General features: G+C 48.6%; 48 protein-coding genes and 2 pseudogenes. 20 read left to right on the forward strand and 30 right to left on the reverse strand.

Features of this window, described 5'->3' with window-relative positions; all coding sequences use genetic code 11:
* Positions 1-110: 110 nt before the first annotated feature.
* The 3 genes from Q0986_RS01840 to Q0986_RS01850 all read right to left on the reverse strand — a co-directional run bounded on the left by Q0986_RS01840 (position 111) and on the right by Q0986_RS01850 (position 3,297).
* Positions 111-767 (reverse strand): ATP-binding cassette domain-containing protein, encoded by a 657-nt coding sequence (locus Q0986_RS01840; RefSeq protein WP_299402814.1) that lies wholly within the window; start codon positions 765-767, stop codon positions 111-113.
* Positions 768-994: 227 nt separating this feature from the next.
* Positions 995-1,819 carry an ABC transporter ATP-binding protein gene (locus Q0986_RS01845; protein WP_299402816.1) on the reverse strand — a complete coding sequence of 275 codons (825 nt, stop codon included), beginning with the start codon at positions 1,817-1,819 and terminating at the stop codon, positions 995-997.
* Positions 1,820-2,031: 212 nt separating this feature from the next.
* On the reverse strand, positions 2,032-3,297 hold the full coding sequence (locus Q0986_RS01850; RefSeq protein WP_299402818.1) for an MFS transporter: 1,266 nt from the start codon (positions 3,295-3,297) through the stop codon (positions 2,032-2,034).
* Here Q0986_RS01850 and Q0986_RS01855 point away from each other — a divergent pair.
* Positions 3,284-3,445 (forward strand): DUF4351 domain-containing protein, encoded by a 162-nt coding sequence (locus tag Q0986_RS01855; RefSeq protein WP_299402820.1) that lies wholly within the window; start codon positions 3,284-3,286, stop codon positions 3,443-3,445. The two genes, Q0986_RS01850 and Q0986_RS01855, sit on opposite strands and share 14 nt — an antisense overlap.
* 16 nt (positions 3,446-3,461) lie before the next feature.
* Here Q0986_RS01855 and Q0986_RS01860 read toward each other — a convergent pair whose 3' ends face one another.
* From Q0986_RS01860 to Q0986_RS01870, 3 genes are all read right to left on the reverse strand, one after another.
* Positions 3,462-4,262 (reverse strand): iron-siderophore ABC transporter substrate-binding protein, encoded by an 801-nt coding sequence (locus tag Q0986_RS01860; protein WP_299402822.1) that lies wholly within the window; start codon positions 4,260-4,262, stop codon positions 3,462-3,464.
* A gap of 309 nt (positions 4,263-4,571) precedes the next feature.
* On the reverse strand, positions 4,572-7,100 hold the full coding sequence (locus Q0986_RS01865) for a TonB-dependent siderophore receptor (protein WP_299402825.1): 2,529 nt from the start codon (positions 7,098-7,100) through the stop codon (positions 4,572-4,574).
* Between the two features lie 179 nt (positions 7,101-7,279).
* The gene (locus Q0986_RS01870; RefSeq protein ID WP_299402827.1) at positions 7,280-8,275 is read right to left on the reverse strand and encodes an AraC family transcriptional regulator; all 996 of its coding nucleotides are present in this window, start codon (positions 8,273-8,275) and stop codon (positions 7,280-7,282) included.
* Positions 8,276-8,541: 266 nt separating this feature from the next.
* Between Q0986_RS01870 and Q0986_RS01875 the strand changes: the two are divergent.
* Positions 8,542-8,934: pseudogene (locus tag Q0986_RS01875) on the forward strand (ATP-binding cassette domain-containing protein); the annotation flags it as partial.
* Positions 8,935-9,109: 175 nt separating this feature from the next.
* Here the strand turns inward: Q0986_RS01875 and Q0986_RS01880 are convergent.
* Together Q0986_RS01880 and Q0986_RS01885 are read right to left on the reverse strand one after the other, a co-directional pair.
* On the reverse strand, positions 9,110-9,739 hold the full coding sequence (locus tag Q0986_RS01880; RefSeq protein ID WP_299402829.1) for a GNAT family N-acetyltransferase: 630 nt from the start codon (positions 9,737-9,739) through the stop codon (positions 9,110-9,112).
* A gap of 167 nt (positions 9,740-9,906) precedes the next feature.
* Positions 9,907-10,155, reverse strand: coding sequence for a hypothetical protein (locus Q0986_RS01885; RefSeq protein WP_299402831.1), 249 nt, complete (start codon positions 10,153-10,155; stop codon positions 9,907-9,909).
* A 70-nt stretch (positions 10,156-10,225) separates the two neighbouring features.
* Here Q0986_RS01885 and Q0986_RS01890 point away from each other — a divergent pair, with 70 nt between their 5' ends.
* Complete coding sequence (locus Q0986_RS01890; RefSeq protein WP_299402833.1) at positions 10,226-10,852, forward strand: hypothetical protein; 627 nt, start codon at positions 10,226-10,228, stop codon at positions 10,850-10,852.
* A gap of 43 nt (positions 10,853-10,895) precedes the next feature.
* On the opposite strand, the gene Q0986_RS01895 is transcribed toward Q0986_RS01890, so the two are convergent.
* The 7 genes and pseudogenes from Q0986_RS01895 to Q0986_RS01925 all read right to left on the reverse strand — a co-directional run bounded on the left by Q0986_RS01895 (position 10,896) and on the right by Q0986_RS01925 (position 20,523).
* Positions 10,896-11,729 (reverse strand): ABC transporter ATP-binding protein, encoded by an 834-nt coding sequence (locus Q0986_RS01895; RefSeq protein WP_299402836.1) that lies wholly within the window; start codon positions 11,727-11,729, stop codon positions 10,896-10,898.
* Positions 11,726-12,769 carry an iron ABC transporter permease gene (locus Q0986_RS01900; RefSeq protein ID WP_299402838.1) on the reverse strand — a complete coding sequence of 348 codons (1,044 nt, stop codon included), beginning with the start codon at positions 12,767-12,769 and terminating at the stop codon, positions 11,726-11,728. The genes Q0986_RS01895 and Q0986_RS01900 overlap by 4 nt, the downstream gene beginning before the upstream one ends.
* Complete coding sequence (locus Q0986_RS01905; RefSeq protein ID WP_299402840.1) at positions 12,766-13,791, reverse strand: iron ABC transporter permease; 1,026 nt, start codon at positions 13,789-13,791, stop codon at positions 12,766-12,768. Before Q0986_RS01905 ends, Q0986_RS01900 begins: the two co-directional genes overlap by 4 nt.
* Positions 13,792-13,997: 206 nt before the next feature.
* Positions 13,998-14,289: pseudogene (locus Q0986_RS01910) on the reverse strand (IS1 family transposase); the annotation flags it as partial.
* Between the two features lie 40 nt (positions 14,290-14,329).
* Positions 14,330-15,646: an MFS transporter gene (locus Q0986_RS01915; RefSeq protein ID WP_366918491.1), complete on the reverse strand. Its 1,317-nt coding sequence runs from the start codon at positions 15,644-15,646 to the stop codon at positions 14,330-14,332.
* A 488-nt stretch (positions 15,647-16,134) separates the two neighbouring features.
* Positions 16,135-19,818, reverse strand: a complete 3,684-nt coding sequence (locus tag Q0986_RS01920) for a hydantoinase B/oxoprolinase family protein (protein WP_299402845.1) — start codon at positions 19,816-19,818, stop codon at positions 16,135-16,137.
* Positions 19,819-20,001: 183 nt separating this feature from the next.
* On the reverse strand, positions 20,002-20,523 hold the full coding sequence (locus Q0986_RS01925; protein WP_299402848.1) for a 2'-5' RNA ligase family protein: 522 nt from the start codon (positions 20,521-20,523) through the stop codon (positions 20,002-20,004).
* Between the two features lie 122 nt (positions 20,524-20,645).
* Between Q0986_RS01925 and Q0986_RS01930 the strand changes: the two genes are divergently transcribed.
* On the forward strand, positions 20,646-21,251 hold the full coding sequence (locus Q0986_RS01930; RefSeq protein WP_299402850.1) for a Uma2 family endonuclease: 606 nt from the start codon (positions 20,646-20,648) through the stop codon (positions 21,249-21,251).
* Between the two features lie 15 nt (positions 21,252-21,266).
* Here Q0986_RS01930 and Q0986_RS01935 read toward each other — a convergent pair whose 3' ends face one another.
* On the reverse strand, positions 21,267-22,358 hold the full coding sequence (locus Q0986_RS01935) for a DUF6745 domain-containing protein (RefSeq protein WP_299402852.1): 1,092 nt from the start codon (positions 22,356-22,358) through the stop codon (positions 21,267-21,269).
* A gap of 40 nt (positions 22,359-22,398) precedes the next feature.
* Positions 22,399-22,698 (reverse strand): hypothetical protein, encoded by a 300-nt coding sequence (locus Q0986_RS01940; RefSeq protein ID WP_299402855.1) that lies wholly within the window; start codon positions 22,696-22,698, stop codon positions 22,399-22,401.
* A gap of 136 nt (positions 22,699-22,834) precedes the next feature.
* Between Q0986_RS01940 and Q0986_RS01945 the strand changes: the two genes are divergently transcribed.
* Together Q0986_RS01945 and Q0986_RS01950 are read left to right on the forward strand one after the other, a co-directional pair.
* A complete protein-coding gene (locus Q0986_RS01945) occupies positions 22,835-23,344 on the forward strand; it encodes a DUF1499 domain-containing protein (protein ID WP_299402857.1) in 510 nt (169 codons plus the stop codon).
* Between the two features lie 2 nt (positions 23,345-23,346).
* The gene (locus tag Q0986_RS01950) at positions 23,347-24,507 is read left to right on the forward strand and encodes an esterase-like activity of phytase family protein (RefSeq protein ID WP_299402859.1); all 1,161 of its coding nucleotides are present in this window, start codon (positions 23,347-23,349) and stop codon (positions 24,505-24,507) included.
* Here the strand turns inward: Q0986_RS01950 and lepB are convergent.
* On the reverse strand, positions 24,504-25,178 hold the full coding sequence (gene lepB / locus Q0986_RS01955) for a signal peptidase I (RefSeq protein ID WP_299402862.1): 675 nt from the start codon (positions 25,176-25,178) through the stop codon (positions 24,504-24,506). The two genes, Q0986_RS01950 and lepB, sit on opposite strands and share 4 nt — an antisense overlap.
* Before the next feature lie 237 nt (positions 25,179-25,415).
* Positions 25,416-25,670, reverse strand: a complete 255-nt coding sequence (locus Q0986_RS01960) for an EAL domain-containing protein (protein ID WP_299402864.1) — start codon at positions 25,668-25,670, stop codon at positions 25,416-25,418.
* A gap of 197 nt (positions 25,671-25,867) precedes the next feature.
* Here Q0986_RS01960 and ilvD point away from each other — a divergent pair, with 197 nt between their 5' ends.
* Positions 25,868-27,553: a dihydroxy-acid dehydratase gene (gene ilvD / locus Q0986_RS01965; protein WP_299402866.1), complete on the forward strand. Its 1,686-nt coding sequence runs from the start codon at positions 25,868-25,870 to the stop codon at positions 27,551-27,553.
* 139 nt (positions 27,554-27,692) lie between these two features.
* Here the strand turns inward: ilvD and Q0986_RS01970 are convergent, their stop codons facing one another.
* Entirely contained in the window at positions 27,693-29,207 is a 1,515-nt protein-coding gene (locus Q0986_RS01970; RefSeq protein WP_299402868.1) for a glycoside hydrolase family protein, read from the reverse strand.
* A complete protein-coding gene (locus Q0986_RS01975) occupies positions 29,207-29,572 on the reverse strand; it encodes a hypothetical protein (RefSeq protein WP_299402870.1) in 366 nt (121 codons plus the stop codon). The genes Q0986_RS01970 and Q0986_RS01975 overlap by 1 nt, the downstream gene beginning before the upstream one ends.
* A gap of 344 nt (positions 29,573-29,916) precedes the next feature.
* On the opposite strand from Q0986_RS01975, the gene Q0986_RS01980 reads away from it, so the two are divergent.
* Positions 29,917-30,219 carry a hypothetical protein gene (locus Q0986_RS01980; protein WP_299402872.1) on the forward strand — a complete coding sequence of 101 codons (303 nt, stop codon included), beginning with the start codon at positions 29,917-29,919 and terminating at the stop codon, positions 30,217-30,219.
* A gap of 313 nt (positions 30,220-30,532) precedes the next feature.
* Here Q0986_RS01980 and Q0986_RS01985 read toward each other — a convergent pair whose 3' ends face one another.
* Together Q0986_RS01985 and Q0986_RS01990 are read right to left on the reverse strand one after the other, a co-directional pair.
* Complete coding sequence (locus Q0986_RS01985) at positions 30,533-30,946, reverse strand: thioesterase family protein (protein ID WP_299402875.1); 414 nt, start codon at positions 30,944-30,946, stop codon at positions 30,533-30,535.
* Between the two features lie 97 nt (positions 30,947-31,043).
* Entirely contained in the window at positions 31,044-31,913 is an 870-nt protein-coding gene (locus Q0986_RS01990; protein ID WP_299402877.1) for a hypothetical protein, read from the reverse strand.
* 207 nt (positions 31,914-32,120) lie between these two features.
* Between Q0986_RS01990 and Q0986_RS01995 the strand changes: the two genes are divergently transcribed.
* Together Q0986_RS01995 and Q0986_RS02000 are read left to right on the forward strand one after the other, a co-directional pair.
* Positions 32,121-32,546, forward strand: a complete 426-nt coding sequence (locus tag Q0986_RS01995; RefSeq protein WP_299402879.1) for a VOC family protein — start codon at positions 32,121-32,123, stop codon at positions 32,544-32,546.
* Positions 32,547-32,676: 130 nt separating this feature from the next.
* On the forward strand, positions 32,677-33,513 hold the full coding sequence (locus Q0986_RS02000; protein ID WP_299402881.1) for a prohibitin family protein: 837 nt from the start codon (positions 32,677-32,679) through the stop codon (positions 33,511-33,513).
* Positions 33,514-33,569: 56 nt separating this feature from the next.
* Here Q0986_RS02000 and Q0986_RS02005 read toward each other — a convergent pair whose 3' ends face one another.
* Positions 33,570-35,570 carry an EF-hand domain-containing protein gene (locus Q0986_RS02005; protein ID WP_299402884.1) on the reverse strand — a complete coding sequence of 667 codons (2,001 nt, stop codon included), beginning with the start codon at positions 35,568-35,570 and terminating at the stop codon, positions 33,570-33,572.
* Between the two features lie 270 nt (positions 35,571-35,840).
* Here Q0986_RS02005 and Q0986_RS02010 point away from each other — a divergent pair, with 270 nt between their 5' ends.
* The 6 genes from Q0986_RS02010 (at position 35,841) to Q0986_RS02035 (ending at position 42,083) form a co-directional block, all read left to right on the forward strand.
* Positions 35,841-36,242, forward strand: a complete 402-nt coding sequence (locus Q0986_RS02010; protein ID WP_299402886.1) for a heavy metal-responsive transcriptional regulator — start codon at positions 35,841-35,843, stop codon at positions 36,240-36,242.
* A 41-nt stretch (positions 36,243-36,283) separates the two neighbouring features.
* Positions 36,284-37,297: an ArsJ-associated glyceraldehyde-3-phosphate dehydrogenase gene (locus Q0986_RS02015; RefSeq protein WP_299402923.1), complete on the forward strand. Its 1,014-nt coding sequence runs from the start codon at positions 36,284-36,286 to the stop codon at positions 37,295-37,297.
* A 31-nt stretch (positions 37,298-37,328) separates the two neighbouring features.
* Positions 37,329-38,594: an organoarsenical effux MFS transporter ArsJ gene (arsJ, locus tag Q0986_RS02020; RefSeq protein WP_299402888.1), complete on the forward strand. Its 1,266-nt coding sequence runs from the start codon at positions 37,329-37,331 to the stop codon at positions 38,592-38,594.
* Positions 38,595-38,764: 170 nt separating this feature from the next.
* Entirely contained in the window at positions 38,765-40,414 is a 1,650-nt protein-coding gene (locus tag Q0986_RS02025; protein ID WP_299402890.1) for an AarF/ABC1/UbiB kinase family protein, read from the forward strand.
* A gap of 313 nt (positions 40,415-40,727) precedes the next feature.
* The gene (gene rpaB, locus Q0986_RS02030) at positions 40,728-41,480 is read left to right on the forward strand and encodes a response regulator transcription factor RpaB (RefSeq protein ID WP_299402892.1); all 753 of its coding nucleotides are present in this window, start codon (positions 40,728-40,730) and stop codon (positions 41,478-41,480) included.
* Positions 41,481-41,639: 159 nt separating this feature from the next.
* Positions 41,640-42,083, forward strand: a complete 444-nt coding sequence (locus Q0986_RS02035) for a hypothetical protein (RefSeq protein ID WP_299402894.1) — start codon at positions 41,640-41,642, stop codon at positions 42,081-42,083.
* Positions 42,084-42,308: 225 nt separating this feature from the next.
* On the opposite strand, the gene queC is transcribed toward Q0986_RS02035, so the two are convergent.
* Positions 42,309-42,998 carry a 7-cyano-7-deazaguanine synthase QueC gene (queC, locus tag Q0986_RS02040; RefSeq protein WP_299402897.1) on the reverse strand — a complete coding sequence of 230 codons (690 nt, stop codon included), beginning with the start codon at positions 42,996-42,998 and terminating at the stop codon, positions 42,309-42,311.
* Between the two features lie 673 nt (positions 42,999-43,671).
* Here queC and Q0986_RS02045 point away from each other — a divergent pair.
* Complete coding sequence (locus Q0986_RS02045) at positions 43,672-43,824, forward strand: hypothetical protein (RefSeq protein ID WP_299402899.1); 153 nt, start codon at positions 43,672-43,674, stop codon at positions 43,822-43,824.
* On the opposite strand, the gene Q0986_RS02050 is transcribed toward Q0986_RS02045, so the two are convergent.
* Entirely contained in the window at positions 43,821-44,486 is a 666-nt protein-coding gene (locus Q0986_RS02050; RefSeq protein ID WP_299402901.1) for a ComF family protein, read from the reverse strand. The genes Q0986_RS02045 and Q0986_RS02050 overlap by 4 nt on opposite strands.
* A 172-nt stretch (positions 44,487-44,658) precedes the next feature.
* Between Q0986_RS02050 and Q0986_RS02055 the strand changes: the two genes are divergently transcribed.
* Positions 44,659-47,013: a putative PEP-binding protein gene (locus tag Q0986_RS02055; RefSeq protein ID WP_299402904.1), complete on the forward strand. Its 2,355-nt coding sequence runs from the start codon at positions 44,659-44,661 to the stop codon at positions 47,011-47,013.
* Positions 47,014-47,076: 63 nt separating this feature from the next.
* Complete coding sequence (locus Q0986_RS02060) at positions 47,077-47,403, forward strand: MgPME-cyclase complex family protein (protein WP_299402906.1); 327 nt, start codon at positions 47,077-47,079, stop codon at positions 47,401-47,403.
* Here Q0986_RS02060 and Q0986_RS02065 read toward each other — a convergent pair.
* The 4 genes from Q0986_RS02065 to Q0986_RS02080 form a co-directional block, all read right to left on the reverse strand.
* Positions 47,359-48,318 carry a mechanosensitive ion channel family protein gene (locus tag Q0986_RS02065; protein ID WP_299402908.1) on the reverse strand — a complete coding sequence of 320 codons (960 nt, stop codon included), beginning with the start codon at positions 48,316-48,318 and terminating at the stop codon, positions 47,359-47,361. The two genes, Q0986_RS02060 and Q0986_RS02065, sit on opposite strands and share 45 nt — an antisense overlap.
* Before the next feature lie 194 nt (positions 48,319-48,512).
* Positions 48,513-49,265, reverse strand: coding sequence for an ATP-binding cassette domain-containing protein (locus Q0986_RS02070; RefSeq protein WP_299402911.1), 753 nt, complete (start codon positions 49,263-49,265; stop codon positions 48,513-48,515).
* A 25-nt stretch (positions 49,266-49,290) separates the two neighbouring features.
* The gene (gene devC / locus Q0986_RS02075) at positions 49,291-50,466 is read right to left on the reverse strand and encodes an ABC transporter permease DevC (RefSeq protein WP_299402913.1); all 1,176 of its coding nucleotides are present in this window, start codon (positions 50,464-50,466) and stop codon (positions 49,291-49,293) included.
* Positions 50,467-50,472: 6 nt separating this feature from the next.
* Positions 50,473-51,543 carry an ABC exporter membrane fusion protein gene (locus Q0986_RS02080; RefSeq protein WP_299402916.1) on the reverse strand — a complete coding sequence of 357 codons (1,071 nt, stop codon included), beginning with the start codon at positions 51,541-51,543 and terminating at the stop codon, positions 50,473-50,475.
* A 1,263-nt stretch (positions 51,544-52,806) separates the two neighbouring features.
* Here Q0986_RS02080 and Q0986_RS02085 point away from each other — a divergent pair.
* On the forward strand, positions 52,807-55,617 hold a 2,811-nt coding region (locus Q0986_RS02085; RefSeq protein WP_366918490.1), incomplete at its 3' end, for a beta-ketoacyl synthase N-terminal-like domain-containing protein.

Below are 55,617 nucleotides of genomic sequence, written 5' to 3' on the forward strand. Positions count from 1 at the left end.
TAAGCTCGATGATTTACTCGGAGAGTTTAGAGGTTGCTTGGCGCAACCAGTAAGAGTCAAGTGCTCTTAAGAATCTCCTGCTATACCCGTAGGGTTAGCGGGATGAGTCGTCAATAGCCCGCTCTCCTAAGTGCGATTTGGCGATCGGTGACACGCTGGAGTTGATTCGCATTATGGCTCGTCCACAGATAGGCTCGTGTGGGATCAGCCTGTTGCCATAAATGAATCAGTAGCTCAACTTGTTGGGCTGAGGTTTCATCCATGGAGGCTGTGGGTTCATCCAGCAGTAATACCTGCGGTGCCAGCTGCAATACTCGCAATAACGCTGCAATTTGGGCTTCCCCACCCGACAAATCTTCCACCTGGCGGTGCAGGAAATGCCGATCCCGTTTGAGAGGGGCCAAGCTCTGGAGGATGTCCTTTTGGCAGTAGGTCTTCTGTTGATGAATGGCGAGTCGATACACCTGCTGAAGATTAAACTCAACAGTGCCCTCCATGAGGGCAGGACGTTGATGCAGGTAGATCACTTGGGCACGGTATTGGGGCATGGCCAGCTTGGATAGGGGCTGTCCTTTGAATATGATTTGCCCCGCTTGCAGTGGATCTAAGCCCGCAATGCTTCTCAGTAAAAGGCTTTTTCCCACTCCCGAAGGACCCACCACCGCCAAGCGATCACCTGCCATAAGCTCGAAGTCAAGGCGGTGCCAAATCCATCGGCCCTCGATGGTTCGACCGATTTGCTGTGCTGCTAGCAGTGGGATAGACATAAGTCACTGGCTAAAATAACTGTCATTAAGAAATTAGAACAAACCCATCTCTTGAGGGCATCCCCCCATCTATCCACAACGAGTAAGGCTAAAGAGCCACTCCAAGTGGGGCAGCCGTTCTGGCCCACTTGGAGTGGCTCTAAACGGCTGCCCGACGACATGATCATTTCCCCTTTCAAACCAACGTCAAAGCAAAGGCAAAGCGGTTAACCCCAGTTCACTACACCTTATGAGATAGGCGTCTTAAGGGATATCTTTCGACCGATGGGAATACATAACGGTGTTCTAGCCACTGGATCACTTACAATTCGACTCTCCAAACCGAACACCTCTCGCACCATCGCTTCTGTCATGACCTGTTCGGGATGGCCTTGCTGATAGACCGTTCCGTCCCGAACCGTCACGCGATAATCACCATAACGACAGGCCTGATTTAAATCATGTAAAACCATCACGATGGTGCGGCCTTGGTCTTGGTTGAGGTCATACAACAAATCTAGGACTTCCATCTGATGGGCGAGATCAAGATAGGTAGTGGGTTCATCCAGTAGCAAAATGTCCGTATCTTGAGCCAAAGTCATGGCAATCCAGGCCCGCTGGCGCTGGCCACCGGATAGATTTTCTAAAGCACAAGGGGCAAACTCCTGCATTTGCGTCATTGACAAAGCCCTGTTCACCTGTTGCTCATCTTCGCGGGACCATTGCTGCAGCCAGCCTTGATGCGGATAGCGACCTTGGGCCACCAGATCCCTGACGGTCAATCCTTCTGGGGCGGTGGGGGCTTGGGGCAGCAACCCTAATCGTTTGGCAATGGCTTTGGTGGAGAGTTTGGCAATGGACTCACTCCCCAGATACCCCTTTCCTTGCTTCGGTTTCAGTAATCGCCCTAACCCCTTGAGTAAGGTTGATTTACCAGGCCCTACCAACACTGTGATTTTCTCTGCTGGAATCGCCAAATCAAGGCTGTCAATAATGACTTTGTCGTCGTAGGCAAGGGTGAACTTGCGCGTCGTCAGGGCCACTGAAGATGTGGCGTTGGGAGGAGCTATCATTTAATTAGGAAAATTACTCAAATTAGATTTAGCAAAAGTCACGGAGCAGTCTTGCTGAGCTTTGAATGAGGTACCGTTTGACCCAGTACTGTGACCTTAATTAAGAATGATTCTTGTTAATCATACGTCTGATCGGATCGCTGGAGCAAGGAAAACTCTCTAGCAATAGCGTTTCAGAAGAATGACGGTTTTAGGAAAGGTCCGTCATCACATCAGTTGGTAACCGACATAGTCTCATCTACCCGGCGTAGAGCAGGCAAGCAATAGCCCCCTATCCCTACGAGAATTAACGCGAGTGATGTGAAGACGTACAAGAGTGCGATCCTTGCTCCTGGCGTGGTTTCAAGCAAAGGACGCACAATCCAGGCTTGTCTCTGAATCGCAGGTTCAATCAGGCGCTCGGCAATGGGACCCGCCATAAGGGAGGCAATGGTACTCACGCTTTGTAGGACAAATGAGTTTGCGGCAAAAATCCGTCCCTGAATGTCTGGCGAGGTGTTTTCCATCCATAGAGCTTTTTCTGAACTGCCCAGGAGGGGAAAGTTCAGCGAGGAGCAAAACTGAGCTGGGACCCAAACCTTGAGTGTTGAGCCGAGTCCAAAAACCGTTTTAGCGATGCCTGCACCGATATACCCCATGCACATTCCATTAACCCGTCGTTTAGGTCCACCCCAAGCGGTTAGGGCAATTGCACCCGTAATACCGCCAATCCCTGCTGCGGCTGCGGTGTTGGCTAAAGTCTGAGCGCTGCCGTTGGTGCGGGCCAGAATCATCGGGTCGTAGATCGCGCCACCCAGGTCATGGAAAAACCGGAATAGGACAGTGATCAGCAATAGCGATCGCAAGCTAGGCTGTCGCCAGATTCCCCGAAAACCAAAGGTGAGGTTAGACCATAACGGTTCGGCGGTCTGGTGGTGGGTCGGTTGAGGGATGCTGATCGTGAGGAGGGTTGCGATCGCAACCCCAAATGTCCCTAGATCAGCCAGCAAAACGCCCATGAGTCCCGTCAGCGGATAAAGTATTCCAGCAAGAGCAGGGCCAAAGATGATGGATCCATAGTGGACCGCTGAATTCATGCTGTTGGCTCGCGTCAGCTGGATCGGGGGCACCATTGAAGAAATAGAGGTTTGATAGGCTAAGCGTTGTACTTCTCCAAAGCCACCTCTTACACTTGCTGCTACATAAAGATGCCAGATCTGTAGACTGCCGGTGAGGTAGAGAATGCCAATGCCGACAGTCGAGAGGGTTGCAATGCTGTCCCCGAGGACCATTAAATGCTTGCGGCTAAAGCGGTCAATAATTATGCCAGCGATTAATGTGACAGGAATCCGGGGCAATTGAGAGAAGAAGCCGACCAGTGCTAGAGCCGTTGCGGATCCGGTTAACTCCCAGGCCCAGAGCGTGAGGGCAAACCCGGTCATGTAGCTGCCGATGGTGGATACCAGTTGACCGAACCAAAGGAGGGTGAAGGTACGCACAACACATCTAGTTTATGGATGGAAAAATGTATCTGGGGCAGTATCGCGCCTTGCATCTCTTTCTCTATCTGAACTTGAAGATTTGAGCGAGGCGCTGCTGGATTTCACGAGTTGGGCGGATTTGCAGGATTGGTTGGAGAGGCGATGATCGCATCGGTGATGCCCTAGCGCGATGATGTGGATAGAGCATCTGGTGCTGTTTCTTCGACTAGGTATTTGAAGAGATCATCAATGACTGCATCGGCAGCTAGGGGATTACCCCCTCGCCAAGCTTCATAATTGACGGGATAAACTTTCCCTTGTTGAACGGCTTTTAATTTTTGCCAGAGCGGGTTCTTTTTCAATTTCTCTGTTGCCTCTACAGAATTTTTATCGGTCGCTACAACCAGAAAAATAACGTCACCATCAAACTGAGTTAATGCTTCCTCAGATAGCTTGAGCAATCCATTTTCAGTTTCAATATCCTGAGCAGATGGACGATTGAGTCCGATGTCTTCAAAAATTATGCCGCTGAACGAGTTTTTGACATCCGTGGCCCAGTTGTTACAACATACCCTCACAAATGAGACTTCAATATCTTGATAGTTAGAACCCAGTTCAGTTCTAAGGTCATTGATTCGCTGCTCGTAATGTGCCCACACTTGCTTTGCTTCAGCTTCCTTTCCCAGGACTTGTGCGACAAAGTTAAAGTGATCTTTCCAAGAGGGGTAACCCTGCCAGTTACCCAGGACTGTTGGAGAAATTTGTGATAGCTTATCGTAAATGGACTCTATATGTTCCAAGCCAATTATCAAGTCTGGTTTAAGCGCAAAGATTTTTTCTAGGTTGGGTTGTTCATTATTGCCCACTTTTACAAAATCTTGCAGTCGTCCCTCTAGATAAAATGGAACTTGATCATTGACGTAGAACGAAGTACTACCAACAGGCTGAACATCAAGAGCGATCGCATCTGCCATTGTGGGCATACTCAAGGTCACTAGACGCTGAGACTTTGCGGGAACACAAGTCTCTCCCACTGCATGTTGAACTGATCTGCAATCAGCAGAGGACGTTACCTCTGGCTTTGAAGCATGATGACAAGCGACGATCAAGGCAGTCAACACAAATAGAAGGAACATTTTGTAGATTCGATCTAAGGAGTAGAATCTATAATTTCTTATAGATTCTGCACAAAGTCTTGTTTGCTTAAATCTTGTTTTTCTCACAATTAGATTGAACTTGTCCGACCGGACGCTAAAAGAGCTAAGCCATAACTTGAGAACTTAGTTTCAATGCTAAAACTCGTAAGAAACCGAAAGCTGAACGGCAAGTGGATCAGCTAAATTTACCCTAAGATCATCAGTGGCAGATTCTACATAATCAATATCAAACAGATTTTTCACATTCAACCCAACCTTGAATCTGTCGCGTTTGTAGTAGATAGCTGCATCGGTTCTGAAATAGCTTGGTAACTGAAACGAATTGTCTAAATTCCCCTCTCGCTCTCCGACATAAAACAGTCCTAGACCAAATCCTAGCCCTTGCAAGCTACCGCTGGGAATCGTGTAGGTGGTCCACAGGCTGGCAGAATGTTCAGGTACATTCCTAAATCGATTCCCTACTGGGATCCTATTGTCTGCAGTAACTTTGGCGTCCGTATATGTATAAGATCCGATAATATTCCAGTTGGGTAAAATCTCTCCTTGGGTTGAGAGTTCAATTCCTCGACTGCGAAGTTTTCCAGTTTGAACATCAAAAAAAGGATCATTGGGATCGAATGTAAGAACGTTGGTTTGAGTTAAATTATAAAGAGCAAGCGTGGTTGAGAGTTTTTTGTCAAGCCAGTCTGCCTTTACACCAACTTCATATTGTGTTCCACGAGAGGGCGAAAATGGTTCATTTGTAGCACTATCGCCAATAATTTGTTGAAAGGAGCGGCTGAAACTTCCATATAGTGAGACATTCTCTGTCGGCTTGAACAGAATCCCAACTCTGGGGCTAAAGGCAGTGTCATTTTGCGATTCCTGTGGAGTTCCATCAGTTATATTCTCAATAGCAAAACGTGCAAAATCTATCCGACCGCCAAGCACAATGGCTAAGCGATCATCCCAAAAACTTAGTTTATCTTGAAGGTAAAGCCCTACCTCCCGTCTATTACGTACAACCTCCCCTTGAAAAAATTGGGTGCCTACTCCAGTGAATGTTGGCTCAAACAGATCAATATTGCCTATTTCAAAGCGCCGTGTTTCGTTAAACTGCTCTTCATCCTTATAGTCGATACCTGCCAATAACTTATGCGTTATGGGTCCGGTCTTAAACTGGCCCTCTATATAAGCAGATACTTGGAAATTATCAATATTGACATCCGCTTCATTACCGCGTCGCTCTAAGGTTCTAAAATCATCCTGTAGCGTCTGGACAAAGGCTTCTCTTTGCAATGATTGTAAGTTTGTATAGCGAAATGTCTGATGCAGCTCCCAGTCATCACTAATTTGATGATTCAAATCGTAGCCAATTTGAGTGATTTGTCGATCATTTTGGTCGAAATCAGGCTCTCCTACAAACTGATCTCTAGGAATCTCACCATTAGGGTTATCTAGAACTGTACCAATGGCAGGTAAACCAATTCGCTGAGGTGTTTTTGAGTTTAGGTAGAGTCCTTCAATATTTAGCTTCGTTTGGTCGCTAATGTCCCAGCTTAGTACGGGGGCAATCGAGACTCGGTCAACATTAACGTTATCTGCATCAATAAACGTACCTGATTGTAGGTAAGATGCGTTCAGACGGTAGCTCAGCGTCTTATCGCTATTAAGCGGACCAGATAGATCAGCAGCTCCTTCAAAGGTGTTGAAACTGCCATAGCTAGCAGATAACTCATAGAAAGGGGATGAAAGAGGCTGTTTCGTAACGATATTGATGATGCCACCCGGAGAAATCTGACCACCAATAACGGATGCTGGTCCTGATAACACTTCTAAGCGCTCTACATTACTCAAGTCCCTGGGTAATGAAAATGCCAAAGCTTCTGGAACCCCATTTCTCAAACTTGGAGAATTAACACTGAAGCCTCGAATATTCACACTGTTGACGTTAGAGTTAGGCGCTGTTCTTTGTGATACACCGGGCGTCAATCTTAGTGCATCAGAGAATTTGGTTATCCCTTGCTCTTCGAAAACCTCACGAGGAATAATCTGCACACTTGCAGGGGTATCAAGGATTGTCGTGTCGGAGCTAATCCGTTCCGCCGTCACCGTAATCTCAAGTTCCTCTTCCTCGTCCTCAACACTTTCAGCACTAACTGTTTCTGGCGTGATGGCAAATACTAAGCCTGACGCTGAGGAGGTGACCTCTGCTATGGGTGGGGCATCTGTCCCCGTAATTGCAATCTGTACCTGATCCCCTGGTAGCCCCGTAACACTCACCTGGGCAATCCCTACCGTTGGATTCGCTGCTTCAAATGCTTCTCCCTCCGGCAAGCTCAACACCGCATTGGGAATCTCTGCTGTCAGAACATTGCCTGCCACCGTCGTTGTCGGCGTCGCCAGCGTCCCATCCGCCGTTTCTAAGACCACCTGCAACCCTGTCTCTGTTTCCTCCAGCCGTACCCCAGTAATTTGCACTCGTACTGCTTCGATTTGCGCCATCCAGTTCTTGACTGTTGTGGAAGGGGGCTGCTTCGGATCGGCCTGTTTTGTTTCTTTAGATTGAATGGCTGAAGGGCTTGTTTCTGCTGAAGCCTTTAATGGGGTCGCACAGATGATAGGTGCAATCGCCCACCCTCCGACCACCAATAGCCCCAGCCGCAGCGATTTTATTGCTCGCATTTCCCACGCCTCTGTTAACCACACGAAATAATCAGTTGCACAGTATAAATAAGAATCCCTAGCAACTAGATACCCTTCAGGCTATCTAGTAAGGGTCGCGATTTTCTATCCGATACGGAGAATTTTTCTATCCGATACGGAATTTTTTCTCTTCAAAACGAGTTATTTTATAGATATCCCTACAGCTTTCCCCGTTGATATTCCTTCGGGGATACTCCAAAGCGCTGTCGGAACGTCCTGCTAAAGGTTGTGGAACTGGCATAGCCAACCGCCGCTGCAACTATCGCGATGGACTGCTGCTGCTTGAGCAACTGGCAAGCTTTCTCCATCCTGCGTTGGATTAGGTAGCCAAACACCGTTGTGCCAAAGACCTGGCGAAATCCCTGCTTGAGCGTGCAGTCATTCAAGCCCGCTAGCCGAGACAGTTCCAGCAATGACGGGGGATTATCTAAGCGCTGGTGTAGAATGGTGCTGGCATAATGAATCCGATCAACACTCTCAGCCTGTAGTCCTGATATTGTCACGGCCTGAGAACTAATTGAACTCACCTGTTCTAGCCGGAGCGCAATTAGCTCTATAACCTTACTTTCCCAATACAGCCAGCGGGTTAGCCCCTGATAGGGACAATGCAGAATTTGATGAACAGCAGACCGCATAGCTGCTGTCGTCGGCTGTACATGCTGGAACTGATTCTGATTGAGGTGAGGATTTTGAACGATCTGTTTTAGAAGTGAAGGCAATACTTCAAGTTGCTCACCCACTAGAGTTTCAAAGAGAGTCGATTCGATGTGAATGTCAAACTTTAGGACTCGCTCATCAGCTTGCCAATTGAACTTTGCACCAAGTGATTCTTTCCATTCAGCCAGGATGAAACTGTGATCAGGCTGCATTTTCTCATGAAGGTTATGACCCGAGAGCATAAAGCTCATCTCTAAGTGTTGGTAAGGAGCGCAGGGTTTATCCTCACCTAAGTCCACAATTAAATCATCTTGCAGCGTATAGTCATCAATCTGAAGATGCAGTCCAGGACGCAATTTCACCCGCTGCTGATAGCCATGACTGTTTCCCGTTCTGTCTTTTAGGGGAATCGTCCACGGTTGTCGAATCGCTTTACGTAAACTGGTCTCATCCGCTTGCTGGCTCAAGAACTCTGGAACAGAAAGGAAGAGAGTCATAGGGCTGGAAGCACACTTCTAACGGTGAGGAGCAGCAATAGCTATTGAGAAATAATATCATCAAAATTAAGTCTTGTCGGTTTTCTGTAGGCTTTCCAATCGCGGTTTGGGGTGGGCGCTGAACAATATGTGAAACGCGAGGAACTTGATTCCCAAAGAGGTCAGAGCTGTTCCTGCCGCTATCATGAAAAGGATTTGCCCAGTTGTCTATAGGTGAGCTAGCGTGCAACAAGTGCAGTTACCACGAATAGCAAAAATAGCCCACCGCTGCCAAAATCGCGAATTGTCATGGGTTTATTCAACGCTTTCCCCAGGGTTATCACACCCGAGTGGGAGAAGTGGGCGGTGCACTGTCTGGGGGTGAACGTCAGCGGATCTCGATTGCCCGCGCTATTCTCAAGGATGCACCCATTATTCTGCTAGATGAACCCACCTCTGCCCTGGATGCTGAAAGTGAAGTTCTGGTCCAACATGCGATCGATCGGTTAGTGGCAGACAAAACCGTGGTGGTGATTTCCCATCGTCTATCAACGATTGTCGGTGCTGATCAAATTTTGGTGGTGCAAGCAGGCAAAATTATCGAGCGAGGCACTCATCCAGAATTGCTCAACCAGAAGGGGGCCTATAGCCAAATGTGGTGGAGTCAACAGTCCCAATAGTAGTATCGATTCGTCACTGCTGGGAAAGAATGACGAGCTATTTCCTTGATGGCGAGTTCAGCAATCTAACGTTGTTGTTCAGTCGTCAAAAGTGCTATCACTCCACCATCATTTTTCGGTAAAGTGCGATGACCAGATTGTGAGACTCGACCATTCCAATCTTGGGAAACCGATATCAGGGATGACACTTGAGTATCCAAAATGACGGTGCATCAGCAGCAATTTGTTGTTTACGCGTGATTTCAAACCCATTTTTTTGGTAAAACCGCACGGCCAACTCTGTCGCTGTTACCACAGAACAAGGAAGACCCTCATCCCTTGCCCGACACAAAATGGGTTCTAGTAAGCGGGTTCCTATCCCTTGTCCTTGACGGTCTGGGTGAACCACCATTAGCCCCAAATCCCAATAGGGAGACTCGCCCATATCTTGTTGCTGGGCTTTTTCGATGGCATACAAGACCTTGAGCCATCGTGGCAATCGATTCCAACCCACCTTCACTGGTAACTGATACACCTTCAACTGCAGTGCCATCTTAAATTGCTGGGGCCAATGGCTGGAGACGTCTCCTGCTGGTGGTAACCAAACTGCTACTCCTTGAGCATCTGATGTCGTATAGGTATACCCATACTGGATGCAATAGGCCATTAATCGACTCGTCAGCCAAGTTAATGCCTGAAATCTCAGTTCCGGATCATCTGGTGTTAAATAGCTAAAGACCGGATCTGATATCAATGCATTCGCTGCAATTTCACTGGCTTTGTCAATTTGCGACGGCTGTAACTGGAGTACATTAGAGTGATGCATTATTGGATAACCTAATGGGCTTGAAGAGCTGTCAGTAATTTGTGGATTCAACCACAAGCATTTTGTAAGGCTGCTTTTAGTAAGTAATTGTGCCGCTATGCCGCTACCAACTGCAGACAACTACCAACATCTGAGGTGTACTCTATTGTTTTCAAAAAGTCGTTTGCTCAAGGCTCATCGTTCCATTCGGGTTTAGGCAGGTTTTTCACGATGTCGCGTAGACTGTAATCCGATAACTCCGTCAGCCGCCGAAACGCACGTCCAGATACATGACAATCGGCTCCCGGAAAACATCGAGCGCAGCGTTGATAGAGTCGTCGGGCACTTGGGCTCTCAACAGATTGTCCAGTGATATACACACCGCCCTCTAGAGTGGCATTGCGAATGTGGTAGATCGTCGCGCTAGATACAGTCATGGTTATATTCTCAGCCCAATGATTTAAGTCTGATCAGTTATGGCCTAGCTTTCAAAGGAGATGCGCTATTGTGAAAGCATCGGTCTATTGTGCCGGAGGCACCGAGATGTTACGACCCTACCTAACAGGATTGAGTGCTTCGCTACTAATGGTGATGAGTCCGCTAGTGAGTCAGGCATCGGAGCTGCCGATTGTAGAATCTGCTGTCTTAGGGATTGGTAAAAATCCACCTTGGTCCGAGCCTGTTCAGGTTGAAGATCCCTTTGAAGGCCAATTTATCGCCGTGTTTGATCGGCATCGTTTTAGCGATCGCTTCTTAAATACCCATCTGCGGATCGAAGTCCAAAGCCTATGGACCCAAGACTATGTTCGTTTACTGCTTACCGCCAAAGATCGCGATTGCTATGGTCATCACGGCTTCTTATCATCATCCTATTGCAGCGAATTAATCGACACCAAAAAAATTGTCAAATTGTTCGTCAAGATCGATGAGCAAATCTATCAAGTCTCGGGGCAGCACAATACGTTTCCTGTTAATTCAGAGTTAGCCAGCGCCCTGAGCAGTGCTTCAGAGCAAGATATTCAAATCCGCTTAGTCACCGAAAGTGGTGCTTCGGTGGATAGCAAAATTGGTCCAAAGACAGTGAAAGCTTGGCAAACCCTCTATCAACCTGCTGTATCTCGCAGCCTTAACTGAAGGGGGCATCGGCCGATAACGCTGATGAGTTTATCTGCAGGTGCTAGGATTGATGCCCTACTCTGACGGTCCCAGATGACCTACGACTGATGGGAATACAGAGGGGAGTATTGGCAACCGGATCATTAATGATTCGACTTTCTAAGCCAAAAACATTTTGGACCATTGTTTCCGTCATCACCTGTTTGGGTTGGCCTTGATCAAAGATGCTCCCACCCTTGATAGCAACTAAATAATCACCGAAACGACAGGCTAGATTGAGGTCGTGCAACACCATCACAATCGTCTTGCCTTGCTGCTGGTTGAGATCATGCAATAAATCTAAGACTTCGATCTGGTGAGCTAGGTCAAGATAGGTCGTGGGTTCATCCAGCAGTAATATATCCGTGTCTTGAGCCAAAGTCATGGCAATCCAGGCCCGCTGACGCTGTCCACCGGATAGGTTATCCAGAGCGCAATGGGCAAACTCGATCATTTGGGTAATCGATAAGGCCCAGTTCACCTGTTGCTCATCTTCTTTAGACCATTGTTGTAACCATCCCTGATGCGGATAGCGACCTTGAGCTACCAGATCTCTAACGGTCAATCCTTCTGGGGCGGTGGGTCCTTGGGGGAGTAGCCCTAACCGTTTGGCAATCGCTTTGGTGGAAAGTTTAGCAATAGACTCACTTCCTAGGTACACCACACCCTGCTTAGGTTTGAGTAAGCGCCCTAGGCCCTTGAGTAAGGTGGATTTACCACAGCCGTTGGGTCCGACCAAGATTGTAATTTGTCCTGTGGGAATCGCGAGGTCGAGGGACTCAATTACCACTTTGCCTTCATAGGCGAGGGTGAGTTTCCGGGTCGTGAGAGCGTAGGCAGGAGTGTCAGTGATCATGAGTTGCGATCGCGAATCAATAAATACAGAAAATACGGTGCTCCCACAATGGCCGTAATAATGCCACAGGGTAATTCAATGGGGGCAAAGAGCAAACGACCGAGTAGATCCGCTACCACTACGACAAAGCCCCCAGTTAAGGCCGCCACCGGAAGTAATCCTTCATGGGAGGGGCCTACGAGCTGCCGTCCTAGATGAGGAGCCATTAACCCTACAAAGCGAAGATTACCCGCTGTGGCGATTGCAGAACCCGCTAAGGCTACTCCGCTTAGTAATAGCAGACTTCGCTGGAGTTCCAGGCGACTCCCTAAACTTCGAGCCACTTCATCTCCCAGCTGTAGCGCATTGAGTTCTCGACTCATCAACCAGCCCAGTAAGCCAAACCCGATCAGCCAGGGGACAAACACCCCTAACTGCTCCCAACCACGGCCATAGACACTGCCTGCTAGCCACACTAGTGCCTGACTCACGTTGTAGATATTGCCAAAAGTCACCATTAAGTTCGTTAGCGCTCCAGCAATTAAGCTAAAACCGACGCCAACTAGAATTAAACGAACCGATGAACTCCCGCCTTTCCAAGCCAAGAGGTAGATCAGTACTGCAACGGTGAATGCTCCACCAAAAGCAACGAGAGGAATTAGAGCGGTGGGTAGTTCTGGATAGAGGACAATTAATGTGACAGCAGTAAGAGAAGCACCATCACTGACCCCAATAATGTCTGGAGAAGCTAACGGGTTGCGGGTGATGCCTTGGGTGATTGTGCCTGCGATCGCAAGTCCCATACCCACGCCCCAGGCTACCAAAGTTCTCGGTAGGCGCAGAGTCATCACAATAAAGTCAAAGTCTGGATTACTTGTTTCTAACCCTAAGATCGTTTTAATCACGTCTAAGGGCGGCACTGGATATTCCCCTTGACCGACACTGAGGACCATGGCCACCAGCGTCGCCAGGACCAGGCCCACCATAATGTGAGGAACTCGTCGGTCCAAATGAAACGAGATCGGAATCTGCGGGGGACGAACCACCAACCACTGCTTCATCGTCGCACCTGCCAGCGGGTGAGATAGATAAAGAAGGGGGCTCCTAATAAGGGCATGACTAACCCCACCGGCAGCTCTTGGGGCTGAATCACTAACCGTGCTCCAATATCAGCGATTAATAACAAAATGGCACCGACAATGGCGGCATAAGGCAAAATCCAGCGATAATCGACTCCTACCCAGAATCGAACGATATGGGGTACGATCAGGCCCACAAACCCGATTGGACCTGCGATCGCAACAGAGCCACCTGCCAGTAAAACAATGCTCACCGCCGCAATCCCTTTGACCCAGGTCGTTTTCTGACCTAAACCCTGAGCAATATCCTCACCCAAGCTCAGGGTTGTCAGCTGTTTACCCATGACCAGGGCAATGACTAGTCCCACTGCTAAATAGGGTAAAACTTGACCCACCAAGCTTAAGTCACGCCCTGCAACAGAACCCGCGATCCAAAACCGAATCTCTTCTAGAGTTCGCTGACTCAGGATCAATAGGCCCAGGGTCACGGACGAGACAAACATCTGAAATGCAGCCCCTGCAATTGTCAAATTGAGCGGGGTCAATCCGCCTGGCCCTAAGGACCCAAGGGCATAGACTGTAACGGCTGAAATTCCAGCACCCAGTAAGGCAAACCCTGCATAAACGCTAAGGGACGTTGTACCTAGCCAAAACACTGACCCCACAACGGCCAAGGCGGCTCCAGCGTTAATCCCTAAGATACCGGGGTCAGCGAGGGGGTTGCGCGTCAGTCCTTGCATAATCGCCCCTGCCACCGCAACAGCGCTACCGACTAATAAGGCAGTAATGGAGCGGGGGATTCTAACAGTTCGAATAATCAGTTGATCCGTTGACCCATCAAAGTCTATCAGAGCCTGATACACCGTTTTGGGGCTGATATCAGCAACCCCTAGCCCCACACTGGCCATAAAACAGACACAAAGCAGTCCTATACCTAGGATTAGACCCAATCCCAGCGGGACCGGAGACTGGGACAACTGACGTCGAGCTGGAACAGTGGGCACTTAAAAATTATTGATAATATCTCTTAGTAATTTTACATGGATATGCCTGGAATTCCTATCTGAAAACTATGAGAAAGGCTGACTATAAAAGATCTTGAGGCTCACCCATGACTTTATATCTGTACATTGTAAAAGCAATAATTTGAGCCTAGATTCAACATGATATAGGAATAATTACAATTAATTTAGCTAGAGCATCAGTTGAAATCGGTATGCTTACTCATCCGGCCACTGAGCACCAAACCACCCTCTTTAGCGAGGCTCAAGGCTACCTAATCGTTGCCTAGGCTCAACTCTTGTGGTCCGCAGTGCTTTTACGTTTTTCAGGCCCAGGGCCGCAATTCATCTGCATTGATCTGGCATGGTCTGCACTTCTCCATGGTGAATCATGTGGGCTTTATGGTTTGCTGAACGAACCACACTCATGTCGGTGTTATAAGCTACACCCGTGATTCGAGATAGCCTGAGAAGATTCGGAAAACTCAACTCCCTATGGGCTTAACAAACCCACGTTGGATTGACTTACGACCATGCATCCTTAGTGAGTACTGACGAGCTGATCGGCAGCGCTATAGCTTGGGTTAGAGGGCTGAATGTTTGAACTACTTTGAACACGTTGTGTGAGGATCGCCGCCCCCATCATAAAAACGCCGCCCAGGACAACGGCGATTAACCGATTATCGGCAAATAAATGGTTCATCATCCATCCCAAACTTAGGGATGCCACAATCTCCGGTAGAACAATGAAAAAGTTAAATATGCCCATGTATAAGCCACTCTTGCTGGCAGGGAGGACATTAATCAACATGGCATAGGGAAGGGACAGCATACTTGCCCAAGCAATCCCTATACCAATCATCGGTAACAAAAGCACGTATTGATTGTGAATCAACAGCATGGAGCACAGTCCAGTTGCCCCACAAAGTAGGCAGAGGGAATGGGTGTTTTTTAAACTAATATGCTGGGTTAATTTGGGTAAGACAAAGGAAAAGAGACAACAAACCGCGTTATATAGCGCGATGCAGAGTCCGGCCCACTCAATCCCTGTGGTGTAGAGGAGGGTGCCTTCTGAGGTGGCCCCGAAAATGTTATGTGCGATCGCAGGTGGGAAATACAGAAACAAACAGAACATGCCAAACCAGCTACAAAACTGGACCCAGGCCAGTTGACGCATCGCTGTTGGCATCTCTTGTAGCGCGATCCGAATATCTGCAAACATCCCTTGTGAATGAGTCTGCTCCTGCTGCGGAGAGGATATCTCCAACTCGGTTGGCGGCGGTTCAGTCGTTGTTAGAACCGTCCAAACCACTGTTCCGAGAAAGATGAACGCCCCAATATAAAACGAGAGCTTAATGGCGATCGGAATGGCATGAAAGTTTTCTTGCGATTCAACCACACCGAATAGGTGGTGGAGTAACCAAGGCAGCGCTGAGGCAATCACACCTGCCAACCCATGAAATACGCCTTGAATCGTAAATCCTAGAGTGCGTTGTTCTTCCGGGAGTAAGTCGCCCACAAAGGAGCGGAAGGGGGTCATGCTGACATTGGCGGAAGTATCCAAAATCCATAACAATCCCACGGCCATCCAGAGGTTGGGAGCATTCGGCATCAGAATTAAGGCAATGGAACCTGCGATCGCACCCGCTAAGAAATAAGGGCGGCGACGCCCTAAGGGTCCCCAAGTATGATCACTCAGATAACCAATAATCGGCTGCACAACAAGTCCCGTCAAAGGTGCTGCTAACCATAGCAGCGGCAGTTGATGGACTCGTGCTCCCAAATGTTCGAAAATACTGCTGGTGTTGGCCATTTGTAGGCCCCACCCAAACTGAATGCCGAAAAAGCCAAAACTCATATTCCAGAGTTGCCAAAAACTGAGTTTTTTAGCTTTCGGTTGGGACCGTGCTGTCGAATCTGTAGCACTCTTTAAACCGTCAATAAGCTGCCCTATGCTAGTCATTGAGGGCACCTACAGCTCAACAGTGTCCGAAAAAAATAATTGATAAATAAACCTCTAGAAACAACAGAATGCCAAAAACTTCTGCCTGCGATCGATTGGCCTTTTTTCTACCGAATCCCTACAGTTAGGTTTGAACTAATTCTGCACTGTCTACTATAGCCCACCTTAGTGTTCCCTAAAATGGTCAATCAGTGATGGGGATCACGATTAAAAATTAACAAAAGCAAAGAAAATTACGATTGATTTATGTTTTGTAAAAATAAATTTTTTATTATTTATATGAATTAAAACGGGGCTACAGGTTATTGATCAGCCGCAAGCTTCCGAGACACAAAAGGCAAGACAAAGGGCCTTTTGATAATGACCAATCATCTGCTGTGGTGTCAATGACCATAGCCGCCACCACCGGGGGTATGGATTGCGATCGCATCCCCCCTATCCACTTCCACCGTATCTGTTGCCATCAATTCTGCGATACTGCCATCCGCTCGAATCACTTGGGTCTGGCCCGTTCGGCCCGACTCTCCTCCAGCCAGACCAAAGGGTTTGACCTGTCGGCGACCGGACAAAATATTGGCCGTCATTGCCGCTCGAAACTGAATCCGTCGAATCACGCCATTGCCCCCACAGTACTGCCCCTTTCCCCCACTCTGAGCGCGGATCGAAAACTCCTCCACCAATACGGGAAATCGCAGTTCTAGAACTTCTGGATCCGTCAGTCGGGAGTTAGTCATATGGGTTTGCACCGCATCGGTGCCTGCAAAACCAGGACCAGCCCCCGACCCTCCACAAATGGTTTCGTAATACTGGTACTGCTGATTGCCAAAGGTGAAATTATTCATGGTGCCCTGAGAAGCAGCGAGGACATTTAGGGCCGCATACAATGCATCCGTCACCGCTTGGGAGGTTTCCACATTGCCAGCCACCACGGCGGCTGGGTAGGTGGGATTGAGTAAGCAGCCTTGGGGGATGCGAATATCTAACGGCTTTAAGCAACCTGTATTTAGGGGAATCGGGGTATTAACCAAGGTGCGAAAGACATAGAGAACCGCTGCTTTGCAAACGGCAAGGGGGGCATTGAAATTACTGGGCTGTTGGGGAGAAGTACCCGCAAAGTCAATAATGGCACTGCGGTCGTCAGGATTGAGAGTGACTTGCACCTGAATGGTCGCCCCACAATCCATCGGCACTTGATAGGTAGAGACTAGACTTTCGCGTTGCTGACAGAGTTGGGCAATCACCCGGCGGACGGCCTGTTCAGCATTATCTTGGACATGCTGCATATAGGCTTGGACGGTACTCAGACCAAACTGATCCACCATCCGATGTAGCTCCTGCGCTCCCTTGGTATTGGCGGCAATTTGAGCCTGCAAGTCGGCTAGGTTTTGGTCTGGATTGCGAGCGGGATAGGGGGATGCGGAGATGCGATCGCGCATCCCTTCTTCCTGCAACATCCCTTGATCCACCAGCTTAACGTTGTCCAGCAATACTCCTTCTTGGTCAAGGTGGGTGCTGTGGGGCGGCATTGATCCAGGGGTAATCCCACCAATATCCGCATGATGGCCCCGTGAGGCCACAAAGAACAGCGGCTGCCCCTTCACAAAAACGGGAGTAATCGCCGTAACGTCGGGTAAATGGGTACCGCCGTTATAAGGATTATTGGAAACAAAGACATCCCCCGGCTGAAAGGGTTCTGTTTGATCGGCAATCAAAGCCTGAACGCTCTCTCCCATTGACCCCAAATGCACAGGAATATGAGGGGCATTGGCCACAAGATAGCCCTGGCTATCAAAGATGGCACAGGAGAAATCTAGCCGTTCCTTGATATTCACCGAGGAACTGGTGTTTTGCAGGGTAAATCCCATCTGCTCGGCAATGGATTGAAATAGATTATTGAAAATTTCTAGGCGCACCGGATCGGGAGCGGCAGAAGCTGGCTGATCTGAGGTATCAGTCTGAGATTCTGGTTTGTGAGGGGACTGATATTGCAGCACCAACATCCCCGTCTCGGTGACGTGGGCAGCCCACCCTGGCTCAATTACATTGGTTCCTGTTTGCTCCAAGATCACGGCTGGTCCCTGAACCGTGGTTCCTGTAGATAAGTCTTGACGCTTAAAAACGGGCGTATTCCACCACTGATCCTCAGAAAAGAGTGAAATATTAGCCATCGCTGTAGGTATGGCTGTTTGGGGTTGAGAAGCCATAACCGGATCGAGAGCCGTTTTACCCACGGCCTCAGCGGTAATCGTCGCTACCACCAGTCCTTTATTAGGTTGAATCAGACCAAATCGCTGTTGATACTGCTGCTCAAACTGGGTCTGCATCTCAGCTAAAGCACCGAAGTTCACGATCAAAGCAGAGTCGGTACCTTCGTAGCGGAGATGAACTTGTTTCACAACCTCAAAGGTCTGAATATCGCTAGTTCCCTGCTGTTTTAGCTCTGTCAGCGCAACTTCTCCTAAGCCTTGAATCTCTGCGGTCAACTGGGTCATGCTCTCTGCAGTCAAAGCAATTTCTAGGGATTGCTCCTTCAGCACTCGCCGATCCGCCAACCCCATACCATAAGCCGACAGGACTCCCGCATAGGGATGAATCACAATCGTTTCCATCCCCAAGGCTTCTGCTAACCGACAGGCATGTTGTCCTCCCGCTGCCCCAAAACAGCAAAGGGCATAGTCACTGACGTCATAACCTCGCTGCACCGAGATCTTTTTGATGGCATTGGCCATATTATCAATGGCAATGGCCAAAAAACCCTCTGCGACTTGAGCCGCACTGCGTTGGTCTCCCGTCGCTGTAGCAATCTTTGCTGAGAGGGTGGCAAATCCCTGTTGAACACTCTCTACATCTAGGGGGTGATTGCCCTCAGCCCCAAAGACCTGGGGGAAAAACTGGGGTTGAATTTTACCCACCATCACATTGCAGTCCGTTACCGTCAGGGGACCGCCATGACGATAACAGGTGGGTCCTGGATAGGCTCCTGCTGACTCCGGTCCCACTTGGTAGCGCGCCCCATCAAAGTTGAGAATCGAGCCGCCACCCGCAGCTACGGTATGAATGGCCATCATGGGTGCCCGTAATCGCACTCCGGCTACTTCAGTTTCTAACACCCGTTCATAGGTACCCTCTCCTTCACCCTTAAAGTGGGCAACATCAGTGGAGGTACCGCCCATATCAAAGGTAATCAGCTTCTGAAAACCTGCGGCTAGACAGGTTTGCACGGCCCCGACAATTCCCCCGGCTGGCCCCGACAAAATACTGTCTTTGCCTTGGAAAAACCGGGCGGGGGTTAGTCCGCCATTGGATTGCATAAATAACAGCTGAGGCTGGGATTCAGCAGTTGAGTTTTTAGGTCTAAGTTTCCCTTCTATTCGATCTACGTATCGCCGCAGAATGGGAGAGAGATAGGCATCGACAACAGTGGTATCGCCTCTGCTGACCCATTTAATCAAGGGGCTAACTGCATGGGACATCGAGATTTGAGTAAATCCCACCTGCTTTGCCAAAGCCGCCACTTGCTGCTCATGGGCGGGGTATCGGTAGCTGTGCAGACATGCGATCGCACAACTCCGAATTCCCAAGTCATAAGCCGATTGCAACCCTGCTCGAACCTGACTTTCAATCGTCGGGGTCATCGCTCGCAACACTTCCCCTTCTGCCGTGACTCGCTCATCCACTTCCAGCACCTGTTCGTAGAGCATTTCCGGGAGCCGAATCTGGCGAGCAAAAATATCAGGTCGATTCTGATAGCCAATCCGCAGGCCATCTCGGAATCCTTTGGTGGTGATCAAGAGGGTGCGATCGCCTTTGCGTTCCAATAAAGCATTCGTAGCGACCGTTGTTCCCATCTTGACCACTGCAATTTGGTCCGCAGGGATGGGGTGGTCCGCTTCGATGCCCATCAGATCCCGAATCCCCTGTAGTGGCGCATCAGGATAGCGATCTGGATTTTCTGACAGCAGCTTATGCAGGACGATGGAGCCGTCAGGCTTTTGGGCCACAATATCGGTAAAGGTGCCCCCCCGATCAATCCAAAATTGCCAGTTCCTTGCGCTTGATTCATCCATCAATATTTGGCCCCAACTTTAATACAGGACAAAACTCTTTCAAACGAGCTAGGGATAGAATTTCAGGGAGAGAACGATTTCTCACAACTAGATCCAATACTCATGCTGTTTTTCTAGTCAGCAGCCTAAATTATGCTGCACTAGTTCCCTAAATCACCCATACTGGGGGACTTTAACGATAGATCATTGAGGCATGGTGTTAGCCGCTAGCGGCCAGCGCTCTAATATTTGCCAAGTCTCTACTGCAGTCCAATCCTGTTGTGGCTGTACCACTGCCAGGGCATCGAAAATAAACGTTTTCTTAAGGCTCAAGGATTGAATGATCATCTGCCGTTCTGGTGCGGCCAGTTTTTTGTAAATCAAGCTGATATGGGGCATAAAGGGTTTGGAGATGTTTACAGGCCATTGCTGATAAACCTTTTGCCGCAAGGCCACCAGTTGATCGGCTAAAGAGGTACGGATATACACCGTTCTGAACAGCTCTGAGCTATGGTCTAGCCCTTGATTCTGCAGCTGCAAAAAAGGCGTGGCCGCAGCAAGAGTTGAGAGTGAAGCGTGATCAGGGACCTGGAGGTGGCCCGCAACCGTGACATGAGGGCTAAAATGTGGCGCTTGGTATTGAACGGCAAGCTGGTCAATGATGTCTTGCAAATAAGCATGATCATCGGGTTGGGGAACAAGCCATAGTGAGACATTTTGCGTCATACCCATTATTTTTTGCCGAAGGAACTAGCAATCCATAATCACCTATACAAGCATTTATGGACACTACAGACTTTGCAGGAGACTAAAATGCGAATATTGACACTGACTCATCTTGGAGGTCAATGATGGTTGCCAATCCTCAGCCCCAACGCATGACGCCAGAAGAATATCTTGGATGGGAAGCTGAACAACCCATTAAGCATGAATACATTGAGGGTCAAGTCTATGGGATGGCAGGGGGGACGTTGCCCCATAATGACATTATTTTGAATCTTTATAGCCAACTAAGATCGCACCTACGAAGCAAGGGATGCCGAAGCAATGTTGCTGATGTAAAAGTCCGCATCAGTCCAGCCGGCCCTTACTTTTACCCCGATATGGTGGTGAGTTGTGACGAACGAGATCGTCAAGCCACTGACGCCATCTGCTACCCGATACTTCTCATTGAAGTCCTCTCACCCAGTACAGCAGGGTTTGACCGTGGTGATAAGTTCAAATACTACCGTCGTATCCCTACTTTGCAAGAATATGTATTGATTGATGCCGAAAAAGTGGGGGTCGATTGCTACCGCAAAACCAGCACAGGCAGATGGGAACTGACAGCCTACCCTGAGCATGCGGCTAATCCCGAAAACCCGGTTCTAGACTTAGTGAGTGTTGATTTTCACTGCCCACTAGCCTTCGTGTACGAAGCAGTAGAACTACCCCAGCTACCTGAAACCCTCTAAGAGTCTCACTATTACTCAAGTTTCAACTAGCGGCTGATATTGATCTGGGTCATCAAATCCTGCAATCCAGGCCGCTGCTTGATGGCAAGACTGCATCGCAGGCGGAACGCGGATAATATATTGGTCTGCTGTTGAAGGGCAGAAGACCGATAAACAGACCAAATCTTCATCCCCTTCTAAAGGGACTCGGAGTAAACGCCGTTCGCCCCCCGGATCTGCATCCGTATCTAAGACCTCAGCTTGAGCCTGCAACATAAAACGGTCATAGCCAAAGCGTTCCAAGAGCACACGGCGAATTTCGGCATTGCGTTCCGTCAAAATTTCATCAACGGTAATGGTCTCGGGACGCAGAACAATACGCTCTTCCACAAACACATCCCGCCACCGCAGTTGTACCCCCTGAAGAGAAGCTGGCATCTGGGTAATGCCTGTATCGGCAATATCAGCCCAGGAGCTAACGCGTAGTCCTTCGGGCAGTCCTTGTAACCGACTACACCCACTGATATCTAATTGGGCTAAGGGACCGATAGTGGTGGGCAAATCAGTCAAACTCACACAGCCACGAGCATAGAGGCCCCCTTGCCCCATATGAATTTGCTGTGGCCAAGTCTGAAGTTGAGGACAGCCTGAAATATCCAAAAACGAGACCGATAACCCTTCCGGTAACTGGGAGAGCGATCGACAATTGCGTAAAATCAGCGTTCCTACCTTGAGGTGGTCAGGGAGTCTTTCTAGGGATTGGCAATCGGATAGATCGAGCTTGTAAGCCACCTGCAACGAATCGGGCAGACGCGAAACGGCCGTTCCTGAGAGGTCTAGTTGATAGCACTTTAAATGGCTAGGCAAATGGCTAAGACTTGAACAGCCTCTAAGGTTGAGGTTTCGGACCTGTAACTGGGGTGGCAAAGTGATGAGTTGAGAACAGTGATGGAGATAAAGGGTGCTGACCACCAAGGTTTCCGGTAGCTGCTCAGAGCGAAGCTGGGGAGAGTTGGCAAAGCTTAAGGGGCCGTCCACTTGCATGGCAGTGGGCGCTTTACCCTCCAGGATCAATTGAATCGCTTCCTGGGCAGTAAAGGCGGAGATTTTCAGTTCAGTTGTTTTCATAAGCCCAAGCGAAGAGGAAGAGCATCAGATAGGGTGGACTTCAGTCAACGATTCTGCGAATCGCATGGGGGGTATATTCCCGCTGCTGCCACACTCGGTAAGTCCCCTGCGGTAAGGTAATGGGCTGATGCTCTTCGTGAATCACTCTGGCCTCTGGACTGACGATGCGGAGGAACAATTGCCCTTCAGCTTCAAAAAGTTCAGCATCTCCTACCCGTTCAATGCGATGACTATGCCCAGTGACTTCACCATGAGCCAGAATACAATGATGCTTTTTATGGGCATCCGGGGGAATCGTGGCAACTGCACCGATTAATACATCTCCATGTCGCCACAACATCTCAAATATCCTCAAACAATTGCAGTTCAATTGTACTATATGAAATTCTGGAATGACCAGCCAGCCTGCAGAAGCCCCGCTGGAGCCAGGATACTTGTACACTGCATGTAGAGTGCTTTATTTCGCCCCCAAATTTATGGTTCACACATTTATCTCACTGGTCTTAATTGGACTACTGTCCCTGGGTAATGCGGGGCTGATTCCGACTGAATCTAGCCCGGTGCTCGGTGCTCTGCCTGGTGCAGCCCGACTGTTTGCAGGGACACCGCCAGAGTTAGGGGTACATGAGGGGCAACTCGCTCCCTGTCCCGAGTCTCCCAATTGTGTGGTCAGTCAAAATGCGGATGCGGACCATGCGATCGCACCCTTGTCTTACGGTAGCGATCGCACCGTTGCCCGCGAAGCAGTCCTCAAGGTGCTGAGTGTTGTCCCTCGTACTCAGGTGGTGGAGCAAACGGAAGATTATATTCGGTTTGCCTCGGGAAGTCGACTCTTGGGATTTGTGGATGATGGCGAGTTTTATTTCCCGGCCGAAGATAATATCATTCAAGTGCGCTCGGCAGCACGATTGGGTAACTCTGATCTCAGCGTCAATCGCCGCCGCCTTGAGCAAATTCGCCTCGCGCTCCGGGACTTAGGTGTATAGCCGTGATCAAACTGCTCCGGTGGATGTTGCCACTCCTCTGCTGTGTGTTGTTAGTGGGCTGCAGCTTGCCCCAAGTGAAGGCGGAAGACCGTGTTTTTTTGAATCTATCCTTAGACTATTTGGGCGACTATCAGCTCTATCCCACGGAATTTGACAATACTCCGGTGGGAGGCATTTCGGCCCTGACCTATGATCGAAAGCGCGATCGCATCTATGCCTTGTCTGATGATCGAACACAACCTCGGTTTTATACCCTCCAGCTCCAGCTCGATCAATCCAATCCAGACCGTCCTCAACTGAAGACCCTGACGCTCGAAGACGTCACCTTGCTCAAAGACGAGCAGGCCCAACCCTACGCCGTTGACCAGATCGACCCAGAAGGACTGGCCCTGACCCCCCAAGATACCCTTTGGATCAGTAGCGAAGGGGTGGCGTGGCGACAAAGTCCACCGGCTTTAATGGAATTTGATCGTCAAGGTCAGTGGCAGCAGCAACTGCCACTGCCTAAGCATTTTTTGGCGATCCCTGCAACCGATGATAATCCCGATCCACCCCCCCACGGTATTGACAATAATCGGGGCTTTGAAGCCCTCACCCTAAGTCCCGAAGGGGACCGCATATTCGCCGTTACAGAAGCACCGTTACAGCAAGATTATCCCGATCCTCAGCTTGAGGATCCAGAGGAGCCACGGTTTTATAACCGCCTTCTCCACTATTGGCTGGGTGAACCGCAGCCTCAGCTGTTGGCCGAATATCTCTATCCGCTGCAACCTGCAGGTTTGTTGAAGGGCATTAATGGTTTAACCGAACTTTTATCGGTGGATAACGGCGGCCATTTTCTCAGCCTGGAACGCTCCTACAGCCCCATCACTGGGTTTAATGCCCAGATCTTTCAGATCACAACCGCACTGGCCAGAGATACCTCCAAACTCGATCAGATTCCCACTGAGTTAGCGGGGATTACGCCCATTCAAAAACAGTCTCTGTTTGAGTTGAAGCAACTTCGGATGCCCGTTAGCAACTTGGAGGGGATGACATGGGGACCGGTGTTAGCGGATGGTAGCCCCTCACTGGTACTCGTGAGTGATAACAACTTTGACGCCGATCAGCCCACCCAGTTTCTGCTCTTTCGGCTGCGCCAAAATCGACAACGCGTTTCTTAATCTGCAATCACTAACTCCGCTTCGGGTAAGGTACCAATGCGGTTAAAGGGTAAAAACCGAAAAATCGCTCGACCCACCAAATCGTCATGGGCCACCAGCCCCCAACAGCGGCCATCATAACTATTGCCCCGATTGTCGCCCAACACCAGGTAATGATTAGCGGGAATGGTTTGGGGTTTAGATAAAAAGATGGGAACGGGGGGATCGATGGGTTTGCTATGGAGTTCAGCCGTTTTAAAGTTGTTGCCGCATGAGTCTGAACTGGGACTGGTGGTGGTCTTGTCCGCAGTATAGTTTTCCTGAATCGATTGGCCGTTGAGCCACACAATGCCTTCTTTGATTTCGACACGATCGCCGGGAATACCAACCACTCGCTTAATAAAGGCTTCTTCGAACTTGGCTCTTTTTAAGGATTTTGTGGGATTAAAAACCACAATATCGCCCCGCTCAGGCTTGCGAAAACGATAGGTGACCTTGTCAATAATTAAGCGATCATCCACTTGCAGCGTGGGCTGCATCGATCCAGAGGGAATAAAACGAGCTTCCGCCACAAAGGTCCGAATTCCAAAGGCTAGCAATAAACTTAAGCCAACCGTCTTGGCTGCTTCTACCCACCAAGCCTCTTCTGGTTGTTCAGTTTTATTCAGATCAGGCGTTTCGGGTTGCGTCATAGAGTTCAGATCAAGGGTGGCTTTTCAGGCCTTTTAGGGAGGGAAGTGACAGTATCAACATCAGTTTTCCCAGTAACATTGATTTATAGCACAATCTTGTTGAACCCAGACTTGCGTTGAATTACAACTGCTCAGCCCTCAAGGCTGGCTCCACCAAAATCAGGGTTAAAAATGTTGGAGAATCGCAGTGTATTGGGGATGTCAATCGATATTTAATCAGGAGAACTGATAAATTCTCTACTGAGCCGGATAACGAGGGCTAAATGCGGCTACCTCTCCTACGGATAGGGGGGCAGAAAACAGATAGCCCTGAGATTTGAGGCAGTCTTGCGATCGCAAGTCCCAATACTGCTGCGGGGCTGCAATGCCCTCCGCTGTCGCATCCAGGGTCAGGCTGTGGGAAAGCGCTAACAGCGTTTTAGCGATTTCAGTATTGGGATTTTCAGTGCCAATTTCCTTGACGAAGGACCGATCAATTTTAATCGCATCCATAGGCAGTTGAATGGACAGGACAGTAGGTGAAGAGAAACCCTAGCCTGCAGCATAGGTTATCGCTCAGCCTCCCACTCGGTCATCGATTCTGAGACAATAGACAGTTGAGCAAGGTAAATAGTCTCAAACCTAGTTCTGCCACTAGCCTGTCGTCATTACCTTCTCTTGTATCTGCGTCGTGAAAAGAAGAGACCCTTATGTCTGACAATCGCAATAGCCAAGTCGTCACTCAAGGTGTTCAACGGGCACCGAACCGGGCCATGTTAAGGGCCGTGGGGTTTGGAGATGAGGATTTCACCAAACCGATTGTCGGATTAGCGAATGGTTACAGTACGATTACTCCCTGCAATATGGGGATCGATTCCCTTGCAACTCGAGCAGAGGTCAGCCTGAGAACCGCAGGATCCATGCCTCAGAAGTTCGGTACCATCACCATTAGTGACGGTATTTCCATGGGCACCGAAGGGATGAAATATTCCTTGGTTTCTCGCGAAGTGATTGCCGACTCCATCGAAACCGCTTGCAAGGGGCAGAGTATGGATGGGGTGTTAGCGATTGGCGGTTGTGATAAAAATATGCCCGGTGCCATGCTAGCGATGGCCCGGATGAATATTCCCGCCATTTTTGTCTATGGCGGTACGATCAAACCCGGCCACCTGGATGGCAAAGATCTAACCGTCGTCAGTGCCTTTGAAGCGGTGGGGCAGCATAGTGCTGGACGGATCAGTGAAGCTGAGTTAACGGCAGTCGAAAAACATGCTTGTCCGGGTGCTGGATCCTGTGGCGGGATGTATACGGCGAATACGATGTCGTCCGCGTTTGAGGCAATGGGGATGAGCCTCATGTATTCCTCGACAATGGCGGCGGAAGATGAGGAAAAAGCCGTTAGTGCAGAACAGTCGGCCACTGTACTAGTAGAAGCGATTCGCCAACAAATCTTGCCTCGGGATATTCTGACCCGTAAAGCCTTTGAAAATGCCATCGCCGTGATTATGGCTGTGGGCGGTTCCACCAATGCGGTTCTCCACCTGCTGGCGATTTCCCGTGCTGCGGGTACGCCGCTCACCCTGGATGACTTTGAAACCATCCGAGCTAAAGTCCCTGTGATTTGCGACCTCAAGCCCTCGGGGCGCTACGTTGCCACGGATCTCCATAAAGCGGGTGGTATCCCTTTGGTGATGAAAATGCTGTTGGAGCACGGTCTTCTTCATGGTGATGCCCTGACAATCACGGGTAAAACGATTGCGGAGCAACTGGCCGATGTGCCCTCGGAACCCTCTCCAGACCAGGATGTGATCCGGCCCTGGGACAATCCCATGTACAAGCAAGGCCATCTGGCTATCCTGCGGGGGAACCTAGCGACGGAAGGTGCAGTTGCCAAAATTACGGGCATTAAAAACCCTCAAATTACGGGTCCAGCTCGCGTATTTGAATCGGAAGAGGATTGCTTGGCTGCAATTTTGGCAAACAAGATTCAGCCCAATGATGTAATTGTGGTGCGGTACGAAGGCCCGAAGGGCGGCCCGGGGATGCGAGAAATGCTAGCGCCCACCTCTGCCATTATTGGGGCAGGGTTGGGGGATTCGGTGGGATTAATTACGGATGGCCGATTCTCAGGGGGCACTTACGGCATGGTCGTAGGACATGTGGCCCCAGAAGCTGCGGTGGGCGGGACGATTGCCCTGGTGCAGGAGGGAGACATGATTACGATTGATGCCCATGCCCGGAAGTTGGAGGTACATGTATCGGATCAGGAGTTGGAGGAGCGGCGAGCTAAGTGGGAGCGGCCTCAGCCTCGATATACCACAGGGGTGTTGGCGAAGTATGCCAAATTAGTTTCTTCCAGCAGTGTTGGTGCAGTGACGGATCTAGATATTGTCTGATGCTTCGATTGCAGCCAGCAGTTTAGGAATGCTCTATCAGACGTTGCAAGGGAAAAATACAGTAGTGCTCCACTCAGGACTGGCTCTGTCGCCTATCCTGTGGAGCACTCCTCCGTCATCTTGACCTCTTTGAGAGCGGCTACTGATAGACACTGACAAAGACGGTGGCACCCGGCTGATCATACAAGGGCACAACTTTGTCCCGCAGATCTTGGTTGTACATTCTGATGCAACCTAGGGTCGAGAACAGAGATTGCTTGGGTTTCCATGCGCCCGGCCATCCGCAACCGCTACCGCCGCCATGGATCATAATCCCTGCCCGACCTAGACCCGCTTCTTGGTTTTCTAATTCAACCAGGTCGATACTATACCAGCCATAGGACATGCGATCGCGAGTATAGTTCGCATGCTCACCGGCTTGTTCATAGTCCCGATAGATTTGCCCGCATTTGTACAGACCTGCTGGGGTATCGCCATGTTTGCCAAAGAAATTGTCCTCAAATTGGCCGCGACAGAGGCACTGTACTTCCCACATTAGCGTGCCGCTATGGTCATAGCACTTGATTTTGCCGACGGCATCATTGGCGACTAGATGGTAGTCTCCTGGTTTGAAGCCATGAGCATCTGGATGGGACTTGGGACCTTTCATGCCCGCAACAGCCTGGGGCTGCCGAGGACCAGAAGGTTGAGTGGGTGCTGAGGGGGTTGGGGTTATTTTGGGTTCAAACCCTTTCACCGACGGCGGATTGGTTTTAAGCCGCTGTTCAATGGGTTCGCAATCCTGGGCAGTCTGAATTTCCTGGGCAGCAGCAGCACAGGCGGTTTTTGGTGCTTCGCCGCACCAGACTTTGGCCTCGGCATATCGGCGGCGACCTAGCCCCACCTCCACATTTTCGCCAGGGTTCCGGTACATCATCAGGGTACCGGGTACTGCCTGCCAATCTTTCTCCTTTAAGTTGCCCGTGATGGTTTTATGGTTTGGAGAGCCATAAAAGTCAGCGCCATTATTGTAGGCAAAGCTGGTTAAAGCAGCCCGCTGTTTATCAGTCATTTCATCCCAATGGGGGATGGTCGATTGCAACTTGCTCCAAAAGTCTTTGTGGCAAATGTAGTCGTATAACGCGTCCGCTTCAGTTTGGGTGATAATGTCTCCCATCTGGATAGCCGAACCATCTTGATAGTAGGTACTGCCCCAACCGATAGTGACAGGTAGGCCACCACTTCCAGCTCTCGGATCAGGGTAAGCTTGAATTCGCCCATCCGGTAATTTCTTTTGACAGCCTTCGTAGAAATGGTTAAGTTGGGCGACCTCTGGGGGTAATAAGGGGGCGGATACCGTCTCCGGCTGGGAGGGGGTAGAAGCCGGTTCGGGTAATGTCAGGACCTCTGGTTGATCCCAGGCATCGTCTGGAATATTCCACGATACTGGATTAATATATCGGGTAACCCCCATTTCAATCGTCGGGTAGTCATCGTGCCAGGTATAGGGTCCTGCTAAGATAATCTCTGCCAACTGAGGATTAACCGCAGACACTTTAATGACGCCTAAGATCCCGCCCTCATACACTTTCGCCAATCGGTTTAAGGGTTGATCTTGAGGTTGATCTGGCAAAGGTGCTAAAAGAGTATTCTTCTTCGCTGTAATAAACGGCATTACCAGCCCTCCTGTAAAACGGCGGTTAATTCTTTCTCAGGGGTTTGGACCTTGATGATTTTGGAGGTAGATGAAACCACTTCAGTGGATGGTACAGCTACGGTTTGAGGGACTGCCACTTTTGTGGGCAAACCATTGGATGCAAGCTGTTCGTCTCGCTCTGAGAATTTTTGCAAGCCCTTCATGCCTGCACCGCCAATGGTTAAGGCCCCGGTCAGAATGTATAGGTTTTCTGAGAACGCTTTCCCTCGCCATTCTCCAGCACCCATCGTAATGGCGAGGCCAAGTCCCACCAAAACCGATGCAGTGGTCTGCAGCCTCCCTGAGGATCGCTTGCCTTTATCGTCTTGAAATATTCCGGGCATGATGTCATCTCCTTGAAGTATCGATAAATTGTGTTGTCTGCTGCCTGTTGCCCAATCCTCTGATTGATGCAGATATTCTTGAGGAGACTCAAGAGAAGTATCGTTAGCCCATTTGGGGCAATCTATTCGATCCTTCAAGTCAGTCTTCCATAGCTTCCGGTATTATTCTATTCCCGAGAGAAATAGAGAGTAATATCGAAAGATTCGTGTGAACTGATTTATATCTGAATTAGAGCACCCGTTTTTGAGGCATTCAGTGATATGCGATGATTTTTGAAGTGATTTTGAACACATTTTGTGTGTTAGTTATGTTCAAAGCCATAACCTGGCCAGGGAAGGCGCGATTGTCAAAATCACAGGCATCAAACACCCACAAATTACGAGATCCAGCCCGCGTGTTTGAAGCGGAAGAGACGGGCTTGGCTGCAGTTTTGGCGGGCCAGATTCAGCCCAATGAGATTCAAGAACGAGCTGACCTGTACTATTCCCGTTTCTATACTCTTCTGAAACGGATTGCAGAGGCACAACCTGCCGCTCCTATCGCTATGCTGGAGTTGTTAGAACGTGCGATAGAAGAAGCTCAAGGAACAGTTAGTGCTTTGGAAACAACGTTGCAGGAAATTCTAAATGATTGGGATGTGTTATGACACCGTCTTCCCAGACACCTAATTTACAGAAAGTACAAGAAAGAGCGAGCCAGATACAAAAAATATGCCAGCGCGCTGACGCCGGGATTTTGCTTTTAGATGATTTAATTGGTCAATTAGAAGAGAATGCCCGATCATCACTGCTGCACCAATATCATTTAAAGAGAGCAGGGCATTTGCTAAAGACAGAGGTGAGATCGCAGTGATCAAAACTCTGGTGAATGAGATACAGCCATCTTTTTCCTAATTGCTGATATACCAGAGCTTAGGCGTGGCCTTTGCAATAAATGCTTTTAGCACAACATCCCTATCTTTAAGACATCGCCAAACTCCAGCGCTGAATCCAGGTCACCATTTCCTTGGGGAGTGGTTTGCGCTGGCGGTTAATGGGATTGATACAGACATGCCGAATCATCGCTTTTGCAACGATTCGCTCACCCTTATTGACTGCCGTAATGGTGTAGCGAACCTCAAAATCATCTTCCGCCAACTGGTGGGTACTGAGCTGAACCACTAGCTGATCGCCGCAAAAACTGGGCCTGAGAAAATCAATATTGGCATGGACCACGGGCATCGCCGTGTCTGGATTGCTAAAGAAGGTGCGAATATCAATCCCCGCTCCCATCAAGGCATCTTCAAAGGCTTCATGACAGATATCAAGAGCACTGGTGAAATAAACCACCCCAGCAGCATCGGTATCTTGGAGTCGAACAGTACGTGTGTACATGGGCAGGTCAATCAATCTAAATATATAGGAGGGGTGATATAGAGCCTCCTTTTTTGGTCAGAGCATGTTTTTTTGCTCAAGAATAGAATAGCCGATTTTACCCCTCTTTGAGTAGGTAGGCACATCCTGCCCCCATCATCTCAGCGCCAATATTCACAAATCGATAGATCGCCACCGTCGCTAATAACAGGCCAGGCGATAGGTAAGGGTGCAAAATATCGATCGCAGAGGCCTCAAATACCCCCATCCCTGCCGGAGTCGGAATCACCAGGCTGAGCAGCCAAGCAAAACTGAAGCCACCCATTAACGGACTTAAGGCCGACCAGTTAATGGGAGTAAACGCCAACACAATCAGTAGAAAGATTAGGCCGCGCAATAGCATAAATAACAACGACCCCATCAGCACTCGTAGGGGGTAATAGTGCATACGCACGGTACTAGAGTCCTTGCCTTGAAATTGGCGGAACTGATGCCACAGAAAATTGAGCACACGCGGATGAACCACAATTAAGATAGTCCCTAGTATCGTCCCCATCAAGGCAGCATAAGGGGTATTGAGCAACGCCAATCCTAAGGCCCCAGCAATCACAAATAGAGGTTCTAGCAAAACACTTAGGGTCGCTAACTCCAGTCCTAATCCTTGTTTCTGCGCTGCTTTGACCTGACCGTACAAATGCCAGATACTGCCGGGGATATATTTAGCAGGTGTATGTTTCAAAAAGGTGACGATTGCCCATCGTTGGGGCGTTGGCTGTTTAAACGCCGCTAAAATCCAACACCATAAAACACCGAGCCATAGTTGAGCAAAGAGTGCGATCGCAAATGCAGCACAACCATACAACCAAGCCTGATGCTGGAATTCCAGCGTTCTCACATCTTGCCAATGGCTGAGTAACGTCTTGATTAAGAAAAAGAGGGTGACTCCTAATATTCCCCAGCGAATAAAAAATTTCAGGTACCGCCGCATAAACCTATTCCTAACTGCCCCTCGGCTCTGTCCATAAGGTACCCAGATCCGCAATGGGTCTGTAATGTAGATAAAAGACTTAATCCTTTGAGCATGCCCATCATGCGCGATCTGCCCTAGTGGATGTTGTATGGTGGGTCACATGAGCCAATACATGGGTGATCCGTCACTGAATCTCGTAGCGCAGCCAACTCGTCTTCAAAAATCATGAGAGATATCGGACTAACCCATATAGCCCTCCCCGTGGCAGACATTGAACGCAGTATTGAGTTTTATGCCACCTATGCTCAGATGCAGGTGGTTCACAAACGCATTGATGGGGCATCCGGTATTCCAGTGGTGTGGTTGTCGGATGGCACTCGCCCCTTTGTGATCGTGCTGATTCAAAAAGAGATTGTGCAACCCGTCTTATCGCCCTTGGCTCATTTAGGGGTGGGTTGCTCTAGTCGCGAAGCATTAGATCGACTCTGCCATCAAGCCCAGCAAGCAGGAGTCCTCTTAGATGGCCCGCAAGATGCAGGGCATCCCATTGGCTACTGGGCCTTTTTGCGCGATCCAGACGGTCACACCTTAGAGTTGTCCTATGGTCAAGAAGTTGGATTAACTGTGGAGCAGGCGACTCAGCAAAAATAATATCCTGAATGCTCTCTGCACCAATCCTTAATTTCCCTAGCAAAGCGTACTATCCCCCTCTATCCCAGCCAGGATCGGTATACTGATAAACGGTTGATTGAACAGGCGTTGGTTAGGGCAAAAGTCCAATATGCAAAATAGTCGCAGCAATAATTTGATCACGCTCTTGAGCGTTGGCCTTATGGCCTTAGTCGTGGTCTTTAGCAGTTTTTTTGTCATTAACCCTGGCCAAGCAGGGGTGGTCAGCATTTTAGGCAAAGCTAGAGATACTGCCTTCCTGGAAGGGGTTCATATCAAACCACCGATTATTTCTGCCGTCGATGTTTATGATGTGACGGTCCAAAAGTTTGAAGTACCCGCCCAAAGCTCAACCAAGGATCTGCAAGATCTCAATGCCCGGTTTGCCATTAACTTTCGCCTTGATCCCATGCAGGTGGTCGACATTCGTCGTACACAAGGGACTCTTGCGAATATTGTCTCCAAAATTATTGCACCTCAAACACAGGAATCATTTAAAATCGCAGCTGCTCGTAGAACGGTGGAAGAAGCTATTACCCAACGGGCAGAGTTGAAGCAGGACTTTGATGATGTGCTCGAAAAACGCCTAGAAAAGTACGGCATTATGGTGTTGGATACGAGTGTTATTGATTTAGAGTTTTCACCTGAATTTGCTAAATCCGTTGAAGATAAACAGGTGGCAGAACAACGGTCTAAGCGAGCAGTGTTTATTGCTCAAGAGGCAGAACAGCAAGCCCAAGCAGATATTAATCGGGCTAAAGGTAAGGCAGAAGCGCAACGATTATTAGCCGAAACCCTTAAGGCTCAGGGAGGAGAATTGGTACTGGAAAAAGAAGCGATCGCAGCCTGGCGCGAAGGCGGATCACAAATGCCAGAAGTGTTGGTTACCCAGGGAAGTGAGCAATCAAGTGCTCCATTTCTCTTTAATTTCAATGATTTACCCAAATAATTAGCTCTGTGTCCTGTTAATTCATCAACAGTAGACAATAACGTCCAAATATAATCCTAAAAGTTCTCTTTGCTGTAGGAGAATCCATATTGATAACATTTACGTCTTAAAGTGCCGGAAAGCCCTCTAGGTCCGCAGTAAAAAACGTCAACGTTTTTATCCTTGTATTCCTCTTTCTGGTAGTGATTCTGCAGTTCTTTAAAGATGTCGTCCCAGACAGGTCGGCCATATTGAAATTGTTTTTTTAGGCCAGTAATAATGTCAACTTTCTGTTCTTGGTGCAGTAAATCTATTGCTGTATACAAAGTAATGAATCGAGGAGCATCTCTATCTTTGGGAGCGCCTGTTTGATATAGATTAATATCCAATAAATTAAACGTGTCTTCAGCTTCTAACCGTTGAAATATTTCCAATAGCCACTCAAAAGAATCTTGGGTGCGGTTAAACCAGTAGAAATGGATTTTCTTCAGTTTCAACTGCTCTGACTTAGTCTGACGCTGATGCAGAATGCTTTGTAATAGAGACGCATAGGGAGTAACACCAATCCCTCCTGCAATTAAGATGGCGTATTCTGACTGTTCAATATTGCTACTAGGACTGTGGTAAGGTCCATCCAAATAGACTGGGATCTGAGGTACAGAAACATCTTTATCGCGCTTTTGAATCAAATCTCGAAACTCACTGAAGAGTGTTCCAGTCCAGCTTCCTACTGCCCTGATATGTAATGACAGGGCATTTCCTTGTTCAGGAGGACTACTAATTGTGAAGGGATGCCACTCATTTGTTGAAATATTGGGGCATTTCAAATAGAGATAGTCTGAAGCTCTGAAAGAAAAATTATGGGGGCGAGCAATTGCTAAGGATAAAACATCGTTAGGCAATATTTGCGCATCGATGACATGGGTTTTTTGCTTTCTACGTTGAAACCGGACAAGGCGTTCAACCAAAAAGGCTGCAATTGGCACAGCCGCCCATCGGTAAAAATGAGGTCCATGCACAAACAGGAGGCTAATCAAAGGGACATATGCCAAGTGCATATTAAAAAAAAGGTTGAACTTCTTCTTTTCTCGAATAAAGGGTAGAGAGGTATACCACATTAGCAGTAGAAGTAGCATCAGCAATGACCCGGTATACCCTGGTCCATATAGCAAGAAAAAGTGCAAAGGGTAATTGATTTTGAATGCTTGACTTTCAAAGATATGATTAACAATATGAGCAACGGTATGGATAACAGCCAAGACAAAGATCATATGCCCTACGATCTTATGAAATGCAATATGTTCATCTATTGGCAAATATTTATTGAGTTTCGTATTGCGTAACACAGTCATCCAATGCCGCATGATCGGCACCAACACCAAAGCACCATTAAAGTTCAGTGCCAGTCCACACCCACGTGCAATTCGATACCAAGGAGTGTCAAATCGATAAGCTGGAGACGTATAAGCATGAAAAAACAGGAAAAAAGTAATTGCTAAGTATAGAAAGAGAAAGAGAAATTTCCCCCAGTTGTTCTTGATATAGTGCCACCGCCTTTCCCCTTGTTCTTGAAATATATTCTCTGTTGAACCATTGGAGGATGGAGCTTTAAGCCATTGTTCGGGATTGACAGACAGTACGTCTTGTAATTGAGGAGATTGACTCAGAAGCTTCTTAAATTCGTTAAGTGAGATTTCACCATTTTGATCAGTATCAGCCTTTTTAAATAAAATATCTAGTAGTTGTTGGCGTTTCTCTGCAGTTAACTCCAGATTTGCCTGCTTTAAGCTAGCTTGAATGAATTTAGCGAGTTCCTGTCTATCAATAAAACCATCATCATTACCATCATGCAGTTGAAATGCGAAGTCTAGCTTTTCTACCTTGGCTCGATGTATTCCCTGCTGGAACTCTTGGAAGTTAACTCCTTGAGTTTGATCCACATCAAATATGTGAAATAAGCGTTCACTTAAATACTTATTATTTAGCTTCAGAGCCTCTTGAAAATCTTCGAAGTTAAGCTTTTTATCCTCGCCCGCAAACGCCAGGAATTGTTCCTCTAAACTCTTAAAGTCACTCATAGTGCCTTTGCCTAATTACGAATTGGGGTATGGTTGTGGCCTTTTTCTGGAAAAGTGGACAGTCAAAAGCAGCAACTAACCAATAAGATATGCCAAAGCTACTTTTACTCAATAAAGATTTTGAATGTATTTGGACTAATCTGCTAGGTTGCAACAGAACGTTGAGTAGCCCCGAACCATATTGAATGAGCGAGGAGGAGGGGGTTGACCTTATACCAGGGTATAGGGTCTATCATCTTCAAGTAAGTCAAATTACTCAGCGTAGACAACATGCTGAAGGTTCATCAGGTTGCCCAACAGCTAGGGTTAAATGCTCAGACCATCTATTACTACGAACGGATTGGGTTGATTCCATCCCCTCAACGCAATCCCTCAGGCTATCGATTGTTTAGCGATCAAGATGTTGAGCGGCTGACATGGATCAGTCGAGCAAAAGCACTCGGATTGACCTTAGAAGAAATTCGGGAAATTCTCGAACTCCGGGCCGATCAATCGTTGACCTGTCAGGAGGTGCACCAACGATTAGTGAGTAAAGTTCAGAAAATTGAAACATCAATCGCTCAATTACAGGAATTAAAAGGGGAATTGCTAACGCTAGCCCATCGATGTGAGCAAACCCTCAAACATCAAGACCCAGACACCGACTGCGGTGTATTTAGTGGTGACCCCTGATCAACCTCAAAACCAACTGTAGACCTGCGGGAGAATAGAGGCTGATGGTACGAATTGGCATCAATGGCTTTGGCCGCATGGGCCGCTTAGCCCTACGAGCTGCCTGGAACTGGCCTGAACTGGAATTTGTTCATGTGAATGAACTCCACGGGGGGACTGCCGCTGCTGCTCATCTGTTGAAATTTGACTCCGTACATGGTCGTTGGCAACCCGAAGTCCAGGCCATTAGTAACAAGCAGTTTTTGATTGATCAACAGCCGCTGAGTTTCAGTGAATATCCCACACCGGGGGAAGTGCCTTGGGATGAATTTGGGGTCGATATGGTGTTGGAATGTTCTGGAAAGTTTCGGACCGTGGCGCTGTTAGACCCCTATTTCAAACAAGGGGTGCAGAAAGTGATTGTGGCAGCTCCTGTAAAGCAAGGAGCCCTCAATATTGTTATGGGCATTAATGATGATTTGTATAAGCCCGATCAACACCATTTATTGACCGCTGCGTCTTGCACCACCAACTGTCTTGCTCCAGTAATCAAAGTCATCCATGAAGGGTTAGGGATTCAACATGGGGCGATTACAACTATCCACGACATCACCAATACCCAAACCATTGTGGATGCGCCTCACACCGACTTACGCCGAGCACGAGCGAATAGCCTATCATTGATTCCTACAACCACTGGCTCAGCAACAGCAATCACGCTAATTTACCCAGAACTAAAAGGAAAGTTAAATGGCTTAGCAGTCCGAGTTCCCTTACTCAATGCCTCTTTGACAGATTGTGTGTTTGAGGTGTCACGCCCCACCCAGATTGAGGAAGTCAATCACCTGCTCAAAACAGCCGCAGCCGAACAACTCAAGGGCATTCTGGGGGTCGAAGAGCGTCCCCTAGTGTCCATTGATTATAAGGACGACCCTCGTTCCGCCATTATTGATGCCCCTTCGACAATGGTGATCGATCAAACTCAAGTCAAGATACTCGCTTGGTATGACAACGAGTGGGGCTATGTCAATCGCATGGTTGAACTTGCCCAGAAAGTTGCCAGGTCACTCGCCTAACGTCCAGAATTTCGTTCCACTACAGATCATCATGCTGTCAACGCCAACCATTCATCAACAAAGTGTTCGCGATTACGCCGTTGTGACCCTAGCCTACTGGGGATTTACACTAACCGATGGCGCCCTACGAATGCTCGTGCTGCTCTACTTCCATACCTTGGGTTATCATCCGTTAGCAGTAGCAATGCTGTTTCTGTTCTACGAAGTTTTTGGCATTGTCACCAATTTGTTGGGCGGGTGGATTGGCTCGCGATTTGGGATCAAATTGACCCTCTACAGTGGTATCGCGTTGCAAATTGGGGCATTGCTGATGCTGACCCCAGTGAATTCTTCATGGGCGACAGCCTGGGCTGTTCCCTACGTGATGATCGCTCAGGCTATTTCAGGCATCGCCAAAGACCTCACGAAAATGAGTTCCAAAAGCGCGATTCGCTTGGTCATTCCTCAAACAGCCCAATCATCTCTATTTAAGTGGGTTGCGATTCTGACAGGCTCAAAAAATGCGCTCAAGGGGGTGGGCTTTTTTGTCGGCAGCCTCTTATTAGCAACTGTCGGTTATATCCATGCATTACTCGGCATGGCAGCCGCACTATTTTTGATTTTGTTATCCAGTCGATGGTTGCCAGCGGGGATGGGTAAGATCAAAACCAAGGTGAAGTTGCGTCAAATGTTTTCCAAAAGCCGAGAGATCAACATTCTTTCAGCAGCTCGGTTTTTCCTATTTGGTGCCCGAGATATTTGGTTTGTGGTGGGCTTGCCTGTGTTTCTCTACAGTGGGTTGAGCTGGACCTTTACCCAGGTGGGTGGGTTCCTGGCACTTTGGGTAATAGGCTATGGCATTGTCCAATCGCTGGCACCGACGATTCTGAAGCACTTCGGTTCGAGTCATCCTCCCCAAGCCCATACGATTCGGTTTTGGACAGGGCTATTGACCGCTATACCAGCAGCTATCGGGCTTGCTTTGCAAATGGGGCTGCCCACAGGACCCACGATTATCCTGGGACTAATGATCTTCGGGATTGTGTTTGCGTTTAATTCAGCCGTGCATTCGTATTTGGTGTTGGCTTATACGGAGGATGACAAAGTATCTCTAAATGTGGGCTTTTACTATATGGCCAATGCAGGCGGACGACTGGCTGGAACAGTGCTATCGGGGCTTATTTTTCAGCTGTATGGATTAGTGGGATGCTTATGGGTCTCAACCCTGTTTGTCTTGTTGGCCGAATTGGTCACGCTAAAGTTACCCAATCCGAAACCCGCTAAAGCGCTAGCCTGGACTGTCAAAAGTAGTAACTAGCCGCCAACGGTCGCACACGTCTGCTGTAGTGTCGCTTCGTCCAAATCTAAAACAGTGGTTTGTGCTTCGACGGAACCTTAACCAGTTGCCTGCAGACGTTTTGAGCTAGGATTTCAGTAGATCAGATACAGATGTCTTGATATCCGCTTAACTATCCTCCAGGAGGCAGTGTGTTTTCGGGCTTAACGCAAACCGCCTCTCGGCAGCGCGAAATTATTGAAGTTGTCCTCCGGAATGGTTGGGACTTCATGCAGCAATTATTGACCGGCGGCAAAGCCGATCAACCCGCTTTGCCCACACCAACGGTTCTTCGTAATATTCTTGTTGATTTAGGGCCAGTCTATGTGAAGTTGGGCCAACTTCTAAGTACTCGGCCTGACATTTTACCGGCGTCCTATATTGAGGTCTTATCCACGCTTCAAAGTGAGGTCCCTCCTGTTCCCTGGCCAGAGGTCAAAACCGTTATTCAGCAGCAAATTGCTCAAGAGCTGCGTGCCCAATTTAAGGAGGTTGATCCAACCCCAGTTGCCTCCGGGTCCATTGCTCAAGTGCACCGCGCTACTCTCGCGAATGGCCAGCCCGTTGCGATCAAAATCCAGCGACCGGGGATTGACCTCATTGTTAATCAAGATATTACCCTGATTCGCACGCTAGCCGACCTAGCCTCACGCACCGATATTGGCAAAGACTATGACCTCAAGGCCTTAGCAGAAGAGTTTTCCAGTGCACTTTTAGACGAATTGGACTTTACGGTTGAAGCGAGACATACGGAACAGCTGCGCCAGAATTTATCCAGGAGCCGCTGGTTCGAGCCACAGCAGTTGGTGATTCCCAAAATTAATGTGGCGTTAACCACCCAGAAAGTGCTGGTCATGCAATGGCTAGACGGTGAGCCGCTGCTGTCAGCGAATTTACCGGTGACCCAACAAGAGCCACAAGTCAATGCAGCGCGGCGGCGGGTAACGACGCTCCTGTTTCGGGCCTTTCTTCAGCAGATCTATGTGGATGGCTTTTTCCATGCGGATCCTCATCCGGGCAACTTATACTATCTGCGAGATGGTCGAGCAGCCATTCTCGATTGTGGGATGGTGGGGCGGTTAGATCCCAACACTCAGCAAATTTTGACGGAGATGCTACTCGCCATTGTTGATCTGGATGCCCAACGCTGTAGTCAACTAACGTTGCAATTGGCAAAAACAAGGCGAACTGATAATCTCGCCCAGTTGGAAAGTGATTTCGAAGCTTTGCTGCGGAAGTACTATAACCGCAATCTTGCTGAGATTAATCTGGGAGAGGTGTTGTATGAGGTCCTCCAGGTGGCCCGCAGTAATAAGCTACAGCTGCCTGGCAATGTGGGTTTGTATGTCAAGGCCTTAGCGAATTTGGAAGGGGCCGCTCGAACCTTTGATCCAAAATTTAATGTGTTGGATGAAGTCAAGCCCTTGATGAGTGACTTATTCCGACGGCAGTTAGTGGGCGAAGATCCGCTGCCAACCTTGTTGCGAATGGCACTGGATGTCAAGAATTTATCGTTGCGATCGCCCCGTCAACTCGAACAACTTCTGGATCAAGTGACATCAGAATCGTTGCAGTGGAACTTGAATTTATTGGGGCTTAATGGCTTGCGGCTGACCTTAGACAATGCTGCCAATCGCCTCTCTTTCAGTATTTTGGTAGGGTCGCTGATTATGGGAGCAGCCATGATTTCAGCGGAAAAACAGACGGCACTGTACTGGCTTAGCAATACGTTGTTTGCCGTAGCGAGCTTCCTGGGATTGTGGTTGGCGATCAGTATTTTGCGGTCGGGCAACCTGCGCTAAATCGAAGTTGGCCTTTGTTGATTGAAGTCAGGTCGATTGAGTTAGGGCTGTGGGCTTAAACTAGGAATATTGCAGGGGTAGCTGCATCTTCAGAGCAGTCCTATTTGTCACCACAGGCTTATTTAGCCAACATTCAGGACAGCCTTGTAGAATGTTAACTTATGTTATAAATTATAATTATTTATAACGCTATTTCTACTGTCTTGCCGTTAACAGAGTGTTTGTGAGGATGAGCAGCTTGTCCATGAGTTGGCGCATCAGAACTCTGCGATCGCAAATATGACTTTATAAATTTCTTGGAGATACAGGTCCCTTGGGTAGGCAACATAAGATCCTGGTTGTTGATGATGAAGCGACCATCCGTCGTATTTTAGCGACCCGCCTATCAATGGTGGGGTATGAAGTGATTGTTGCTGCTGATGGTGTCGAAGCCCTAGAACAGTTTGAGGCTGAAAAACCCGATTTAATTGTCTTGGATGTGATGATGCCCAAGATGAACGGGCTTCAGGTTTGCCAGACGTTGCGGCAGACCACCGGGGTTCCCATTATTATGCTGACAGCCTTGGGGGAAGTGAGCGATCGGATCAAGGGATTAGAGTTAGGTGCAGACGATTACTTACCTAAACCCTTCTCTCCTAAAGAATTAGAAAGCAGAATTCAGGCTATCTTAAGGCGTACCGTGTCTGCAAAGACTGTGGGCAAGGGAACAAACGGCTCTAAGGATCAAGTGATCATGGAAATTGGACCGTTACGGATTGAAACCCATAAACGCCAGGTGTACCTGCACGGACAACGCGTTCAGCTCACAGGGATTGAGTTTGATGTCCTCAAGTTATTAGTCTCAAAAGCCGGGCAAACGGTGTCTCGCTCCGATATCCTGCAGCAAGTTTGGGGCTATTCTGCCAACCACTATGCTGATTTGCGAGTAGTGGATGTTAATGTCTCTCGCTTGCGATCCAAAATTGGCGACAGCTCTAAGCAACCCGAATTTATCCATACGGATTGGGGGATTGGCTATTTTTTTCAAAAGATGAGAAAAACATCCCCTGAACAAGTGATGTGTTAGCTTGGCTTGCGATCGCAATGCGGTCAATCCACTCCATATGATGGCGTTGGCAACCCTTGTTCACAGTCTGCTGTCCAATCTATTTCATAGAACGGCGATGGTTTGCTATCCTGAGCAAGATTTATCAAGTGAATTCATTGGAAGTAAGGACTCAAGACTATGGGGTTGAAGGATCAGTTTGAAAATGAAGACAAGCAGGCCAGCATTGCCGCCGATTGTGCTCAATTGATGGATGAGCAAGTGGCGACCAAAACTGGACTCTCTGGTTTGGCCATCAAGACAGCATATCGAGCGTTTAAAGGCATTGGCCCTGGCTACATTCCTAGAGTTCTACAAAGCTTAGTTCCTCAGGCCTTGGATGCGCTAGACCCCATGTGGACGGAAGGGATGCAATCCGGTGATCCTGTAAAGCATCTCAGTCAAAATTCCTCAGCAACAGCAGATGTATTGCTAGGCGTAACGGATCAAAAATTGAGTCAGGCCAAAAATAAAATTGTGATTGCTACCTATAAGAAGGTTCGCAAATCCGTGAAGGGAGATGTGGAAGAAGCGGTGCCCGGTTTAGCCCAAATTCTGGGAAATTATGCCAACACATCGATTTGAACTCTCAGTACAGCAGTCGCCATTCTATTTAGGGCGCTAGGGACAAGACATGTCCATCTCGCCATAGCTTTCAAAGCCTTTTGGTTCAATCAGACGAGCCTTCAGCTTTTCGAGGGCCTCTCCACCCATCATGAAGGAGACAAGTCTATGCAAAACGTCTAAGTACAGGACAACACGCTTGAAACTTTTACTGTAAAACGATCAGCACTCACTCGTTTGCTCAGTCTAGGTGATGATATAAGCAATGGGATCTTCTAGACCTAGCTCGGCAAATGCAGCTAGGCGTAATTTGCAAGAGTCGCACTGACCACAGGCCTTGGGCGGTGTTCCCCCTCCATCACTGTAACAAGACCAAGTTTGTTCCCAAGGCACACCGAGACGATTCCCCAGATTGATAATGTCAGACTTATGCAAATTAATGAGAGGGGTACAGATTTCAATAGATTGGCCTTCACGACCTTGTTTAGTGCCTAGTCGAAATACCTCTTGCATGGCCTGGATAAAGTCAGGGCGGCAATCGGGGTAGCCAGAATAGTCCAGTTGGTTGACTCCGATATATACCTGATCGGCAGCAATGGCTTCAGCGTAAGCGAGGGCAAAACTCAAGAAAATGGTGTTTCGAGCTGGGACATAGGTGGTCGGTATATGATTGGCCATCTCAGAAATTGAGCGGGTGGGGAGATCCATTTGGGTATCGGTAAGCGCAGATCCGCCCCACAGCCGAAGATCAAAGGCCACGATTTGATGTTGCTGAACTTGAGCAGACTGTGCGATCACAACGGCTGCATCTAACTCTTGGCGATGGCGTTGCTGATAATCAAAAGAAATGGCATAACACTCTGCACCATTCGCTTTGGCTTGGAATAAAACGGTTGAGGAGTCTAAGCCCCCTGACAATAACACCACTGCTTTCATAAGGCTCCTTGGGGGACTGATCAGTTGTTGCGCGCTATCCAGAGATAGGTCAAAGTCTTAAACGAGATATGGCTATCGTTCTGTATCCATACGCCACTGGATGCCGAAGATAATAACGCCTTATTGTATCGACTTCTCAAGGGAAGTGTAGATAGGGGCATGAACATTACCTGAACCAAGACAGTATCCACCGTCAAAACGGTACCAGACCATGTTTTCTGTCCTCACCGTTGATTTCAGTGGGCAATCTCTACATAACACTCTATAGATACTGCATCCATGTCCCAATCACTGATTCTCAAGCCATATTTCTCAGTTATAAAGTGACTATTGCAGCCAACCAGACCAAAGAGCTGACATCATAAATGCTGCTAATGCTGCATCCCCTGATTCCTTTCAATCAAAAAAGATGAAGACTTTGTAAAGTATGTCTGCCATCATCCCCCTCCAAAACTAGAAAAGAACAAACACCTATAGCCTTAAGCCGAGCAACTTCAGCGAAAAATTACGCTGCACAAAGCCAGTCATAGCAAAGGTTCCCCAAAAAAATATAAATATCCATAGCAGTGACATGAATCACAATGCATAGGTTTGGGCATACTGGCAATAAGATTTAAAATATGTTAAGTTAATATTAGTTAACAACCTAAAGCATTCTAAAGGAAAGCAAATCATGTCTTCCGATTTCAACAAAGGCATCATGAAGTTCGACAACGCTGATAACCCCTTCACCGTTGCTGTATCAGCCATCATTATTTTTGGTAGCATTGGTCTTCTGATTGGCTGGAGCTTAGAGACAGCATACTTAGTTGGCCAACTGGGCTAAGCTTTGGCAATCACTGCCACTCCCACGACCTGTAAGCCAGCGTCTCTCAGCGTTTGCGTAGCTGCATAAACCGTTGCTCCTGTTGTATAGATATCATCTAGCAACAAAATCGGTTTCCGATTGATTTGATGGGAAAACTGGGACGCCACACTAAAAGCCTGAGCCACATTGGCAAAGCGTTCCGACGGCGTTAGGTTGAACTGAGCCGTTGTCTCTCGCACTCGAAAGAGTCCGTGAGCGGTTAATGTCAGACCTGTCACATGGCAAAACTCTCTGGCGATCAAAGTTGCCTGGTTGTAGCCGCGTTTTTCTTCCCGTACCCGGTGTAATGGGATAGGCAAAACCACGGGTCGAAACGAGTGAGGTTGAGTTTCTAGCCAGGCCAGCCCCAACTGTAATCCTAAAAATTGAGCAATCTTGGCTTTTTGACTATATTTCAATTGGGCAAGAGCTTGTCTGAGGAACCCCTGATATTGCCCCCATGCGAGTAAGCGTAAGTCATCGTCACGCATAACAGATGCCAGGTTTCGGCAGTCCTCTAGTTGATGACGGCAGTCTGTACACAAGATGTCCAGAGCAGACCGCTCACACATCGCACACTGCGGTTTAAAGCTGAGCTGACGTATCTGGGATAACAGCAATTTTCCCCATTGAAGACTCATATTGTGTCCAAAATAAAGGCCTCATCAGTCGCTGTGGCGACTTTGCCAGCGGCACTTAAATTATCTATTATTTCCAGATTGTCTTTCATATTACGATTGGGAACTAAAGATATCGATATATTGCTTCATAGGCTTTGTGATATCTCCTGAACCGGTAGGGGTTTGGACTAGGATGAGATCGGCTACTCAAGACTTTTCTGTGGAAAGCCTGTATTGGTTCGATCAATTTCAAAACGCTCATCCCTCGGTGGTGGGTCAAGCTGCGCAGGAATTAAGCGACCTGGCCCAAAGTGATGTTCCAGTCTTGTCTGGACTGGTGCTGAGCGCCACTGCACTTCAGGATTTCTGTCACTCAGTTCCTTGGTCTTCCCCTTTCCTGAGCGATTTTCCTCACCTGAGTTTACGCCTACAACAAGAGCAACCGTTTCAACTGCAGGCAGTTGCCGATGAAATTTGCCAAGGGTTAAAAACGACCTCATTTCCTCCCCAATGGTTGCAAAGGATTTTGGCAGACTTGCAACCTCTCCCGGGTAATGGTATTCGTTTGACGCCTTCTTTGGCGCTTCCTCAACGATGGGCCGAACATATCTCCCATATCCTTAGGATGTTGCCAGTCCACTATTGTCAACGAACACCAGTATCTGTTGAGCAGGCGATTAAGCAGGTATGGTCTTGTCTCTATACGGCTCAGACCCTATTTTTGCTTCAAGATCTGGCCATTCCTATCGAACAGGTCAAGTTAGGGATTATCTTTCAACCGGTTGAGTTGGTTCAGGCTGCAGGTTTCTTGACCCTCACCCCAACCCACTTCCATATTCAAGCCACTTCTGGTCTGAGTCAGGGCATTTTGGCAGGAGAAGTACTGCCTGATCTCTATTCCTTTGACCGCCAAACGGAAACTTGGCAGCAAGATAGAGGTAATATTACCTGTTCCTATCAAGCCACTCCCCTGAACCCTGCCTTAGCCAAAGCCGATACTGTAGTGAGTACTACTCTAGACCCCGCCCGAAAACAAGCCTTTGTTTTGAACACTAAAGGGTTGCAGCAACTGTTGACTTTGGCCCAAAAGCTCTCCTCATCCTCTCTGTCTCTACCTGTTGTGGAATGGGTGATCGCCCCTCGTGATCCTGAAAACCTAAAAATTGTCAGTGTGTGGACGGAGCCTCCTTTACCGTTGCCGCCATTGAGATCGACCCCAGATGGGCCGAGAGTCAGTGCTGACGGCCCACCTGCTATAGTCCAAGGATTGGCTGCTGCCATCGGACAAGTGAAGGCGCCGCTGGTGGTCTTGGAGGACCGTCACCCCGTTCCCCCTCAGGACGTGATCGGCCAGATTGTCGTTGTGGACCGTGTGGTGCCAACAGATGTGGTGTGGCTACAGCAGGTGGCAGGATTGATCTGTACCACAGGCGGTTATACATCTCACGGTGCGATTATGGCGCGTGAATTAGGATTACCTGCTGTGGTAGGTGCAACTTCTGCATTAGAGATTTTTCAATCTGGCCAGGTCGTCGTGCTAGATGGTGCTCAAGGTCAGGTATATGATGCCTCTCAGTTGCGCCTGAGAACACAGGATACGGCTACGCCCAAGGATCAATATCCGGTTGAGTCCCCCCCCCTAAACACACAAGTGTGGGTCAATTTAAGTCAACCCAAATTACTCAAGCGAGCACTACAATTACCGGTGCAAGGTGTCGGCTTGTTGAGGTCTGAATGGTTTCTACTCGATATTTGCCAAGGACAATTACCTAGCGTTTGGATTCAACAGCAGGGTGCGACCCAATTTGTGGCGCATCTGAGTCAGCATTTACAGTCGTTTGTCCAAGCTTGGTCTCCTCGTCCAGTGTTTTATCGTTCGCTGGATTTGAAGAATAATGCATTGATTGGCGTTTCCACAGACCTATCCTTGGAAACCGAGCATTCTATGTTGGGCTTGCGGGGGGCCTCGCATTATGTCTATGACTCAGCGCTATTCGATCTGGAATTGCGGGCGTTGGCCCATCTTTATGGTCAGGGCTGCTCAAATCTGCGGTTGATTCTGCCCTTTGTTCGCTCGGTGGAGGAATTTATATTCTGCCGCGATCGCATCCAAGCGACGGGCCTTGATATCCAGATCTGGATGATGGCGGAGGTGCCTGCTGTCTTGTTTCAGCTCCCTGAGTATGTGGAGGCAGGTGTGCAAGGCATTGCGATTGGCACCAGCGATCTCACACAGCTCCTGTTAGGAGTGGATCGAGATCATCCTTACCTAACCCAGCAATACTCTGAAGATCATCCGGCTGTGGTGGCGGCCATGTCTCAGTTGGTGCAGACTGCTCAGCGCTTAGGTATTCCCTGCTCCATTTGTGGTCAAGCCCCTGTGCATCATCCTCAACTGGTTGAAACGTTTGTAGAATGGGGTGTCACAGCTATTTCCGTGGATATGGTCGCAGTGGCAGAGACTCAGCGTGCGATCGCCAACGCGGAACAACGCCTTCAAGTAGAGGGCGAATCTGTTCTCCATCCTTCGGCTACCCAAAACGGTTGATGGGCTGAGATAATGACTGTGGGCGTCTCGGATACGTCTGGTTCCTAATTGTTTTTTCCCGCCATGCAAACTTATCACTACGCCCTTGCGAGTCAACACTATCTCTTTGAAGAAGAGCCCTTTGAGGAAGTGCTCAAAGAGCGCCATCGCTACTACCAAGAGAAAAATAAAGAGATTGACTTTTGGGTTGTGAAGCAGCCTGCTTTTTTAGAACTGCCAGAAATGCAGGAGATTAAAGCCAAATGCCCCCAACCTTGTGCAGCGATTGTATCGACCAATCCCACCTTTGTTACCTGGTTAAAGCTGCGCTTGGAGTATGTCTATGTTAGTGAGTTTCAAGCCCCCTCAGAAGCCATTCCCGATCCCCTGGCTTCTCTTGCCTCTGTTTGATGATTTTAAGGGACTCGTTGACTCTGAATAGGATGCAGAGGTTACAAACCGCTGGGTGGGGTAGGCAAAGGAAATATTGTCCTGCTGGGCAAAAGCTCTTAAGATATCTTCCCAAAGGGCCTGCTCGGTACCGCGCCGTTGGCGCGGTTCGCAGAGATAGCGGATCGTGAGCAAAATACCGCTCTCTCGAACTGAGGTATAGACCGTTGGAGTGAGCTTGGAGTAGAAGATCATATACTTTTGGGCTGCTTCTTGCAGTCGGGATTGAGCCGTGTCGCTTAAATGCTCGGCATGGCGATTGGCAATGGTCAACAACAGGCGTTTAGCCTGCTCCCAATCGCTTTCAAAGGTAATCAGAACAGGAACTTCATTCCAAAGATGTTGAAATCCTTGAGAATAGTTGGCGATGGTGTCCTGGAAAACTCTGCCATTGGGAACATGGATCACCCGCCCTGTGCTTTGATCTGCCGCAACCCAGTTGCCGATTTCCATCAGCGTAAATTGAAAAATGCGAATATCGATTACGTCTCCAGCGTGATTACCGATTTGGATGCGATCTCCCACTTTAAAAGGCTGTCGTGAGAGGACAAAGGCCCAACCCACCACATCGACCAGTGGCTCCTTCAGGGCGACGGCCAGACCCGCCGTCACAATCCCCAGAAAAGTTGAGATATTCTGGAGTTCAGGAATCCAGGGGCGTCCCAAAACCAAAATAGCGACACCAAAGCTAACATAACCAATCCCCTTGCGCCATTGATACAAGATACGTGGATCTTTGATCCGACGGTTGAGCAGCTTTAGCAGGATCCAGCGTAGTCCTGCCACTGTTATCAGACCGATAAAGGAGGCGATTAGCTTATTGTGAACGTCAGGGTCTAGGCCGACAAAGGTAGAGAGTTGGTGGAATACATCCATTAAAACTAAATGCAAATGAAGGGTGGGCTTGGGGAAATGGAGCTTCGGACCCATTCTCGGTAGAGGAACTATCGGATTCCCGTAAATTTGAGTTATCCAGAGAACGCACATTAACAGCAGTAGCAATATTCTGGTATATTGAAGCCTCTACTAATATGGGTCTGAATCGATCATGCCAAAGGCACATTCAGAACTCAACTCCCCTTTCCCCAAAACGGGTAAAGATGAACATCTGCTGTAGACGGTGCCGACCCTTTATTCAAGTTTTTTTCATGCAGGTGGCCATCTTCTACGGCCATAATACGGTTGGCACACCCGAGAATACGATGGTCATGAGTCACAATTAACACAGCAGACCCCTGCTTCTTGGCAAGGTCTTGCATAAGTTCCACAACATCACGCCCTGTCTTGCTATCGAGGGAGGCAGTGGGTTCATCGGCCAAAATGAGTTGAGGACTGATGACGAGGGCTCTAGAAATTGCAATCCGTTGTTTTTGTCCCACCGAGAGTTGTTGGGGATAGTAGTTGATATATTTGCCCAGGTGCATGGCCGACAGCATTGCCTCTGCTTTGAACTCAGCCTCTTGCTCAGATACATGATCAAACAGCTCAAAGGAAAGCTGCACGTTTTGCTTGGCCGTCAAAAAAGGCATGAGGTTGTGAGACTGAAAGATAAAGCCGATCTGACGTCGCATCTGAATCCGTTGGGTTTCGGTTGCACCTCGTAGCTCTTGTCCCAAGAACTGAATACTCCCTGCTTGTACTGAACGCAATCCGCCGAGTAATGTGAGGAGTGTCGTTTTTCCTGCTCCAGAGGGTCCGGTGAGAATAATGATTTCTTCAGACTGAATGGCTAAGTTGATGTCAAAAAGGATCTGGCGCTGCAGTTCGTACTCACCAAAGTAGTGATTCAGTTTGTTTACCGTGAGAATGGAATCGCGTGACATGATGGCTAGCCGTGATTAAACACAATCAAAACACATCGACGGGGTCGGCAGAGCGTAGCTTTTGCATTGCCAACAGGCCGGAAACAGAGCACATCAAAGTGACTAAAAACAAGACTGTGATCCCTTTGCTGGCAGTCATGACGACCGGGAGCTTGGTCGCATTTTCGGCGATTGCATACACGCCGACTGCAGCCAAAGTGCCAGGAATATAACCGAGGATCGATAGCAGCAGCGCTTGCTTAAAGATGATGTTGAGGAGATAACTGTCTTTAAACCCGATCGCCTTGAGAGTCGCATATTCAATAATGTGATTGGAGACATTGCTATACAGGATCTGATAAGCAACGCCAATCCCCACCACTAGGCCAATGACAACCATAATCTTGAAAATAAAGCCTATCGGGGTTCTCAGGTTCCAGTAGCGCTTTTCAAGTTTACTGAAGTCTGCTAGAGAAAGGATCTGAACATCTTTGGGTAGGCTTGCCACTAAGCTGGCTCGCACCTGTTGAGGATTGGTCTCTGGCTTGAGCGTAATTAGGCCAATATTAATTTCCTCGGCCAGTCGATCTTTAAAGGTATGCAAAAAAGACGTCGCATTGACAATGATGTTGCCATCCACCCCAAAGGATGTGCCTAAGCTAAACAGTCCGCGAATCTCAAATCGCTTGGCCTCTGTGATTTCGCCAAATCGAGAGATTTCAACTTCAATTTTCTCTCCATTCTCCACGTGCTCAGAGATGGGACCAAACTCAGAGCGAGAATCACGGTCAAAAAGCGCAAAGTTAGCACTTTTAACCTGATCAAGATTTTGCATCACTTCAGGTGATCTAAAAGGCGGCAATCCAGGATCAATCCCGAACACAAAAATGGCGTACTTGCGGCCTGTTTCAATATTTTTGAGCTTCCCAAACTGGATATAGAGAGGTTTAACGGATTCAACCTGATCGGAGGCTAGAGTTTGATAAAGCCGACTTCTAGGAAAATTTTGTTGTGATGTCAGGGCTTGATATTGGGAACTCACCAGAAATAGATCGCCCTGCAGACTCTGATGGACTCGAATGGAACTTTCAAACAGAGCATCCTGAATGCCGAGCTGCATAAAGAGCAGGAGCACCACAAAGGCAATCCCCGCCAAAGTGACGGCAAAGCGGACCCGCTGATGAATGAGTTGTAACCACGCAACAGGGATGGCGGCAATCATAGCCAATCAGCTCTGAATTACGACTTGAACCTGTAAATTGCTGAAACTGGATACTTTCTGACTGCTAGCCGGATCTAGTCGAATCCTGACATCAATGACTTTATTATCAGTTTGCACTAGGGGGTTGGTGCTAAAGGTCTTTTGACGTTCAACCTGCAAACCAATATCGCTGACTGTGCCCACAAGCTCTCCTGAGAAAGCAGGGCTGGTAATGAGTGCGGTCTGATTGTGGTGGACTTTGTTAATGTCGGTTTCATAAACCTCTGCCACGACATACATTTCGCGGGTGTAACCCATGTCAGCGATACCGTCACGGTCAATCGTTTCTCCAGGCCATGCATGAATCTTCAAAATTTGACCCTCAATGGGGGCATACACATAAGTTAAGGCCAATTCGGCTTGGGCTTGGTTGGCAACAGCGATCGCCCGCACCAATTCGGCCTCTGCGACCTGCACATCCACGGGACGGACCTCCGCAATACTATTCAGTGTTGATTTCGCCTCATTATGTTGAATTTGTGTTGTCCTGATGGTTCTTTGCAGGGTTGCTTTTGCCTCCTTGAGCTGTTCCTGTGCTTGCTCTAGACGCAACCGCCGACTGTCGGCCTCTGAGTTAGATACGGCACCCTCCGCATTCAGGGTTTGATATCTGCGGTATTCCAAAGTGGCGTTATTCAGCTCAGCCTCTAGCCCCGCAATCGTGGCCCGCTGAACCGCAATTTGACCATTGAGTTCTGCCGATAGGCGGTTGACGCGATCCGCTTGGGCATGAATGTCCCCCTTCTTAGCCCCAGATTTCACTAGGGCAAGTTTGGCTCTGGCCACCTGTACCTCGCTCTGAGCCAGTTTTGCGGCGGCCAACCAACTATCGTGGTTGTTGAGGACAGCAACCACCTGACCCTGGGTAACGCGATCGCCTTGCTGTACCGAAAGCTTTTGAATTTTGGTGCTGGTTCCATTCAGAGAATTGGGGGCAGAGAGCCGCACAATTTCTCCCTTCGGTTCTAAGCGTCCAAGGGCTGAAACAGACGTAATTTTAGGCGTTGTCTTTTGGGCAGAAATGGATGGTTGAGACACAGTCTGAGATCGTAACAGACTTGATACCAGCGGCCTCAGTAGGAACGTTGCTCCGATTGACACAGATGCAGTGATAATGATCATGGCAACCCACTGGAATTTGGGGGAGGCGAGCTGCTGACCTTGCTTGCTATTCATAGGCCGTTTTATATCAACAAGACAAATCCGATTCCATCGATTTAAATAGGACACTATCGATGAGCAATAGAGAGTTCTAGTTGCACTCTCTCATTACTTTTCAGGAATATTGCTGGGAATATCAGATCCTCTTCAGAGGATAAACACGTTTGAGCTAATTCTGAGCATCCCATTCAACGCAGTTAAGTCAGCAATTTGTTATATGGGAATGGGATCTATTGAGGGATTAAAACTTATTTGACGTTAATACCGAAACTTTACCAATAGAATCTTTATAGGTCAAGGATTAAGATAAGTTCGAGTATTTTTTGATTAAAAATATATTAAATCACCGAAAAAAGTATAAAAAAATACAGCTTGTTTCTTTCTTTTCTTTTAGTGTTTAAGTACTCTGCATTAGAAACATCCCAAGATCAATATTTTTCGTGTGTAAGATGCTTGGGTTACACAATTGCGTGAACGTATTAAATTAAATATCGTTGTTTATATTGATAGCTTGGTGCATTGTTCTCCTATGTCCTAGCTGTCTTGTGTGGGAGTGGTTCTTTATTTACGAAGATCTTGATTTTGAATGCCTTCACCATTGCCAAGTCAATGAAGGCGAGTGCAATCTGAGGATGCTCTCAAAAAGATGACATGACCTTATAGGATCAAGGACTGCCGCCAATATCTAGGTTTTTAGGGAATGGACTAACTGCATAATATTTGAGTGAAGCTTATTGTTGGAACTTTCTATCTCCTATTTTAAGGTAGGTGACAATAAATTCTGTCATGGAATGATGAGAGTCATTCATTGCTCGACTTTTAGAGTCTGTTATCAGAATTTGCAGGAATTTTTTGAATAATCTTTTGGATTAATTAGAGTATGAACTGTTATCTTTAATTCTTTATGCGGTTATTCTGTGGTGTAACTGTTAATAAAGGTGCAGGATATTAAGTTGTAGATTGGTGGTTTTAATCCTAAGTATTTTGATGAAAATGTATGAGTTTACACTTTTTGTTAGCTGTACTTGATCTGCTCGTTTGTTATTGTCCTCGTAGATAGTAAAGCTAGGCTTTTGAAGCCGCTATTCTCAGAGCTTTGATTTTAAGTTAATAGCACGGTGGATATTCTGAGGTTGAGCTATGTTTGCCTCTGAAAAGAGATCTGCTCTATTGCAACTTCAGCAAGATATCTCTGATCTTGAGCTAGCGCTCTTTAAATCGGTTAGAGAAAAAAACTCTGTTAGAGAGAAGAACGCCATGTCTCGAACAACAAACACTTACCATCTTCAGTCGCAGCCGATTGCCATTATTGGCATGGCATCCCTCTTTCCTCAGGCAGAAGACCTGCAGGTTTATTGGGACAACATCGTTAACCAGGTGGACTGCATTACAGAGGTGCCAGCTTCCCGCTGGGATGCCCAAGCCTACTTTGACCCCGATCCTAAAGCAGTCGACAAAACCTACTGCAAACGGGGCGGTTTTATCCCTGACGTGAACTTTGACCCCATGGCCTATGGAATTCCGCCGAATCTGCTGGAGGTGACGGATATCTCGCAACTTCTGGCTCTATCGGTGGCGTCGCAGGCGTTAGAGGATGCGGGGTACGGTCAGTCAAAATCCTTCGACCGCAGCAACACTGGTGTTGTCTTAGGTGTTGCCGCTGGTCGCCAGCTGGCCGTTCCCTTCGGGGCTAGACTGCAGTACCCCATCTGGGAGAAGGTCTTAAAGAGCTATGGCCTCTCTGATCAGGAAACGCAAGAGGTCGTCGCTAAGATAAAAGCCGCCTACCCCGAATGGGAAGAAAATGCTTTTCCAGGGATGCTGGCCAATATTGTTTCGGGCCGGATTGCTAATCGTCTGGATTTGGGAGGGGTAAACTGTACGGTCGATGCAGCCTGTGCCAGTTCGTTAGCAGCTTTCAAAATTGCGATCAGCGAGCTACTGGAGGGGCGCTCTGACATGATGCTGGCGGGTGGGGTCGATGTGGATAACTCGATTTTTGCCTACCTCTGTTTTAGCAAAACGCCAGCACTGTCCCGCAACCAGCAGGTTCGCCCCTTTGATATTGACGCAGACGGCATGATGCTGGGCGAAGGTTTAGGGATGATGGTCCTGAAGCGCTTAGAGGATGCCGAGCGAGAGGGTGATCGCATCTACGCTGTGATCAAGGGCATTGGTACCTCCAGTGATGGCAAATACAAGAGTATTTACGCGCCTTCCGTCAGGGGTCAGGTCAAGGCGCTTAAGCGGGCCTATAAGGATGCAGACATCGCCCCCAGCAGTGTCGGTCTGATTGAAGCCCACGGCACCGGAACGATGGTGGGCGACCCCACTGAATTTGCCGCTCTCAATGAAGTGTTTGACACTGGCGAGCAGGTGGCGTTAGGGAGCGTCAAATCACAGATTGGCCATACCAAGGCTGCTGCGGGGACGGCTAGCTTGATTAAGGCGGCGCTGGCCCTCCATCACAAGGTTTTGCCCTCGACGATCAATGTCACTCAACCGAATCCGCGACTCAAGATTGAGGACTCGGCCTTTTATCTGAATACCGAGACTCGACCTTGGGTGAGATCGGCACATCCACGGCGGGCGGGGGTGAGTTCCTTCGGGTTTGGGGGAACGAATTACCACATTGTTCTAGAAGAATATGAAACAGAGCATAACGCTCCCTATCGACTGCACCGCACTCCCCAGCCGATCTTGTTACAGGCGGCGACGCCGGATCAGCTGCAGCTTGAATGCGATCGCAACCTGAAGCAGCTACGCTCTGATGCCGGCGACCGTCATTTTGCTGACCTCGTAGAGACCTCCAAGTCCCTGCAAATCACGGTGGAAGCGTCCCGATTGGGATTTGTTGCCATATCTCGGCCAGAAGCAGCCCAAAAACTAGAATGTGCGATCGCCTGCCTGAAGCACCAAGCCCAAGATGAGATCTGGGAGCATCCCACAGGAATTTTCTACCGTCGACAGGGATTAGCCCTAGCGGGGAAAGTCGTGGCTTTGTTCTCTGGCCAAGGGTCTCAATATGTAAACATGGGCCGCGAACTGGTGGTCAACTTTCCAGAATTACGGCAGACCTTTGCCGCGGTGGACGAGCTGTTTATCCAGGCCGATCTGGAGCCGCCCTCGGAGCGGGTCTTCCCAGCCCCGGCCTTCGACAAAGAGCAAGTTCAGGCGCAGGCGCAGGCGCTCCAGCGGACGGAGTATGCTCAGCCAGCCTTAGGGGCATTGAGTGTGGGGCTGTACAAAATTTTGCAGCAAGCTGGATTCCAGCCGGACTTTGTGGCAGGGCACAGCTTCGGTGAACTCACGGCTCTGTGGTCAGCCGGTGTCCTCACGGATCAGGATTACTTTGCCCTAGTCAAGGCTCGGGGGCAAGCGATGGCCAAACCTACGGAGACTGGGGCCGACCCCGGCACCATGTTGGCAGTGAAGGGGGAGGTGGACGCCATCCAAGCCGTCGTGAAGGCGTTTCCCAAGGTAACCATTGCCAACCACAACTCGCCGAAGCAGTTGGTGTTAGCCGGGACCCGATCTGACCTGGAACCCGTACAGGCGACTCTGAAGGAACAACGGTTTTCGACCGTATGGCTGCCCGTTTCGGCCGCATTCCACACGTCGTTGGTGGACTATGCGCAAAAGCCCTTTGCCGCAGCCGTGGATGAAATTGCCCTCCAGGCCCCGCAGCGTCCGATCTACACCAACGTGACGGCAGCGCCGTATCCCACTGAGATTGAGGCCCTACGGACCAACCTGAAGGAGCATCTCAGCCATCCGGTTCAGTTTACAGCGCAAATTGAGAACATCTATCAGGCAGGCGGTTCCTGCTTTGTGGAGTTTGGCCCCCGTCGAATTTTGACGAATCTTGTCCAAGAGATTTTGGGAGATCGCCCCCACTTGGCCATTGCTCTCAATGCCAGTCGGCAGAAGGATAGCGATCATCAATTGCGA

It is taken from the genome of Acaryochloris sp. IP29b_bin.148 (assembly GCF_028285565.1).
Classification (GTDB): domain Bacteria; phylum Cyanobacteriota; class Cyanobacteriia; order Thermosynechococcales; family Thermosynechococcaceae; genus Acaryochloris.

What these genes read in the sequence shown, in the direction of transcription:
- Q0986_RS01840 (WP_299402814.1), bottom strand. Translation starts at nt 767, where the DNA reads ATGTCTATCCCACTGCTAGCAGCACAGCAAATCGGTCGAACCATCGAG.
- Q0986_RS01845 (WP_299402816.1), bottom strand. Translation starts at nt 1,819, where the DNA reads ATGATAGCTCCTCCCAACGCCACATCTTCAGTGGCCCTGACGACGCGC.
- Q0986_RS01860 (WP_299402822.1), bottom strand. Translation starts at nt 4,262, where the DNA reads ATGCCCACAATGGCAGATGCGATCGCTCTTGATGTTCAGCCTGTTGGT.
- Q0986_RS01865 (WP_299402825.1), bottom strand. Translation starts at nt 7,100, where the DNA reads ATGCGAGCAATAAAATCGCTGCGGCTGGGGCTATTGGTGGTCGGAGGG.
- Q0986_RS01870 (WP_299402827.1), bottom strand. Translation starts at nt 8,275, where the DNA reads ATGACTCTCTTCCTTTCTGTTCCAGAGTTCTTGAGCCAGCAAGCGGAT.
- Q0986_RS01880 (WP_299402829.1), bottom strand. Translation starts at nt 9,739, where the DNA reads ATGCATCACTCTAATGTACTCCAGTTACAGCCGTCGCAAATTGACAAA.
- Q0986_RS01885 (WP_299402831.1), bottom strand. Translation starts at nt 10,155, where the DNA reads ATGACTGTATCTAGCGCGACGATCTACCACATTCGCAATGCCACTCTA.
- Q0986_RS01895 (WP_299402836.1), bottom strand. Translation starts at nt 11,729, where the DNA reads ATGATCACTGACACTCCTGCCTACGCTCTCACGACCCGGAAACTCACC.
- Q0986_RS01900 (WP_299402838.1), bottom strand. Translation starts at nt 12,769, where the DNA reads ATGAAGCAGTGGTTGGTGGTTCGTCCCCCGCAGATTCCGATCTCGTTT.
- Q0986_RS01915 (WP_366918491.1), bottom strand. Translation starts at nt 15,646, where the DNA reads ATGAGTTTTGGCTTTTTCGGCATTCAGTTTGGGTGGGGCCTACAAATG.
- Q0986_RS01920 (WP_299402845.1), bottom strand. Translation starts at nt 19,818, where the DNA reads ATGGATGAATCAAGCGCAAGGAACTGGCAATTTTGGATTGATCGGGGG.
- Q0986_RS01925 (WP_299402848.1), bottom strand. Translation starts at nt 20,523, where the DNA reads ATGACGCAAAATGTCTCACTATGGCTTGTTCCCCAACCCGATGATCAT.
- Q0986_RS01930 (WP_299402850.1), top strand. Translation starts at nt 20,646, where the DNA reads ATGATGGTTGCCAATCCTCAGCCCCAACGCATGACGCCAGAAGAATAT.
- Q0986_RS01935 (WP_299402852.1), bottom strand. Translation starts at nt 22,358, where the DNA reads ATGAAAACAACTGAACTGAAAATCTCCGCCTTTACTGCCCAGGAAGCG.
- Q0986_RS01940 (WP_299402855.1), bottom strand. Translation starts at nt 22,698, where the DNA reads ATGTTGTGGCGACATGGAGATGTATTAATCGGTGCAGTTGCCACGATT.
- Q0986_RS01945 (WP_299402857.1), top strand. Translation starts at nt 22,835, where the DNA reads ATGGTTCACACATTTATCTCACTGGTCTTAATTGGACTACTGTCCCTG.
- lepB (WP_299402862.1), bottom strand. Translation starts at nt 25,178, where the DNA reads ATGACGCAACCCGAAACGCCTGATCTGAATAAAACTGAACAACCAGAA.
- Q0986_RS01960 (WP_299402864.1), bottom strand. Translation starts at nt 25,670, where the DNA reads ATGGATGCGATTAAAATTGATCGGTCCTTCGTCAAGGAAATTGGCACT.
- ilvD (WP_299402866.1), top strand. Translation starts at nt 25,868, where the DNA reads ATGTCTGACAATCGCAATAGCCAAGTCGTCACTCAAGGTGTTCAACGG.
- Q0986_RS01970 (WP_299402868.1), bottom strand. Translation starts at nt 29,207, where the DNA reads ATGCCGTTTATTACAGCGAAGAAGAATACTCTTTTAGCACCTTTGCCA.
- Q0986_RS01975 (WP_299402870.1), bottom strand. Translation starts at nt 29,572, where the DNA reads ATGCCCGGAATATTTCAAGACGATAAAGGCAAGCGATCCTCAGGGAGG.
- Q0986_RS01985 (WP_299402875.1), bottom strand. Translation starts at nt 30,946, where the DNA reads ATGTACACACGTACTGTTCGACTCCAAGATACCGATGCTGCTGGGGTG.
- Q0986_RS01990 (WP_299402877.1), bottom strand. Translation starts at nt 31,913, where the DNA reads ATGCGGCGGTACCTGAAATTTTTTATTCGCTGGGGAATATTAGGAGTC.
- Q0986_RS01995 (WP_299402879.1), top strand. Translation starts at nt 32,121, where the DNA reads ATGAGAGATATCGGACTAACCCATATAGCCCTCCCCGTGGCAGACATT.
- Q0986_RS02000 (WP_299402881.1), top strand. Translation starts at nt 32,677, where the DNA reads ATGCAAAATAGTCGCAGCAATAATTTGATCACGCTCTTGAGCGTTGGC.
- Q0986_RS02005 (WP_299402884.1), bottom strand. Translation starts at nt 35,570, where the DNA reads ATGAGTGACTTTAAGAGTTTAGAGGAACAATTCCTGGCGTTTGCGGGC.
- Q0986_RS02010 (WP_299402886.1), top strand. Translation starts at nt 35,841, where the DNA reads ATGCTGAAGGTTCATCAGGTTGCCCAACAGCTAGGGTTAAATGCTCAG.
- arsJ (WP_299402888.1), top strand. Translation starts at nt 37,329, where the DNA reads ATGCTGTCAACGCCAACCATTCATCAACAAAGTGTTCGCGATTACGCC.
- Q0986_RS02035 (WP_299402894.1), top strand. Translation starts at nt 41,640, where the DNA reads ATGGGGTTGAAGGATCAGTTTGAAAATGAAGACAAGCAGGCCAGCATT.
- queC (WP_299402897.1), bottom strand. Translation starts at nt 42,998, where the DNA reads ATGAAAGCAGTGGTGTTATTGTCAGGGGGCTTAGACTCCTCAACCGTT.
- Q0986_RS02045 (WP_299402899.1), top strand. Translation starts at nt 43,672, where the DNA reads ATGTCTTCCGATTTCAACAAAGGCATCATGAAGTTCGACAACGCTGAT.
- Q0986_RS02050 (WP_299402901.1), bottom strand. Translation starts at nt 44,486, where the DNA reads ATGAGTCTTCAATGGGGAAAATTGCTGTTATCCCAGATACGTCAGCTC.
- Q0986_RS02055 (WP_299402904.1), top strand. Translation starts at nt 44,659, where the DNA reads ATGAGATCGGCTACTCAAGACTTTTCTGTGGAAAGCCTGTATTGGTTC.
- Q0986_RS02060 (WP_299402906.1), top strand. Translation starts at nt 47,077, where the DNA reads ATGCAAACTTATCACTACGCCCTTGCGAGTCAACACTATCTCTTTGAA.
- Q0986_RS02065 (WP_299402908.1), bottom strand. Translation starts at nt 48,318, where the DNA reads ATGGATGTATTCCACCAACTCTCTACCTTTGTCGGCCTAGACCCTGAC.
- Q0986_RS02070 (WP_299402911.1), bottom strand. Translation starts at nt 49,265, where the DNA reads ATGTCACGCGATTCCATTCTCACGGTAAACAAACTGAATCACTACTTT.
- devC (WP_299402913.1), bottom strand. Translation starts at nt 50,466, where the DNA reads ATGATTGCCGCCATCCCTGTTGCGTGGTTACAACTCATTCATCAGCGG.